Origin of the sequence: Pedococcus sp. 2YAF34, assembly GCF_052114585.1 — a bacterium.
GTDB lineage: Bacteria > Actinomycetota > Actinomycetes > Actinomycetales > Dermatophilaceae > Pedococcus.
Window position 1 is genome coordinate 1 of sequence record NZ_JBFRFA010000033.1, and the last position, 42,066, is coordinate 42,066.

At 73.0% G+C, this 42,066-nt stretch carries 44 protein-coding genes, 1 tRNA gene and 1 pseudogene; 29 read left to right on the forward strand and 17 right to left on the reverse strand.

All coding sequences use genetic code 11. The features are described from left to right. Nucleotides 1-549, forward strand: a pseudogene (locus tag AB4Z02_RS15085) (hypothetical protein); the annotation flags it as partial. 6 nt (nt 550-555) lie between these two features. Here AB4Z02_RS15085 and AB4Z02_RS15090 read toward each other — a convergent pair. Next, a complete protein-coding gene (locus AB4Z02_RS15090; RefSeq protein ID WP_056882301.1) occupies nt 556-1,194 on the reverse strand; it encodes a TetR/AcrR family transcriptional regulator in 639 nt (212 codons plus the stop codon). A 53-nt stretch (nt 1,195-1,247) separates the two neighbouring features. On the opposite strand from AB4Z02_RS15090, the gene AB4Z02_RS15095 reads away from it, so the two are divergent. The 3 genes from AB4Z02_RS15095 to AB4Z02_RS15105 all read left to right on the forward strand — a co-directional run bounded on the left by AB4Z02_RS15095 (nt 1,248) and on the right by AB4Z02_RS15105 (nt 3,766). Continuing rightward, nucleotides 1,248-2,744 carry a flavin-containing monooxygenase gene (locus tag AB4Z02_RS15095; RefSeq protein ID WP_441971919.1) on the forward strand — a complete coding sequence of 499 codons (1,497 nt, stop codon included), beginning with the start codon at nt 1,248-1,250 and terminating at the stop codon, nt 2,742-2,744. Then, nucleotides 2,737-3,609, forward strand: a complete 873-nt coding sequence (locus tag AB4Z02_RS15100) for an SDR family oxidoreductase (protein ID WP_441971921.1) — start codon at nt 2,737-2,739, stop codon at nt 3,607-3,609. The genes AB4Z02_RS15095 and AB4Z02_RS15100 overlap by 8 nt, the downstream gene beginning before the upstream one ends. Nucleotides 3,610-3,688: 79 nt before the next feature. Continuing rightward, a tRNA-Leu gene (locus AB4Z02_RS15105) sits at nt 3,689-3,766 on the forward strand. Nucleotides 3,767-3,776: 10 nt separating this feature from the next. Here AB4Z02_RS15105 and AB4Z02_RS15110 read toward each other — a convergent pair. Further along, nucleotides 3,777-4,652 (reverse strand): hypothetical protein, encoded by an 876-nt coding sequence (locus AB4Z02_RS15110; RefSeq protein ID WP_441971923.1) that lies wholly within the window; start codon nt 4,650-4,652, stop codon nt 3,777-3,779. Nucleotides 4,653-4,899: 247 nt separating this feature from the next. On the opposite strand from AB4Z02_RS15110, the gene AB4Z02_RS15115 reads away from it, so the two are divergent. Continuing rightward, on the forward strand, nt 4,900-5,757 hold the full coding sequence (locus tag AB4Z02_RS15115; protein WP_056882305.1) for a Bax inhibitor-1/YccA family protein: 858 nt from the start codon (nt 4,900-4,902) through the stop codon (nt 5,755-5,757). 20 nt (nt 5,758-5,777) lie between these two features. Next, nucleotides 5,778-6,062, forward strand: coding sequence for a hypothetical protein (locus AB4Z02_RS15120; protein ID WP_441971925.1), 285 nt, complete (start codon nt 5,778-5,780; stop codon nt 6,060-6,062). A gap of 25 nt (nt 6,063-6,087) precedes the next feature. Here the strand turns inward: AB4Z02_RS15120 and AB4Z02_RS15125 are convergent, their stop codons facing one another. Further along, complete coding sequence (locus AB4Z02_RS15125; protein ID WP_441971926.1) at nt 6,088-7,311, reverse strand: acetyl-CoA C-acetyltransferase; 1,224 nt, start codon at nt 7,309-7,311, stop codon at nt 6,088-6,090. 45 nt (nt 7,312-7,356) lie between these two features. Beyond that, nucleotides 7,357-8,499: an SGNH/GDSL hydrolase family protein gene (locus tag AB4Z02_RS15130; protein ID WP_441971928.1), complete on the reverse strand. Its 1,143-nt coding sequence runs from the start codon at nt 8,497-8,499 to the stop codon at nt 7,357-7,359. Between the two features lie 109 nt (nt 8,500-8,608). Here AB4Z02_RS15130 and AB4Z02_RS15135 point away from each other — a divergent pair, with 109 nt between their 5' ends. Beyond that, the gene (locus tag AB4Z02_RS15135) at nt 8,609-9,985 is read left to right on the forward strand and encodes a cystathionine beta-synthase (RefSeq protein ID WP_441971930.1); all 1,377 of its coding nucleotides are present in this window, start codon (nt 8,609-8,611) and stop codon (nt 9,983-9,985) included. Nucleotides 9,986-10,090: 105 nt separating this feature from the next. Here the strand turns inward: AB4Z02_RS15135 and AB4Z02_RS15140 are convergent, their stop codons facing one another. Beyond that, nucleotides 10,091-10,981: an ABC transporter substrate-binding protein gene (locus AB4Z02_RS15140; RefSeq protein WP_441971932.1), complete on the reverse strand. Its 891-nt coding sequence runs from the start codon at nt 10,979-10,981 to the stop codon at nt 10,091-10,093. A gap of 57 nt (nt 10,982-11,038) precedes the next feature. Here AB4Z02_RS15140 and AB4Z02_RS15145 point away from each other — a divergent pair, with 57 nt between their 5' ends. Then, a complete protein-coding gene (locus tag AB4Z02_RS15145; RefSeq protein ID WP_056882310.1) occupies nt 11,039-11,554 on the forward strand; it encodes a J-domain-containing protein in 516 nt (171 codons plus the stop codon). Here the strand turns inward: AB4Z02_RS15145 and AB4Z02_RS15150 are convergent. Together AB4Z02_RS15150 and msrA are read right to left on the reverse strand one after the other, a co-directional pair. Next, nucleotides 11,478-11,966, reverse strand: a complete 489-nt coding sequence (locus tag AB4Z02_RS15150) for a GNAT family N-acetyltransferase (RefSeq protein ID WP_441971934.1) — start codon at nt 11,964-11,966, stop codon at nt 11,478-11,480. The genes AB4Z02_RS15145 and AB4Z02_RS15150 overlap by 77 nt on opposite strands. Nucleotides 11,967-12,009: 43 nt before the next feature. After that, complete coding sequence (gene msrA / locus AB4Z02_RS15155; protein ID WP_441971972.1) at nt 12,010-12,738, reverse strand: peptide-methionine (S)-S-oxide reductase MsrA; 729 nt, start codon at nt 12,736-12,738, stop codon at nt 12,010-12,012. 98 nt (nt 12,739-12,836) lie between these two features. Between msrA and AB4Z02_RS15160 the strand changes: the two genes are divergently transcribed. Genes AB4Z02_RS15160 through AB4Z02_RS15175 form a run of 4 tightly spaced genes read left to right on the forward strand, consistent with a single transcriptional unit; the run spans nt 12,837 to nt 16,937 of the window. Continuing rightward, on the forward strand, nt 12,837-13,844 hold the full coding sequence (locus AB4Z02_RS15160) for a GNAT family N-acetyltransferase (protein ID WP_441971936.1): 1,008 nt from the start codon (nt 12,837-12,839) through the stop codon (nt 13,842-13,844). Next, nucleotides 13,841-14,326 carry an MOSC domain-containing protein gene (locus AB4Z02_RS15165; RefSeq protein WP_235531308.1) on the forward strand — a complete coding sequence of 162 codons (486 nt, stop codon included), beginning with the start codon at nt 13,841-13,843 and terminating at the stop codon, nt 14,324-14,326. The genes AB4Z02_RS15160 and AB4Z02_RS15165 overlap by 4 nt, the downstream gene beginning before the upstream one ends. Before the next feature lie 10 nt (nt 14,327-14,336). Next, on the forward strand, nt 14,337-15,548 hold the full coding sequence (locus AB4Z02_RS15170) for a cystathionine gamma-synthase (RefSeq protein ID WP_441971938.1): 1,212 nt from the start codon (nt 14,337-14,339) through the stop codon (nt 15,546-15,548). A gap of 48 nt (nt 15,549-15,596) precedes the next feature. Beyond that, nucleotides 15,597-16,937, forward strand: a complete 1,341-nt coding sequence (locus tag AB4Z02_RS15175; RefSeq protein ID WP_441971940.1) for a glutamate mutase L — start codon at nt 15,597-15,599, stop codon at nt 16,935-16,937. On the opposite strand, the gene AB4Z02_RS15180 is transcribed toward AB4Z02_RS15175, so the two are convergent. Next, a complete protein-coding gene (locus AB4Z02_RS15180) occupies nt 16,934-18,307 on the reverse strand; it encodes a ferredoxin reductase family protein (RefSeq protein ID WP_441971942.1) in 1,374 nt (457 codons plus the stop codon). The genes AB4Z02_RS15175 and AB4Z02_RS15180 overlap by 4 nt on opposite strands. A 138-nt stretch (nt 18,308-18,445) precedes the next feature. On the opposite strand from AB4Z02_RS15180, the gene ilvA reads away from it, so the two are divergent. After that, entirely contained in the window at nt 18,446-19,669 is a 1,224-nt protein-coding gene (gene ilvA, locus AB4Z02_RS15185) for a threonine ammonia-lyase (RefSeq protein ID WP_200949175.1), read from the forward strand. An 82-nt stretch (nt 19,670-19,751) separates the two neighbouring features. Here ilvA and greA read toward each other — a convergent pair whose 3' ends face one another. Further along, nucleotides 19,752-20,246 (reverse strand): transcription elongation factor GreA, encoded by a 495-nt coding sequence (greA, locus tag AB4Z02_RS15190; protein WP_441971944.1) that lies wholly within the window; start codon nt 20,244-20,246, stop codon nt 19,752-19,754. 259 nt (nt 20,247-20,505) lie between these two features. Beyond that, nucleotides 20,506-20,871, reverse strand: a complete 366-nt coding sequence (locus AB4Z02_RS15195; protein WP_441971946.1) for a DUF4307 domain-containing protein — start codon at nt 20,869-20,871, stop codon at nt 20,506-20,508. Between the two features lie 95 nt (nt 20,872-20,966). Between AB4Z02_RS15195 and mca the strand changes: the two genes are divergently transcribed. Genes mca through AB4Z02_RS15210 form a run of 3 tightly spaced genes read left to right on the forward strand, consistent with a single transcriptional unit; the run spans nt 20,967 to nt 22,613 of the window. Further along, on the forward strand, nt 20,967-21,905 hold the full coding sequence (mca, locus tag AB4Z02_RS15200) for a mycothiol conjugate amidase Mca (protein WP_441971947.1): 939 nt from the start codon (nt 20,967-20,969) through the stop codon (nt 21,903-21,905). Further along, on the forward strand, nt 21,902-22,201 hold the full coding sequence (locus tag AB4Z02_RS15205) for a hypothetical protein (protein WP_441971948.1): 300 nt from the start codon (nt 21,902-21,904) through the stop codon (nt 22,199-22,201). The genes mca and AB4Z02_RS15205 overlap by 4 nt, the downstream gene beginning before the upstream one ends. Nucleotides 22,202-22,217: 16 nt before the next feature. Beyond that, nucleotides 22,218-22,613 (forward strand): VOC family protein, encoded by a 396-nt coding sequence (locus AB4Z02_RS15210; protein WP_441971949.1) that lies wholly within the window; start codon nt 22,218-22,220, stop codon nt 22,611-22,613. Nucleotides 22,614-22,652: 39 nt separating this feature from the next. Here the strand turns inward: AB4Z02_RS15210 and trhA are convergent, their stop codons facing one another. Together trhA and AB4Z02_RS15220 are read right to left on the reverse strand one after the other, a co-directional pair. Further along, nucleotides 22,653-23,345: a PAQR family membrane homeostasis protein TrhA gene (gene trhA, locus AB4Z02_RS15215; protein ID WP_441971951.1), complete on the reverse strand. Its 693-nt coding sequence runs from the start codon at nt 23,343-23,345 to the stop codon at nt 22,653-22,655. A 30-nt stretch (nt 23,346-23,375) separates the two neighbouring features. Further along, nucleotides 23,376-24,212, reverse strand: a complete 837-nt coding sequence (locus AB4Z02_RS15220; protein ID WP_441971953.1) for a thioesterase family protein — start codon at nt 24,210-24,212, stop codon at nt 23,376-23,378. Between the two features lie 102 nt (nt 24,213-24,314). Between AB4Z02_RS15220 and AB4Z02_RS15225 the strand changes: the two genes are divergently transcribed. From AB4Z02_RS15225 to AB4Z02_RS15240, 4 genes are all read left to right on the forward strand, one after another. Beyond that, nucleotides 24,315-25,076: an isoprenyl transferase gene (locus AB4Z02_RS15225; RefSeq protein ID WP_441971955.1), complete on the forward strand. Its 762-nt coding sequence runs from the start codon at nt 24,315-24,317 to the stop codon at nt 25,074-25,076. Nucleotides 25,077-25,591: 515 nt separating this feature from the next. Continuing rightward, nucleotides 25,592-26,827 (forward strand): PhoH family protein, encoded by a 1,236-nt coding sequence (locus tag AB4Z02_RS15230; protein WP_369818870.1) that lies wholly within the window; start codon nt 25,592-25,594, stop codon nt 26,825-26,827. Nucleotides 26,828-26,835: 8 nt separating this feature from the next. Then, nucleotides 26,836-27,339, forward strand: a complete 504-nt coding sequence (locus AB4Z02_RS15235; RefSeq protein WP_441971956.1) for a hypothetical protein — start codon at nt 26,836-26,838, stop codon at nt 27,337-27,339. 304 nt (nt 27,340-27,643) lie between these two features. Continuing rightward, the gene (locus AB4Z02_RS15240) at nt 27,644-28,393 is read left to right on the forward strand and encodes a hypothetical protein (RefSeq protein WP_156399787.1); all 750 of its coding nucleotides are present in this window, start codon (nt 27,644-27,646) and stop codon (nt 28,391-28,393) included. A 177-nt stretch (nt 28,394-28,570) separates the two neighbouring features. Here the strand turns inward: AB4Z02_RS15240 and AB4Z02_RS15245 are convergent, their stop codons facing one another. Next, nucleotides 28,571-30,031, reverse strand: a complete 1,461-nt coding sequence (locus tag AB4Z02_RS15245) for a class II fumarate hydratase (protein ID WP_441971958.1) — start codon at nt 30,029-30,031, stop codon at nt 28,571-28,573. A 17-nt stretch (nt 30,032-30,048) separates the two neighbouring features. Next, entirely contained in the window at nt 30,049-31,020 is a 972-nt protein-coding gene (gene coaA, locus AB4Z02_RS15250) for a type I pantothenate kinase (protein ID WP_441971960.1), read from the reverse strand. Between the two features lie 99 nt (nt 31,021-31,119). Here coaA and glmS point away from each other — a divergent pair, with 99 nt between their 5' ends. The 9 genes from glmS to tsaD all read left to right on the forward strand — a co-directional run bounded on the left by glmS (nt 31,120) and on the right by tsaD (nt 39,975). Continuing rightward, nucleotides 31,120-32,979, forward strand: coding sequence for a glutamine--fructose-6-phosphate transaminase (isomerizing) (glmS, locus tag AB4Z02_RS15255; protein ID WP_441971961.1), 1,860 nt, complete (start codon nt 31,120-31,122; stop codon nt 32,977-32,979). A 10-nt stretch (nt 32,980-32,989) separates the two neighbouring features. Beyond that, nucleotides 32,990-33,340, forward strand: a complete 351-nt coding sequence (locus AB4Z02_RS15260) for a holo-ACP synthase (RefSeq protein ID WP_056882328.1) — start codon at nt 32,990-32,992, stop codon at nt 33,338-33,340. 1 nt (nt 33,341) lies between these two features. Continuing rightward, entirely contained in the window at nt 33,342-34,796 is a 1,455-nt protein-coding gene (locus AB4Z02_RS15265; protein WP_441971963.1) for a bifunctional ADP-dependent NAD(P)H-hydrate dehydratase/NAD(P)H-hydrate epimerase, read from the forward strand. Between the two features lie 64 nt (nt 34,797-34,860). Next, nucleotides 34,861-36,045, forward strand: a complete 1,185-nt coding sequence (gene alr, locus AB4Z02_RS15270) for an alanine racemase (RefSeq protein WP_441971964.1) — start codon at nt 34,861-34,863, stop codon at nt 36,043-36,045. Beyond that, nucleotides 36,042-37,217, forward strand: coding sequence for an alpha/beta fold hydrolase (locus tag AB4Z02_RS15275; protein ID WP_441971966.1), 1,176 nt, complete (start codon nt 36,042-36,044; stop codon nt 37,215-37,217). The genes alr and AB4Z02_RS15275 overlap by 4 nt, the downstream gene beginning before the upstream one ends. Before the next feature lie 34 nt (nt 37,218-37,251). Then, on the forward strand, nt 37,252-37,809 hold the full coding sequence (gene tsaE / locus AB4Z02_RS15280; RefSeq protein WP_200949189.1) for a tRNA (adenosine(37)-N6)-threonylcarbamoyltransferase complex ATPase subunit type 1 TsaE: 558 nt from the start codon (nt 37,252-37,254) through the stop codon (nt 37,807-37,809). Further along, a complete protein-coding gene (gene tsaB / locus AB4Z02_RS15285; RefSeq protein WP_056882332.1) occupies nt 37,809-38,483 on the forward strand; it encodes a tRNA (adenosine(37)-N6)-threonylcarbamoyltransferase complex dimerization subunit type 1 TsaB in 675 nt (224 codons plus the stop codon). Before tsaE ends, tsaB begins: the two co-directional genes overlap by 1 nt. After that, nucleotides 38,480-38,929: a ribosomal protein S18-alanine N-acetyltransferase gene (rimI, locus tag AB4Z02_RS15290; protein WP_441971968.1), complete on the forward strand. Its 450-nt coding sequence runs from the start codon at nt 38,480-38,482 to the stop codon at nt 38,927-38,929. Before tsaB ends, rimI begins: the two co-directional genes overlap by 4 nt. Further along, on the forward strand, nt 38,926-39,975 hold the full coding sequence (tsaD, locus tag AB4Z02_RS15295; RefSeq protein ID WP_056882334.1) for a tRNA (adenosine(37)-N6)-threonylcarbamoyltransferase complex transferase subunit TsaD: 1,050 nt from the start codon (nt 38,926-38,928) through the stop codon (nt 39,973-39,975). Before rimI ends, tsaD begins: the two co-directional genes overlap by 4 nt. A 52-nt stretch (nt 39,976-40,027) precedes the next feature. On the opposite strand, the gene AB4Z02_RS15300 is transcribed toward tsaD, so the two are convergent. The 3 genes from AB4Z02_RS15300 to AB4Z02_RS15310 all read right to left on the reverse strand — a co-directional run. Beyond that, a complete protein-coding gene (locus tag AB4Z02_RS15300; RefSeq protein WP_235531309.1) occupies nt 40,028-41,317 on the reverse strand; it encodes a glycoside hydrolase family 3 N-terminal domain-containing protein in 1,290 nt (429 codons plus the stop codon). A 45-nt stretch (nt 41,318-41,362) separates the two neighbouring features. Next, nucleotides 41,363-41,746 (reverse strand): GntR family transcriptional regulator, encoded by a 384-nt coding sequence (locus tag AB4Z02_RS15305; RefSeq protein WP_056882335.1) that lies wholly within the window; start codon nt 41,744-41,746, stop codon nt 41,363-41,365. Beyond that, nucleotides 41,743-42,066: hypothetical protein (locus tag AB4Z02_RS15310; RefSeq protein ID WP_441971970.1), on the reverse strand; the 324-nt coding region annotated here is incomplete at its 5' end. The genes AB4Z02_RS15310 and AB4Z02_RS15305, both read right to left, overlap by 4 nt.

The window sequence follows — 42,066 nt, forward strand, 5'->3', positions numbered from 1 at the left end:
GCGCGGTACGCGTCGCAGTACCCGTGCATGGCGGCGGCGTTGACGAACTGGGTGCCGCGGATCGATGAGGCGTTCCGGTCCGACCAGTTCCACATCACGGTCGAGGTGGCGCCGCAGCGGGCGGGGTACCGGCCGGGGGAGGAACCCCGCTGGGGCGAGAAGCGCCCCGCTGACTGCGGCGAGCTGCCCGACCCACACACGTCGCAGACGCGTCCGCTGCCCGGCAAGAAGTTCGACGACGGCACGGACAACGTCGGCGGCTACTCCTCCGACCCGCAGTTCGCGGCACTGCCGTCACTCTTCGCGGGCGCCTCCGGGGCGGCGGTCGCCGACCCGGACGCGGGTCTGGCCGGCACCGAGCAGGAGCAGCGGGTGGTGACCGCGCTGCTGGACCCCACAGCCCGCCCGACGCCCTCGGCCATCACCACCCTGCTCGCCGGACCGATCCTGCGCGGCACCACGGTCTCCCAGGGCGCGGAACCCCAGCGCGCGGAACCCCAGGGCGCGGAACCCCAGGGCGGGGAACCCCACGGCGGGGCGGCCGGGTAGCCGGCGTCAGCGCGGGGTGAGGAGGCTGGACAGGCCGCCCCACACGCTGGACACCACGATCGCCGTGGCGTCCTCGACCCCGATGCCGGGACGCCCTGCGCGCCACACGGCCACCCGCTCGCAGGCGCCGATGACGACCTCCGCGCATCCCTCCAGCAGCTCCTCGGGCACGGCGCCGAGCCCGGGCGCGGCGCGGAACGTCGCCACGGTCGCGGCCGACTGCTCCTCGCGGATGCTCTCGATGAGGGGGTTGGCCTGCGAGGCGACCGCACCCTCCTGCCGGATCAGCACGAACGCCGTGGCGTGGGCGTCGATGAACTCGAAGAACGCGCGCACGCCCGCCTCGAACACCTCCGAGAGCGGGGCGTCCGGGCCGACCGAGGCCCACGACAGCTCGGTGGCCTCGCGCAGCTGCGTGCGAGCGCGCGTGATGCACGCCGACAGCAGGCCCTCCTTGGAGCCGAAGTAGTCGTAGATGAGCGGCTTGGTCACTCCCACCCGCTCCGCGACCTCGTCCATGCTGGTGGCGTGGAAACCGCGTTCGGCGAAGACCTGCTCGGCGGCGGTGAGGATCTGCTCCTCCCGCTCGGCGCGCGGCACGCGCACGCGCGGCGTACGGGTCGCGGCAGCGGAGGGTCGGGGCACGCGGTGATGCTACCCCTACCCTTGGTAACTTACCGATGGTAAGTTCCTCGTCCATGACCGCACCGCACCACCGCGTCGTCATCGTGGGCACGGGCTTCTCGGGCCTCGGGATGGCGATCCGGCTCTCCCAGCGCGGGGAGCGCGACTTCGTCCTGCTGGAGAAGGCGGACGACATCGGCGGGACCTGGCGCGACAACCGCTACCCCGGCTGCGCCTGCGACGTCCCGTCGCGCCTCTACAGCTTCTCCTTCGACCAGAAGGCGGACTGGAGCCGCGACTACGCCCCCGCCCCCGAGATCTGGGCCTACCTCCAGGACGTCGCGCGGCGGCACGGGGTGCGTGACCGCGTCGTCCTCGGCGCCGACCTGAGGCAGGCCCGGTACGACGTGGAGCGCCGGCGCTGGGAGCTCACCGCCGCGGACGGCCGGGAGTGGACCGCGGACGCCCTGGTCCTGGGCGTGGGTGGCCTGCACCAGCCGGCTCGCCCGGACATCGAGGGCCTGGACGACTTCGCGGGCGCGCTGATGCACACGGCGCAGTGGCCGGAGGACGACGGTCTCGACGGCCTGCGCGTGGGCGTCGTCGGGACGGGCGCGAGCGCCGTGCAGCTGGTCCCCGAGCTCGCCCCCCGCGCGGCCCACACGACGGTGTTCCAGCGCACCCCGGCGTGGACCATGCCCAAGAAGGACGTCGAGTGGAGCCCGCGCCACCAGCGGCTGTTCCGGCGCTTCCCGGTGCTGCAGCGCGCGGTGCGCTGGCGCACCTACTGGGAGCTCGAGGCGCGGGCGCCCCTGTTCGTCCGCTTCCCGGCCCTCGCCCGTCTCGGTGAGCGGGTGGCGCTGCGGGAGCTGCGCAAGGCGGTCCGCGACCCCGAGGTCCGAGACCGCCTCACGCCTCGATACCGGTTGGGCTGCAAGCGGATCCTGCTCTCGAGCACCTACTGGCCGACGTTCGACCGTGACGACGTCTCGCTCGTCACCGAGCCCATCGCGCGGGTCGAGCCCGATGCCGTCGTCACCGCCGACGGGGCGCGGCACGAGGTCGACGCGCTGGTCCTCGGCACCGGTTTCGCCCTGACGGGCAGCTTCGACCGCATCGCCGTGACCGGCCTCGACGGGCGCACCCTGGCGCAGGAGTGGTCCACGGGCGCCCACACGCACCTCGGGGTCACCGTCGCAGGGTTCCCCGAGCTCTACCTCCTGCTCGGCCCCAACACCGGGCTCGGCCACAGCTCGGTCGTCATGATGAGCGAGTTCGCGACCCGCTACGCACTGCAGGGGATCGAGCGGGCCCGCGCGGCCGGGGCCAGGGTCACCAGCGACTCCGCGCAGGCAGCCTTCACGGCGGAGATGGAGCGGCGCACACGCCACACCGTCTGGGCGAGCGGGTGCCGCAGCTGGTACCTCGACCGGTTCGGCCACAACACCGCCCTGTGGCCGGGGTCGACGCTGGCCTACTGGTGGCGGACCCGCAGGATCGACGACTCCGTCTTCGTCCCCGTCACGAACAGCCCCACGGCCGCCCGGACCAAGGAGACCATTGATGCGTAAGGCATTCGCCCCCCAGGTGAGCATCGTCACCGGCGGCGCCTCGGGCATCGGCAAGGCCATCGCCGCCGAGCTCGTCGCCCGGGGCAGCCACGTCGTCATCGCCGACCTCGACCTGGTTGCGGCGCAGGCGGCAGCGCGGGAGCTGGGGCCGCGCACCGACGCCGTGGAGCTCGACGTGGTCGACGCGGCAGCCGTCAGGTCCGTCGTGGACGCCGTGGTGGCCGAGCACGGGCGGCTCGACGTCATGGTCAACAACGCCGGCATCGGCCTCGGCGGCCTGCTCGAGGAGCTCGACGAGCGGCACTGGGACAAGGCCATCGACGTCAACCTGCGCGGCGTGGTCCACGGGGTCACGGCCGCCTACACGGTGATGCGCCGACAGGGCAGTGGGCACATCCTCAACACCGCCTCGCTCGCCGGCCTCATCCCGGCGCCGTCGATGCTGCCCTACACGACGACCAAGCACGCGGTCGTCGGGCTCTCGACCGCCCTGCGCGCCGAGGCCGCTGGGCTCGGCATCCGGGTCAGCGTGCTGTGCCCCGGCTTCGTCGACACCCCGCTGCTCGACTCCATGTACGAGGCGCCGGCGAGCTTCGGGGGCAGCAGCGTCCGCTCGCGCGTCCGGATGCTGCAACCGCGGTTCCTCACCGCCGAGCACACCGCCAGGCGAGCCGTCGACGGCCTGGCCGCCGACAAGGCCGTCATCCCCGTCGGGTTCCTCGCCCACCTCTCGTGGCGCGGGCTGCGCTACGCACCGCCGCTGGCACGGGCGGTCATCCAGCTCCAGGCCACCGGCGCCCGGCGCATCACCGAGCGGGCAGCCGGCCGACGGGGGTCGGACGTCAGCGGAGGACGCGCCACCTGAGCCGCACGACCTGAGGTGCGCGCCGGTGAGCCGCTGAGGCGCGCGACCTGAGCGGCGCCCGTGGCGGCATACTGGGCGCGCCCCCGTGGCCCAACTGGCAGAGGCAGGCGACTTAAAATCGCCACAGGTGCGGGTTCGACCCCCGTCGGGGGCACCAATCGGCTGGGTCAGTCCAGCGAGCAGTGCAGCTTCGCGGCGGCTGCGGCCGCCGCGTCGTAGGCCGCCAGCTGCCCCGCCCCGGTCCTCCAGTTCTTGCTCCAGGCGGCTGTCGCCTGGGCCGGGGTGATGTGCCCTGTGCGCAGCATCTCCATGTCGTGGATGTGGTGCTCCCAGGTGGTCACCGCGGCCCGGGCCCGGGCCAGCTCCGTGGTCCGCGCCTTGATGGCGTTGGCGCAGCCCGAGATGGCCAGCAGCTGCCCGTACGGCGTGCTGTAGGCGACCGAGGGGTCCGGCGGCCGGCACGTCGAGGTGGCAGCGGTCAGCTGCTTGTCGGCGCTGCGGAAGGCTGCCGCGTTCTGGGCCGCCCCCACGCGGGTCTGGTCCCAGAAGGTCGTCGCCACGGCGAGGGTGATCTTCCCGGCCACCAGGAGGTTCATGGCGTCGATGTGCTTGTCGAACTGGGCGAGGGAGACCGCGGCCGCGCTGAGCGGCGACTGCTGCCGGAGGTTCGCCAGCCGGCAGGCCTCGGCGTCGGCAGCCAGGGCTTCGGTGCCGCCGGCCGGACCCGAGGTGCTCGAGGACGCAGCGGAGGTCGAGGTCGTGGAGGACGGGGCGGAGGTCGAGGTGGCGCCGGTCGCGGTGGCCGTCCTGCCGGTTGTCGCGGTCCTGGCGGTCGGGCGGTTGGTGGAGGTCCCGCGGGGAGCGGTCGCGGCGGCGCTGCCCGCGACCAGCGCGGCGACTCCGGCAGGGTCGGCGGAGGACGCGGGGCGGGGGGCGATCGCGCGCATCACCATGAAGGGCAGTGCGAGCGCGAGGACGCACGCCAGCAGGAGCAGCAGGATCCGGCGCGTCGACGACGGGGTGTGGTCGGGGTCAATGGTCATGGCACTCGCCTTCGCTCTCGAAACGCGGACGATCTCTTCGAAAGGGGACGTTCGAGTATTGCCATCCAGTGCGTCGTGGCACTTCCGCCGGAATGGGCACCTGAAGTGCGTCGAATGGTGGAGAAGTCGGGCCGATGGGACGCGACCGGACGGGAGCCGCGCCCGGGAACTTCTGGGTCGCTCCCGCCGTAGGGTGGGGTGAGCGGCCTTCCGCACGGCCGCACCACCGCCCCTCGAGGAGCAACGCATGGCCAGCAACCCGGTGTTCGACCGGATCGACAAGGAGTCCCGCAAGGGCTACGCCGGCTTCGGCCGCGCCCCCCAGCAGCCGACCGCCGGCATGGCGTCGACCGACGCGATGACGCCGCAGCAGCTGCAGGACCTCTACAACCAGCCCTCCGCCGGGCCCGTCCAGACCCGTCGCCTGACCATCGACGACGTGGTCATGAAGACCGCGGCGCTGTTCAGCATCGTGGTCGTCGTGGGGATCATCGCCTGGCAGCTCACCCCCTCGTTCGGCCTGCCCCTCATGCTCGGCGGCATCGCCGCGACGCTCGTGCTCGGGCTGGTCATCGCGTTCAAGAAGACGGTCAGCGTCCCGCTGATCGTCGCCTACGCCGTCTTCGAGGGCGCCCTGGTCGGCTCGGTCAGCAACATCTACTCGACGGTCTTCGACAAGTCCAAGGACGTGCCGGTGTTCCAGGGCATCGTCGCCCAGGCCGTCCTCGCGACGCTTTCCGTCTTCGCCGGGATGCTGCTCGCCTACAAGACCGGCCTGATCAAGGTCACCGCGAAGTTCCGCCGCATCGTCACCATGGCGGTCATCGGCTACGTGATCTTCGCGCTCATCAACCTCGGCTACACCCTGTTCACCCAGGCGCCGTTCGGCATCGGCGGCACGTCAGGGCTCGGCATCGGCATCTCCCTGTTCGCCATCGGCCTCGCCTCGGCGATGCTCGCGGTCGACTTCGACTCGATCGACCGGGCCATCGCGGCAGGTGCCCCCGAGAAGTACTCGTGGCTGCTGGCCCACGGGCTCATCGTGACCCTCGTGTGGCTCTACCTCGAGATCCTGCGGCTGCTCGGCCGCCTGCGCAACAACTGACCCGACGACCCGAGACCGACGTGCCTCCGAGATCGCCGGTGCCGCAGGAGGTCTCGACCGAGCTCCAGCGCGCGGTCCGGCGGTGGCAACAGCTGCCGCTGGACCACGCGCTGTCGCGCGTCCCGACCGTCCGGGCCGTGCTGGTCGACCTCGCCGGTGCCGACGCTGCGCGGCTGCCCGACCTCGGACCGGCCGTGGTGATGGACCAGCTGACCGTGCTGGTGCACGACGCCTGCACGGCAGGAGGCCCCGGCGTCGACGCGTTGCCGCGCCGGCTCCGGGGCCTCCTGGCCGAGCTGGGGTGAGGGTCCGCAGCTGCGGTGGGGGTCCTCAGCTGAGGCGCTCGTAGATGATGGCCATGCCCTGGCCGCCGCCCACGCACATGGTCTCGAGGCCGAGCTGGCCGTCGCGCGAGGCGAGCCCGTTGAGCAGCGTCGTCGTGATGCGGGCGCCGGTCGAGCCGAACGGGTGGCCGAGCGCGATGGCCCCACCGTGCACGTTGAGCTTGTCGAAGTCCATGCCGAGCTCGTCGGCGCTGGGCAGCACCTGCGCGGCGAAGGCCTCGTTGATCTCGTAGAGGTCCATGTCGTCGATGGTCATGCCGGCGCGGGCGAGGGCCTGGCGGGACGCCTCGACGGGGCCGAGCCCCATGATCTCGGGCGACAGCGCCGAGACGCCGGTCGAGACGACGCGGGCGAGCGGGGTGAGGCCGAGCTCCTTGGCCCTGGTCTCGCTCATGACCACCACCGCGGCGGCGCCGTCGTTGAGCGGGCAGCAGTTGCCGGCGGTGATGGTGCCCTGCTCGCGGAACACCGGGTTGAGCCCCTGCAGCGCCTCGAGGGTGACGCCGGCACGCGGACCGTCGTCCTTGCTGACGACGGTGCCGTCGGGCAGCGTGACGGGCGCGATCTCGCGCTCGAAGAACCCGTCGGCGATGGCCTTCTCGGCGCGGTTCTGGCTCGTGACGCCCCACTCGTCCTGGCGCTCGCGGCTGATGCCCTTGAGCGTCGCGACGTTCTCGGCCGTCTGGCCCATCGAGAGGTAGACGTCGGGGACCAGGCCCTGCTCGCGCGGGTCGGTCCACGTGTCGTTGGACTTGGCAATGGCCTCGCTGCGCTCCTGCGCCGGCTTGAAGGCGGGGTTCTGGTCGTCACCGGCCGAACCGCCCGCACCGGCCCAGTTCGTGTACTGCGACACGCACTCGACCCCGCCGGAGAGGAAGATGTCGCCCTCGCCGGCCTTGATGGCGTGGTAGGCCATGCGGGTCGTCTGCACCGACGAGGCGCAGAACCGGTTGATCGTGGAGCCGGGGAGCCCGTCGAAGCCTGCGAGCACCGAGACGACGCGAGCCATGTTGGACCCGTGGCGACCCGAGGGCTCGGCGCAGCCCCAGTAGAGGTCCTCGACCAGGGTGGGGTCGAGCTCGGGGACCTTCGCGAGCGCGGCGCGGATCACCTGCACCGACAGGTCATCGGGACGGATCTCCTTGAGCGATCCCTTGAACGCCCGGCCGATGGGCGTGCGGGCGGTGGAGACGATGACGGCTTCGGTCACGGGGGTTCCTCCTCGTCGAGGTCGACCGCCCGGATAAGCGGTCGCTTAGTCGGTCTCGATGGTATGCCGTGGTGCTGGGTGCGCGTCTGCCGCCCGCGGTGTGGTCTTGCTCTCGCCGTCGAGGGCACCGGGCCGGCCGTCGGACGCACCGTCGAGCGTTCCCTTGGCGGGGCCGTTGGCCTGCTGGCGGTCCAGCAGGGGGATCCGGGGCCGGCGCAGGAGCTTGGCCCAGCGGCCACGTGGGCCCCGGGCCTGCCCGGCGATCTGGGTGGCGCTGACCTCCGTGCCGGGGTCGCGCACGGCGTAGGTCGCAGCGACGGCCACCGGGCCGACGCCCTCCCCGCGACGGGTGTCGGGCTGTCGCTCCTCGACCTCGTCGCCGGACCAGACGCCGAGCGCCGCGTACACGCTGGGCAGCAGGGCTGCTGCCGCGCGGGCGTACCCGGCGGGGGAGGGGTGGAAGCGGTCGGCGCTGAACATCTCGTGCGGGCGTTCGTAGAACTCGGGTCCCAGCAGGTCACCGAGCGACACGGTGCGCCCGCCCGCCTCGACGACGGCCACGGTCTGCGCGGCGGCCATGTCGCGGGACCAGCGGCGGCCGATGAGGCGCAGCGGCTGGGGGATGGGCTCGATGGTGCCGAGGTCGGGGCAGGTGCCGACGACGACCTCGGTGCCGAGCGATCGCAGCGAGCGGACCGTCGTCTCCAGGTGCCGCACGGCGATGGCCTTGTCGATGCGGTGGGTGACGTCGTTGGCGCCGACCATGATGACCGCCACGGCGGGGCGGGGCACGCGGTCGAGGGCGTTGGCGAGCTGGAGCTCGAGCCCGGAGGACTCGGCTCCGATGACGGCGGTGTTGGTGAGCCGGACCGGCCGCCCGGTCAGGGCGGAGACGCCGTTGGCGATGATCGCGCCGACGGTCTGGTGGGCGTGGTCGGCCCCCATGCCGGCCGCGGAGGAGTCGCCGAGGACGACGAGCTCGACGGGCTCACCGGCGCCGGCGCCGTACGTGCCGTTGTCGTCCGGGGCGCCGTCGAACGGCTGGCCCACGACCTTGCGCGCGATCTGGGCCTCGACCTTGAGCAGCCCGTAGCCGAGGGCGCCGACCATGCCGATGCCGGCCGCGAGGCCCCCGCCGCCGTACGCCGCAGTGGCCGCGATCCTGCGCGCCCGTCGTGCCCGACCCATCGGTCTCCCCTTCGCTGTCCAGGCTGCCACGGTAAACGAGCCGCCCGGACCCAGCGTGCCCCACCCCGGCCTGGTCCGGCCTCCGGCAGAGGTCTGAGAGGATGACCGGGTGAAGTACGCAGAGCACATCGCCGACCTCGTCGGGAACACGCCCCTGGTCAAGCTCAACTCGGTCACCGAGGGGATCGCGGCGACCATCCTCGCCAAGGTCGAGTACCTCAACCCCGGCGGGTCGGTGAAGGACCGCATCGCGTTGAAGATGGTCGAGGCAGCCGAGGCATCCGGCGAGCTGAAGCCCGGCGGAACCATCGTCGAGCCCACCTCGGGCAACACCGGTGTCGGCCTGGCGCTCGTGGCCCAGCGCAAGGGCTACAAGTGCGTGTTCGTGTGCCCCGACAAGGTGAGCCAGGACAAGCGCGACGTGCTCAAGGCGTACGGCGCGGAGGTCGTGGTCTGCCCGACCGCCGTGGCCCCCGACCACCCGGACTCCTACTACGAGACCTCGGACCGCCTCGTGCGCGAGATCGAGGGCGCGTGGAAGCCCAACCAGTACGCCAACCAGAACGGCCCGGCCTCGCACTACGAGTCGACGGGCCCGGAGATCTGGGCCGACACCGACGGCCGCATCACCCACTTCGTCGCGGGCGTCGGCACGGGCGGCACCATCACCGGCACCGGTCGCTACCTGCGTGACGTCTCCGCCGACCGCGAGGGTGGTCGCGTCCAGGTCATCGGCGCCGACCCCGAGGGCTCGGTCTACTCCGGCGGCACCGGCCGTCCCTACCTCGTCGAGGGCGTGGGCGAGGACTTCTGGCCGACCGCCTACGACCCGGCCGTCGTCGACGACGTGATCGCCGTGAGCGACGCCGACTCGTTCGAGATGACCCGCCGCCTCGCCAAGGAGGAGGGCCTGCTCGTCGGCGGCTCCTGCGGCATGGCGGTCGTCGCCGCCCTGCGCGCGGCCAAGGACCTGCCGGCCGACGCGGTCGTGGTCGTGCTGCTGCCCGACAGCGGCCGTGGCTACATGTCGAAGATCTTCAACGACGAGTGGATGAGCTCCTACGGCTTCATGCACTCCAAGGCCGAGACCACCGTCGGCGAGGTGCTGCACAGCAAGGCCGGCGACCTGCCCGCCCTCGTGCACACCCACCCCACCGAGACCGTGCGCGACGCCATCGAGATCCTCCACGAGTACTCCGTCTCGCAGATGCCCGTCGTCAAGGCCGAGCCGCCGGTCATGGCCGGCGAGGTCGCCGGTTCGGTGAGCGAGCGGGCCCTGCTCGAGGCGCTGTTCAACGGCACCGCCCACCTCACCGACTCGGTCGAGAAGCACATGCAGCCGTCGCTGCCGCTCGTCGGTGCAGGAGAGGCCGTCACCGTCGCGCGGCACGAGCTCGAGAAGTCCGACGCCATCATGGTCGTCGAGGACGGCAAGCCGGTCGGAGTCCTCACCCGGGCCGACCTGCTCATCTCCCTCGTCGACTGACCGCGGGGCCTCCGCCCCGCACTCACCTCGAAGGGTGGGAACCTGCTTCTTCCGGTACGCCGGAGGCAGCAGGTTCCCACCCTTCGTCGGTGAGGAGCGCCGCGCTCAGCGCAGTCGGCGGGCCATGTCTGCGCGAGGCGCCGGTGCGCGGTCGGGGTGGAGGATCCCCGCGAGCGCCTCGACCCCGTCGACGAGGCGCGGCCCGGGGCGGGCGAAGCTGGCGTTCGCGTCCACGGCCCAGACCGGTACGCCGTGCGGCAGCTCGCCGGACGCGATCGCCTCACGTGCGAGCGCGGTCGACCCGTCGAGGTCGTAGCCGCAGGGAGCGCACACCACGACCTCGGGTGCGCTGCCGCGCACGGCGTCCCACGTGACGCGCACCGACTTCTTCCCGGGGGTGCCCAGCGCGCTGGTCCCGCCGGCAGCGGTGACCATCTCGGGCACCCAGTGGCCGGGGGCGAAGGCAGGGTCGGTCCACTCCAGCACCAGGGCTCGCGGCCGGGCCGCGCCGCGTACCGCCTCCTCCACGGCGGCCAGCCGCCCACGCAAGGCCGACACGAGAGCCGCTGCCGCGTCGCCGCAGCCGCTGGCGGCGCCCAGGGTGCCCACCGAGACGAGCACCTCCTCGAGGCTGTGCGGGTCGATCGTGAGCACCTCGGCCCGGCATCCGAGGTAGGACAGGGCGTCGTCGACGACCGAGACGTCCACCGCGCAGACGGCACACAGGTCCTGGGTGACCACGAGGTCGGCGTCGAGTGCCGAGAGCGCGCCTGCATCGAGGTGGTAGAGGTCCTCCCCGGCAGCCACGGCGCGACTGACGAAGGCGTCGATCTCGTGTGGTGGCAATCCTTCCGGGATGGCGGTCGTGGAGACGATGGTGCGCTCACGCGCCTCCGCGGGGGTGTCGCACTCGAAGGTCACGCCCACGACCTGGGGGCCCGCACCGACCGCGAACAGGATCTCCGTGGTCGACGGCAGGAGGGACACGATGCGCATGCTCCGACCCTATGGGCAGGCGTGCGTGCGCCGGAGGGGCCGGGTTAGGGTCGGAAGATGGAGCGGTGGGAGTCGCCCGTGGAGAAGGCGATCCGGGAGGCGCAGGAACGCGGGGAGTTCGACAACCTGCCGGGCGCCGGCAAACCCCTGCGCAGCCTCGGTGACCCCGAGCACGACGACCCCGACTGGTGGGTCAAGGGCCTGGTCGAGCGCGAGAACCTCGACCTGTCCGGGGCGATGTCGCCGTCGATGGCGCTGCGCAAGGAGGCCGCCGGCTTCCCCGAGTCGCTGCTGGACCTGCGCACCGAGCAGAGCGTGCGAGCGGTTCTGGACGACTACAACCACCGGGTGCGCCTCGACCGGTTGCGGCCGGCCGTCGGGCCCCGGTCGCCGGTGTGGGCGCGGATCGTCGACGTGGACGAGCTCGTCGGGCAGTGGCGCGTGCTCCGCGAGGCGAAGGTGGGTGAGGCCGAGAGGGCCAGGGCTGCTGCTCCCTCTACAAGAGACGGTGCATCACGAGGAGCCCGACGCGGCCGTGCCGCCTGGATTCGAAGGCTGCTGGGACGGTCGTGAGCACTTCGAACCCCAAGTGCTCCCACAGCGCGACGGCTGCGGTGTTGGTCTCGACCACGGCGTTGAACTGCGCTGCCGCGTAAGCCTCTTCGCGGGCCCAGCGCAGCATCTCCTCGCCGAGGGCGCGGCCGACGCCCATGCCGCGGGCGGCCTCCCCGACCATGAAGCTGGCCGTGGCGACGTGCGCCCCGCGGCCGGGTCGGTTGGGTCCCATCCTGGCGCTGCCGAGCAGCGTGCCGTCGTCATCGACAGCCACCACGGTGCGGGCGGGCGACTGCTCGAACCACAGCGCCCGGATCTCGTCGTCGTCGAGCCCCTCGGGGTAGGCGTAGGTCTCACCGTCCTCGACGACCGCCCGGAAGATGGGCGCGAACGCAGCGAGGTCCTGGGGGCGGGCGTCGCGGATCAGCACCGGCGCAGCGTATGCCGTGGCCGGGCGCCCTCGGTGAACCCCCTCAGCTGCCGGTGCCGTAGCCGCCGGAGTCGTTGGCGCGCAACACGCTCTCCTGCGAGGGCAGCTGGTCCTGCTTCACGAGACCGACCGGGCAGGTCATGCCGTTGGGGCCGTGGTTGCAGTAGCCGCCGGGGTTCTTGTCGAGGTACTGCTGGTGGTAGTCCTCGGCGTAGTAGAACGTGCCGGCGTCGGCCGCGGACCGCAGCTCGGTCGTGATGGTGCCGAACCCGTGGTCGGTCAGCACCTTCTGGAACGCCTCGCGGGTCGCCTCGGCCGCGCGCTGCTGGTCCGGCGTGGTCCAGTAGATCGCCGAGCGGTATGCCGTGCCGATGTCGTTGCCCTGGCGGTTGCCCTGCGTCGGGTCGTGGTTCTCCCAGAACTCCTTGAGCAGCAGCTCGGTGCTCGTCTGCTCCGGGTCGTAGGCGACGAGCACCGTCTCGGCGTGGCCGGTGAGCCCGGTGCAGGTCTCCTCGTAGGTGGGGTTGGGCGTCAGTCCGCCCATGTAGCCGGCGGCCGTGGTCACCACACCCGGTTGCCGCCAGAAGATGCGCTCCGCGCCCCAGAAGCAGCCCATGGCGACGTACACCACCTCGGTGCCCTCCGGCCACGGGCCCTCGATGGGGGTCTTGAGGACGGTGTGCGTCCCGTCGAGGTGGAACGGTCGCTGGCCCCGCCCCGCGAGGGCGGCCTCGGCGGTGGGCAGCGTGGTCTTGGCACGCGATCCGAATATCACGTCTCGTGCAACGCCCACCCGTGCCCGGCTGTTCCGCCGGCGGTCGTCGCGATACTCGGTGGCCGGGAGGAGGCCGGGGGCGGCAGGGTGGGGTGGTGACGACCGACCTCGACATCCGACCCGTCAGTGCCCAGGACCCAGCGCAGGACGACCTGTTCCGTGAGTGGGCGGCGACGTTCGACGAGGCGGGACGGCGCTCGCTCGGCGACGCGCACTCGGGCTGGAGGGTGGAGGAGCTGCGGGAGCTGGCGCGCAGCACGGAGCGTCGCCGAGTCTCCTGGGTGGCCGTGGCCGGCGACACCGTCGTCGGTGCCCTCGCACTGACCCTCCCGCAGCACGACAACCGCACCGTCGCCGAGGTCCTCCTCGCCGTCCGACCGCAGCACCGCCACCGCGGCGTGGGGACGGCGCTGCTCGACGCGGGGGAGCGGGCGGCCCGCGACGAGGGCCGGTCGGTCCTGCTCGCCGGCACGGAGTGGGCCTTCGGCGACCGGGACGCGGCTGGTGAGGAGTTCGCCGCGCGACACGGGTATGCCGCGGCGCAGACGGTCCTGCGCAGCACCCTGCCCCTGCCGGCGGACCGCGACCGGCTCGAGGCCGTCCTCGCTGCACCCCAGGACGGGTACACGATGGCCACGTGCTGGGACGGCATACCGGACGGCTGGCTGGAGGGGCGGGCCGAGCTGAGCCGCCGCATGAGCACCGACGTGCCCCTCGGGGACCTCCGGCTCGAGGAGGAGGTGTGGGACGAGGAGCGGGTGCGCCAGGGCTACGTGCGCATCGCGGCCATGCAGCGGCGGGTGGTCGACACCTTCGCCGTCGAGCAGTCGACTGGGCGGTTGGTCGGCTACTCCGAGGTCCAGGTGGGGGCGCATGCCGACCTGGGCTACCAGCAGGACACCCTTGTCATGCGCGAGCACCGCGGGCACGGGCTCGGGTTGCGGCTGAAGGCGGCCAGCACCCTCGCCGTCATGGACGAGCTGCCCGAGGTGAGGCGCATCCGCACGTGGAACGCCGACGACAACCACCACATGCTCGCCGTGAACCGCGAGCTCGGCTACGAGCCCGACGCGTGGCTCCGCGAGTGGCAGAAGGTCCTGTGACCGCCGTGGTGACGTCGATCCACCTGGCGCCGGGCACGCGGCTGCCCACGAAGGCCGTCCAGCAGGTCGAGGCGGAGGCGGGGAAGGGGCTGGTCGGGGACCGCTACCACGGGACGCGGCACCGGCACGTGACCGTGCAGTCACAGCCAGACCTCGACGCGGCGGCAGCCGACCTGGGGGCTCCGGTGCCTGCCGGGGCAACGCGTCGCAACCTGACCATCTCGAGCGGACCGGTCCCGACCAGGCCGGGCACCCGGATGCGCATCGGCGACGTCCTGCTGGAGGTCGTGCGGCTCGCCGCCCCCTGCCGCCTCATGGACGACTACGTCGGGCCGGGCGCGATGCGAGCGCTGCACGCCCGCGGTGGCGCGGTCTTCCGCATCCTGGAGTCCGGCACCGTACGCGTCGGTGATGCCGTGGAGGTGCTCCCTGCCGAGGCGCCACCCACGGCTGCCGGGGGAGAGGCGTCGGCGAGCCGTTAGCCTTGCCGGCATGAGCGAGCAGCAGCACGGAGACCAGCGCGGCGACCACCAGCAGGGCGGATTCGCCACGCGCGCGATCCACGCCGGGCAGGAGCCCGACGCCGGCACAGGTGCAGTGATCACGCCCATCTACCAGGTGTCGACCTACAAGCAGGACGGCATCGGCGGGTTCCGCGGCGGCTACGAGTACAGCCGCTCGGCCAACCCCACCCGCACCGCGCTCGAGGAGTGCTTCGCGGCGCTCGAGGGTGGTGAGCGCGGGTTCGCGTTCGCCTCCGGCCTCGCCGGCCAGGACACCGTGCTGCGCGCGCTGCTCACCCCCGGCGACCACGTCGTGGTGCCGAGCGACGCCTACGGCGGCACCTACCGGCTGTTCAACAAGGTCCTCGTGCCCTGGGGCGTCGAGCACAGCATCGCGCCCATGGGTGACCTCGACGCCGTCCGCGCCGCCATCCGTCCCGGCCAGACCCGGATCGTCTGGGTCGAGACGCCCACCAACCCCATGCTCGGCATCGCCGACATCGCGGCCCTGGCCGAGGTCGCCCACGAGGCGGGCGCCCTGCTCGTCGTCGACAACACCTTCGCCTCGCCCTACCTCCAGCAGCCCCTGTCGCTGGGCGCCGACATCGTCACGCACTCGACGACCAAGTACTGCGGCGGCCACTCCGACGTCGTGGGTGGCGCCGTCGTCGTGCGCCGCGGCATCACCGTGCCCGGGTTCGAGGACGCAGTGGATCGCGTTGCCTTCCACCAGAACTCGCTCGGTGCCGTCGCGGGTCCCTTCGACGCGTGGCTGGTGCTGCGGGGCCTCAAGACACTCGCCCTGCGCATGGAGCGGCACAGCGACAACGCCGAGAAGGTCGTCGAGTTCCTGCTCGGCCACCCTGCCGTGAGCGCCGTCCACTACCCGGGGCTCGAGAGCCACCCGGGGCACGAGGTCGCGGCCCGCCAGATGAAGCGGTTCGGCGGCATGATCTCGTTCCAGCTCAAGGCGGGCGAGGACGTCGCGGTCAAGGTCTGCGCCGAGACGCAGGTGTTCACGCTCGGGGAGTCGCTCGGTGGCGTGGAGTCGCTCATCGAGCACCCGGCCCGGATGACGCACGCCTCCGTCGCGGGCACCGAGCTCGAGGTGCCCGCCGACCTCATCCGCCTGTCGGTGGGCATCGAGGACGTCGACGACCTCGTCGCCGACCTGAAGCAGGCCCTCGACCGGCTCGGCTGACGCGGCCGCCGCCGACCGGACGGATGACGCGATGACGGGTACAGCCCGGTGAGCAGGCTGTTGTGCGTCGACTTCGGGTCGACGTTCACCAAGGCGGCGCTGGTCGACTCCTCGGACGGCCTCGTGGCGACGGCCGCGACCCCGACGACCATCGGCACCGACGTCCTCGACGGCTACCGCCTCCTGCGCGAGCAGCTCGCCTCCCACGGCCAGGTCGACGAGGTGCTCGCCTGCTCCAGCGCGGGGGGTGGCCTGCGCCTCGCGGTGGTGGGCTACGAGCGCGAGGTGACGGCGCAGGCCGGCCACCGCGTCGGCCTCAGCGCCGGCGCGCGCGTGTGCCACGTGACCTCCGGCCCCCTCACCGGCGCCGACGTGGCGGCCCTGCGCGCCGCCCGGCCCGACCTTGTGCTGCTCGTGGGCGGCACCGACGGCGGCAACGCCGACGTCCTGCTGCACAACGCCGGTCGTATCGCGCGGGCCCGCCTGGGTGCGCCCGTGGTCGTGGCGGGCAACGCCAAGGCCCAGGCCGAGGTGGCCGCGCTGCTGGAGTCCACCGGACGGCGGTACGAGCGGGCGGACAACGTCCTGCCCCGGATCGGGGTGATCGCCCCCGAAGGGGCCCGGGCCGCCATCCGCCGCGCCTTCCTTGAGCACGTCATCGGCGGCAAGGGCCTGTCCCGGGGTCCCGAGTTCGCGGGGATGGTGCAGGCCCCCACCCCCGACGCGGTGCTCTACGGTGTCGAGGTGCTCGCCCAGCACCTCGGCGGCGACGTCCTGGTCGTGGACATCGGCGGCGCCACCACCGACGTCTACTCCGCGCTGCGCCCCCAGGGCGAGGACGCCGGGCTGGCCAAGGACGTCGTGGCACCCCTGTGGCAGTCACGGACGGTGGAGGCCGACCTCGGCATGCGCTGGAACGCCGAGGGTGTGGTCGAGGCCGCGCACCGCGAGCACGTGGCCGTGCCCGGCGCGCTGGCCGCCTACGCCGCCACCGTGGCCCGTGACCCGTCCCACCTGCCGGTCGACGCCACGGAGCGGGCCCTGGACCTCGACCTGGCCCGCGCGGCGGCCCTCGTCGCCGTACGCCGCCACGCCCGCCCTGCGGGGCCGGGCTCCAGCCCCAGGCCGCTGGCCGACGTCCGGGTGGTGGTGGGTTCGGGAGGCGTCCTGCGCCACGCGGACGAGCAGGGTCGGGCCGACGTCCTCGGCGCGGTGGTCGCCGACCACGCCGGCGGCTGGCGCGTGCCGCGCGACGCCACGGTGGTGACCGACGCGGCCTACCTGCTCTTCGCGGTCGGTCTCTTGCGCGAGGCGCACCCCGAGGTCGCGGTCGCCCTCGCGCGCGCCGTGGTCGGTGACCAGCCGGCCCTGGTCCCCGGTCTGCGCTAGACCACGTCGAACAGCTCGGTGTGGATGCGGGCCGGCCCGACCTCGAGCTCCTGCAGCATGTGCACCGTCGCGGCCACCATCGGCCCGGGCCCGCAGACGAAGTAGTCGACCCGACCCGCCGCCCGCCGGACGGGCAGGGCGCCGCGCAGGACCGCCTGGGTGAGCCACCCCACCTCCCCGCGCCAGTCCTCCGGTGGCTCCTCGAGCACCTCCACGACGCGCAGGTCCAGCTTGGCGTCGAGGTGCTCGTGGTCGGCCCGGTGCAGCAGGTCGTCCGCGGTGCGCCCGGCGACGACGAGCACCGTCGGACGGCGGTCGCCGCGGGCGGCCATGGTGCGAAGCATGCTGAGCATCGGGGTGACGCCCACCCCGCCGGCGATGAAGACGAACGCCGAGGAGTGCAGCCCGTCGAGGGTGAACGACCCGTGCGGCCCGTCGAGGTAGACCCGCTGCCCGGGTGACAGCCCGGACAGCTCCTGGGTGAAGTCGCCCAGTGGCTTGACCGCGAACTCCTTGCGCCACGGCTCGGTCGCGGTGGAGGAGATGGTGAAGGGGTGCTCCTCGAAGACGAAGGGGGAGGCACCGACCTTGAGCCACGCGAACTGTCCCGGCCGGAACGGGATGCCGCCGTGCCCCTTGGCGTGCAGCACGACCACGGTGGCCCCCGGCCCCCCACGCACCTCGTCGACGACGTACGCGCGTCGCTGTGCGCGCAACGGGCGCCACAGCCAGCGGTAGGCCGTCACCGCCACCATGACGGCGCCCAGCGCCGCGAGCCACCACCGGGCGGGCCCGTACGCCGTGAGGTCCTGCAGCCAGAGCACGTGCAGGGCCGCCGTGGCCATGAGCACGTTGGCGAGCACGACGTGGGTCAGGCGCCAGCGCTCGTAGCGCCGACCCCGCGACCGCCGGCTCAGCGCGAGGACCACCTGCCCGGCGAGGGCGAGGGTCGCGACGGTGGCGGCCCAGACCCGTGGTGGCGCGTCCCGCAGGTCGAGGACGCGCAGGCCCTCACGGTCGTGCAGCACCACGAAGACGACGTGCGCCGCGACGAGCAGGGCGGCCACGACGGCCAGGAGGCGGTGCTGGCGCAGGATGCGCTCCACCCCGAGGTGCGAGGTGATCGCCCGCAGCCGCGACGGCAGGACGACCGCGGCGACCAGCAGGGAGGCGGCGGTCGTGCTGGCCACCAGGGACAGGAACCGCCAGCTGCCCTGCGCGTGGGACACCTCCAGGCGCAGCACGACCCACCACGGCACGGCGAGCGAGGCCGTGACGGCTGCGGTCCACAGGAGCGGGGCCAGCCTCCGCCGTCTCGCGCCGCCTCCCCAGGTGCCCAGGCGTCGGCCGGACCGGTTGGTGAAGGCCACGAGGCTTCCCCTTCCGAGCGGGGCGACGCCACCCAGAGTAGGGCTGGCGCCCGGGCTGGAGGTCAGGCATACAGCGCAGGCGGTGCAGCCCCCGCCGCACGGTCCGTGGCACCGTCTGCCGGGCGCTAACCTGCGCCCATGGCATCACCGTTGCTGTCCGTCACCCTCGACGACGTCCGCGCTGCGCAGGACCTGCTCAGCGGCGTCGTCCGCCCCACCCCGCTGGAGTACAGCCGCGCGCTGTCCGACCGGGTCGGCAGCGAGGTCTTCCTCAAGTGCGAGAACCTCCAGCGAGCCGGCTCGTTCAAGATCCGCGGCGCCTACACCCGGATGTCACGGCTCAGCGACGAGGAGAAGGCCCGCGGTGTCGTCGCCGCCAGCGCCGGCAACCACGCCCAGGGCGTCGCCCTCGCGGGCCAGCTGCTCGGCATCGACGTGAAGGTCTACATGCCCCACGGCGCCCCGATGCCCAAGCTCACGGCCACGAGGGCGTACGGCGCGACCATCGAGCAGGTGGGCACCACCATCGACGAGTGCCTGGTCAAGGCGCGCGAGTGGGAGGCCGAGACGGGGGCGGTGCTCATCCACCCCTTCGACCACCACGACATCGTCGCCGGCCAGGGCACCGCGGGCCTGGAGATCCTCGACCAGTGCCCCGACGTGAGGACGATCGTCGTCAGCACCGGTGGCGGCGGGCTGCTCGCCGGGATCTCGGTGGCGGTCAAGGCCGCCCGGCCGGACGTGCGCATCGTCGGCGTGCAGGCGGAGCAGGCAGCCGCCTACCCGCTGTCGCTGGCGGCGGGCAAGCCCGTGCCCTACGAGAACATGCAGACCATGGCCGACGGCATCGCCGTGGGTATGCCGGGCGACGTGCCGTACGCCCTCGTCCGCGACCTGGTCGACGGGATGGAGACGGTGTCCGAGGAGGAGCTGTCGCGCGCGCTGCTGTTCATCCTCGAGCGGGCCAAGCTCGTTGTGGAGCCCGCAGGTGCGGCCGCCGTCGCCCACCTGCTGGGCCGCGCCGGGCAGCCCGTCGACGGGCCCGTCGTCGCGGTGCTGTCAGGGGGCAACATCGACCCACTGCTCCTGCTGCGCATCATCCGGCACGGCATGGCGGCCGCCGGTCGCTACCTGCAGTTCCGGGTCCGCGTCCCCGACCGCCCCGGCAACCTCGCGCGCCTGCTCGCCGACTGCGCCGCCATCGACGCCAACGTCCTCGAGGTCGAGCACATCCGCACCGGCACGACCATCAGCGTCGACGAGGTGGAGATCGGGCTGCAGCTGGAGACCCAGGGCAAGCAGCACTGCGAGGAGGTCCTGCGCGCGCTGCGCGGCAAGGGCTACCACCTCAAGTTCGGCTGACGCACCGGCACCCAAAGCTCAGTGCAACGACGAAGGGCCGCACCCGGTGGGGTGCGGCCCTTCGCGTCGTACGGGGGGGTGCTCAGGGCACGTGCGGGGTGGCCGCCTTGACGGTCACCTGGATGCTCTTGCCGTTCGGCGCCTCGTAGCTCGCCTTGTCGCCGACCTTCTTGCCGTTGATCGCGGCACCGAGGGGCGACTTCTCGCTGTAGACCTCGAGGTCCGAGCCGTCGGCGATCTCGCGCGAGCCGAGGAGGAAGGTCACGTCGTCGCCGAACATGTCGACCGTGACGACCATGCCGGGCTCGACGACGCCGTCGTCGGCGGGCTTGGCGCCCACGGTGGCGTTCTCGAGCAGCTGGGTCAGCTGGCGGATGCGGGCCTCCATCTTGCCCTGCTCCTCCTTGGCCGCGTGGTAGCCGCCGTTCTCCTTGAGGTCGCCCTCCTCGCGGGCCGCCTCGATCTTCTTGGCGATCTCCGTGCGGCCGTCGCCGGAGAGCTGGTCCAGCTCGGCCTTCAGACGGTCGAAGGCCTCCTGGGTCAGGTAGCTCGCGGTGGGGGTCGCAGTGTCGCTCACGTCGTACTCCTTGATCGGGTCCCTGTGTCGGCGCGGCTGCGCCGGAGGGAGGGGTGTTACGCACAACGGCCCGGACCCCGACCACTCGCGTCGTCAGGTCCAGACCGCTAGGTGAAACCACAAGGGTACAGCCAGCGCCACGAAACGGTCCATTCCCCCGGCCCTCGGGAGCCGCGCGTCCGCGGGGCGGCCGGTGGCGTCGTGGCTGGTCAGGGTGGGTGTCGTCAGGGCGTCCGGTCAGCGGACGGTCGGCGGACGGTCAGTGGGCGGTGCAGCTGTCGACCACGCCGGTGACCGCACGCGAGGCGGTACGGACCACGACCACCTTGTGCACCGAGCGCTCGTCCGAGGCCGGGACGTCGACGTCGGTGACGCCGACGACGCCGAAGGTCGCGTCGAGCGCCTGGATGCGGCACGTGACCGCTTCGCCGGCGGGCCGGTGCACGTCGAACTCCACCCGCACGCTGCGGTCGTCCAGCACCTTGTAGCCGGTGTCGGTGGCCGTGATGGCGCCGAGGCTGTTGGCGAGGCCGAGCCACACCGCCAGGCCGACCCCGATGGTGCAGCCGATGATGCCGACGACCCACCAGCGACCGGTGCCGGGGGCGGGGCGGGGGAGCGGCATGGTGGCCCTTCCACGGGTGAGAGGATGTCGAGCGGACCCGGGTCGACCGACCCGCGTGGTCCCATTGTCGGCGATGGACGAGTGAGGTTGTGCAGGTGGCTGACCGGTTGCGGCTCATGGCGGTGCACGCGCACCCCGACGACGAGTCGAGCAAGGGCGCGGCGACGATGGCCAAGTACGTCGCGGAGGGCGCGGACGTGCTGGTGGTCTCGTGCACGGGTGGTGAGCGCGGCGACGTGCTCAATCCCAACCTCAAGGACGACGTGCACATCCTGCGCGACCTGCCGCGGGTGCGCCGCGAGGAGATGAAGCGGGCGCAGGAGATCCTCGGGGTCCAGCACACCTGGCTCGGCTTCGTCGACTCGGGCCTGCCCGAGGGCGACCCGCTGCCGCCGCTGCCCGAGGGGTGCTTCGCGCTGGAGCCGCTCGACGTGACCACAGAGGCGCTGGTCCGCGAGATCCGCCGCTACCGGCCGCACGTCATGACCACGTACGACGAGAACGGTGGCTACCCCCACCCTGACCACGTCATGACCCACACCGTGTCGATGGCGGCCTTCCTCGCGGCCGGCGACGAGTCGGCGTACCCGCACGCGGGCGCCCCGTGGCAGCCGCTGAAGCTCTACTACAACCAGGGCTTCTCCAAGGAGAAGATCGTGGCCTTCCACGAGGCGCTCATCGCCCTCGGCGAGGAGAGCCCGTACGCCGACTGGCTGGAGCGGTGGGAGGACCGCCCGCCGCGCGACATCACCACCCGCGTGCACTGCGCCGACTACTTCGACGTGCGCGACCAGGCGCTGCTCGCGCACGCGACGCAGATCGACCCCGACGGCACCTGGTTCCAGGTGCCCAGGGAGCTGCAGGCGTCGGTCTGGCCGACCGAGGAGTACGAGGCGGCACTCTCCTACGTGCCGATCGAGCCCGACGAGGACGACCTGTTCGCCGGCATCCGGGACGCCGCCGCCGGTGACGAGCTCGCCACCCGGGGCGGCCTCGAGGTCGTGCACGACCAGCGCAAGGCCTCGATCCTGTGAACGGCGCCCCGTCCTCGCTCGTCTCCCCGGGGCTGTGGGGGTTCGTGGCGTTCTTCGTCCTCGCGCTCGCCCTCTACCTGCTCATGCGCAACATGAACGCCCGGATGCGGCGCATGTCCTACCGTTCGCAGGAGCTGGCCAAGGAGGCCGAGCGGGCCGAGCAGGAGCGGCGTGCGCGCAAGGGCCGTCCTTCGAGCCCGGACGCGGCGACCCGGGACGAGGGGACGACAGAGGCTTCCGCGGCCGATGACGGCGGGGGCTCCCAGGGGCACACTGGGGAGCACGACCCCAGCTGACTCCCGGAGGTGTGCCATGAGCGGTCGCGTGGTCCATTTCGAGCTACCGTTCGACGACGAGGCCCGGGCCAAGGCCTTCTACGGCGACCTGTTCGGCTGGCAGATGCAGGACGTGCCGGACATGGCCTACACCCTGGTCACCACCGGTCCCTCGGGTGACCGGGGCGCCACCGAGCCGGGTTTCGTCAACGGCGGCATGGGGCAGCGTGGGGCGCCGCTGGGTCAGCCCGTGGTGGTCATCGACGTCGACGACATCGACCGCACGCTCGCCCAGGTGCAGGAGCGCGGCGGCTCGGTGGTCCGGGAGAAGATGTCGGTCGGCCCCATGGGCTGGAACGCCTACTTCGCCGACCCCGAGGGCACGGTCGTGGGGCTCTGGCAGACGGCCCCGCTGCCGGCCGATCAGTCCTGACCGGCGCCGTACGCCTGCGTCAGGTGCCTGCGCCGAGGGTCAGGAGGCCGCGCCGTACACCGTCATCGACGCGGCGATGTAGTGCGTGACGAAGGCCGCCACGGTCAGCGCGTGGAAGATCTCGTGGAACCCGAACCAGCGCGGTGACGGGTTGGGGCGCTTGATGCCGTAGACGAGCGCGCCGGCGGTGTAGAGCAGGCCGCCGACGGCGATGAGGGTGACGATGGCGGGGCCGCCGAAGTGCAGCAGTGGGCCGAGGTAGAACACGGCCACCCAGCCGAGGGCGACGTAGACCGGGGTGTAGAGCCACCGCGGCGCGCCGACCCAGAACACGCGGAACAGCACACCGGCTACGGCGCCGATCCACACGATGAGCAGCATGGTGCGCTGCTGCTCAGGGGGCAGCAGCAGCGCGAACGGCGTGTAGGTGCCCGCGATGATCAGGAAGATGTTGGAGTGGTCCATCCGCTTGAGCACGCCGGCCACCCGGGGTGACCAGTTGCCGCGGTGGTAGACGGCCGAGGTGCCGAACAGCAGCCACGCGGAGATGGAGAAGACGGTGGCGGCGATGCGGCTCGAGGTCGTGGGCGCCAGGGCGATGAGGACGATGCCGGCGGCCAGGGCCAGGGGCACCATGCCGGCGTGCAGCCAGCCGCGCAGGTGGGGCTTCACCGCGGCGACGACAGACTCCACGGGTCCCTGCTCGGAACGGGGGGCGGGTGTCGTGGTCATGGCGGACATCCTAACCTACGGTTGCGTAACTTACGAAGGCGTAGGTTGTGTGGCGGGCCTCACGAGGAGGCTCTGCGCCGAGTGCGCCACGAAGCCCTGCTCGTCGAAGACCTCCGCCCTCGCGAGCCCCGCAGCGCCGCCGGCGACGGTCGTCTGCGCCTGCAGGCAGACCCACTCGCCCACCGGTTCGCGCACCACGTGGGCGGTCAGCTCGGTGTTCATGAACTGCCACTCGTCCTTGGCCAGGGCGGCGCCGGCGCCCGAGGCGGAGTCGACGCAGGTCAGGAGCCGCTCCACCGGGCTCAGCGGCTCGCCGGGCAGCAGCCCCAGCCGCGGACGCATCCACACGGTGGCCGGACCGGGCTCGGCCAGCGACCCGGCGACCCAGCGCCACTCGATGGCGTCGAGGTAGCCCCGGTGCCAGCCCGGCGGGACCGGCTGCTCGCGGCCCTCGAGGGGGCCCGCGGGCGGCTGCGGCAGGGGAGTCACTGGGCCGGTGACCTCCCGCGGGACCAGCCACAACGCGGCCCTGGCCACCTGCCGCCCGGTGTCGACGTCGGTGAGGGCGACCTCGACGAGCTCGACCGTGCGGCCCGGCCGCGCCACCCTGGCCTCGACGTGCAGCCGCCCCACAGGCACGGGTCCGAGCAGGTCGCAGGTGACCCGCGCGACGACTCGGGTGCCGTCACCGAGGCGAGCCGCCTCCCGGGCCATCAACGCCATGGGAGGGCCGCCGTGCTGGGCGGCAGGCGACCAGGGCCCCGCGGTGTGGCGCGTCGCGGTGACGGTGCTGCTGCTGGTGCTACTGCCCTCGCCGGCGTCGCCGGCGTCGTCGAGGACGTAGAAGGAGCTCGGCGCGGACGACATGGGCCCGATCCTGCCCCATCACCCCTCGGCGACGGGGGTAGCGTGGGTCGGTGGACGGGGCTCCGTCCACCGCTCCGTCCACCGACCAGCCGAGGAGTGACCGTGGCGCTGTCCGACCTCCTGTACGCCGCGTACGAGCGGCGCCTGAGCCGTCGCCTCGAGCGCGCGACGCTGCCGCGGCACGTGGGGGTCATGCTCGACGGCAACCGCCGGTGGGCCAGGGCGCGTGGCCACGGCACCAAGGAAGGCCACCAGGCCGGTGCCGACAACATCGCCAACTTCCTCGACTGGTGCGAAGAGGCCGGGGTCGAGGTCGTCACGCTCTGGCTGCTGTCGACCGACAACCTCAACCGGTCGGCCGCCGAGGTCGTGCCGCTGCTGTCGATCATCGAGACCACCGTCGCCGACCTCGCCCGGACCCGGCGCTGGCGCATCAACCCCGTGGGCTCCCTGGACCTGCTGCCCGCCGAGACCGCCCGACGGCTCAAGGAGAGCGCCGACCTCACCGAGGACGTGCAGGGCATGACCGTCAACGTCGCGGTCGGCTACGGCGGCCGGCAGGAGATCACCGACGCCGTGCGCTCGATGCTGGTGTCCCACGCCGCCAGCGGCACCACGATCGAGGAGCTGGCCGAGACCCTGCAGGTCGAGCACATCGCCGAGCACCTCTACACCAAGGGCCAGCCCGACCCCGACCTCGTCATCCGCACCTCGGGGGAGCAGCGGCTCAGCGGTTTCCTGCTGTGGCAGAGCGCGCACAGCGAGTTCTACTTCTGCGAGGCCTACTGGCCCGACTTCCGGCACGTGGACTTCCTGCGCGCCCTGCGCGCCTACTCCGAGCGCAACCGCCGCTTCGGCGGCTGAGCCGGCGCGACGCCGTACCCGGTCCTGCCGGGGTGGGGCCCTGCGGAGGGTCAGGGGCCGCGCTCGGCACAACGTCGGAGGACGTCCTCGGAACAACGGGCCAACTCTGCGTGACACGCCGCGAACCTGCCCATCCCCGGGCGGGTCGGGCCGTACCGTCGGCAGTGGCGCAGGGCACCCGTCCGGCGTTCGGGGAGGCCAACCTATGGAGCAGATCCAGCTCCGGGCGGAGGGTCGGAACCGGCCCCACCGCGGTGGGTTGGCCTGGTCCCGGCACCTCGTTCGCGAGTAGGCGCACCGCGCCGGAGCGCGCGCTGTGCCAAGGAGAGACATTGGCCTCGAACCACGACACCACCCGTCGCACCTCGACCAGCTCCGCCTCCGGTCCCGCCAGCGCTGCCACCGCGGCCGCACCCCGGGTCTCCCCGGCGCCCAAGCGCAGGAGCAAGGGCAGGACCCCTGACTTCCGGACGTTCGTGCTCGACACCTCGGTGCTGCTGTCCGACCCCCGCGCCATGCTGCGGTTCAAGGAGCACGAGGTCGTCCTGCCGGTCGTGGTCGTGACCGAGCTCGAGGCCAAGCGGCACCACCCGGAGCTCGGCTACTTCGCCCGGCAGGCGCTGCGGCTGCTCGACGACCTGCGCGTGCGGGAGGGCCGGCTCGACGCGCCCGTCACGGTCGGGGACGACGGCGGCACCCTGCGGGTGGAGCTCAACCACACCGACCCCAGCTCGCTCCCGGCCGGGTTCCGGCTCGGCGACAACGACACCCGCATCCTGGCCGTGGCCAAGAACCTGTCCAACGAGGGCTTCGACGTCACCGTCGTGAGCAAGGACCTCCCCATGCGGGTCAAGGCCTCCGCGGTGGGTATGGCCGCGGAGGAGTACCGCGCCGAGCTCGCGGTCGACTCCGGCTGGACCGGGATGGCCGAGCTCGACGTGACCGTCGAGGAGATGGACGCTCTCTACGAGCACGGGCGCGTCGAGAACGCCGCCGCCGCCGAGATGCCGTGCCACACCGGCCTCGTCCTGCTCTCGCCGCGGGGAAGCGGTCTGGGGCGGGTCGGCGCCGACAAGCAGATCCGTCTCGTGCGCGGCGACCGCGACGCCTTCGGGCTCCACGGCCGCAGCGCCGAGCAGCGGATCGCGCTCGACCTGCTGCTCGACCCCGACGTGGGCATCCTGTCGCTCGGCGGCCGTGCGGGCACCGGCAAGTCGGCCCTGGCGCTGTGTGCCGGGCTCGAGGCCGTGATGGAACGACGCCAGCAGCGCAAGGTCGTCGTCTTCCGCCCGCTCTACGCGGTCGGCGGCCAGGAGCTCGGCTACCTGCCCGGCAGCGAGTCCGAGAAGATGGGGCCCTGGGCGCAGGCGGTGTTCGACACGCTCGGCGCGCTGGTCTCCCACGAGGTCGTCGAGGAGGTCATGGACCGCGGGATGCTCGAGGTCCTGCCCCTGACCCACATCCGCGGGCGCTCGCTGCACGACGCGTTCGTCATCGTCGACGAGGCGCAGAGCCTGGAGCGCAACGTGCTCCTCACCGTGCTGTCCCGCGTCGGCCAGAACTCCCGCGTCGTCCTCACCCACGACGTCGCCCAGCGCGACAACCTGCGGGTCGGCCGCCACGACGGCGTCGCCGCGGTGATCGAGGCGCTCAAGGGCCACCCCCTGTTCGCGCACGTCACCCTGACCCGCAGCGAGCGCAGCCCCATCGCAGCCCTGGTCACCGACCTGCTCGAAGGCCTCGAGATCTGAGGCCTTTGGTGGCCGCTCGACACCCCGAGATCGAAGCGCCGGTCACGCCCAGGCGTGGCCGGCGCTTCGTCGTGGCTGCGGCACTCGGGGGCACGGTGCTCGTGGCGCTCCTCGCCGCCGGCTGCTCGGGGGAGCCGGAGACGCCACGGGGGTACGAGCAGGTCGGCACGGCCGACGGCGCGACCCTGTACGCGAGGCGCGAGGGTTCCGATCGCGTCAGCGTGATCCTGCGGAGCGGCTCGGCCGGGGTCGTCTGCAACTCCTCCGGTCCGGTCGTCGTCGGTGACGGGTCCACGCCGCCACTGGCCCTGTGCGACGACACGAGCCCCGACACGTATTCGTACGTGCTTCCCGTGCCCCGTGAGGGCGTCTGGACCGCCGCGGCGACCTGCGACAAGACCTCCGGGTCGCCCGTGCCGGTCAGTCGCGTGGTGGCCCCGACGGCGTGGTCCTACGACTTCCTCGTCGCCGTCCGACCGATGCCGTTCGCCGGGATCACCGTCTGCCGGTAGGCGGCCCCGGAGGGCGTGGCGGTCGGCGGCCGCGGGTGACCGAGGCCGGGACCTTCGGCCCTACCGTGGCGTGGGCTCGTTCATGCCCAGACACCCGAGAATCGGACGAACGGCCCATCTTCTGGTCACAGGACTCACATCCGTCACTCTGGTCTGTGGACGATTTCGGAACCGGCCACCCCCTCGGGTAAAGTCTCGGTTTCATAACGAGCGCCGGGTATGGATGCAGGGCCCCGCGCAGCTCCGTCCCCCCGGCACCGAACGAGGCCACCCACGAGGTGGCCTCTCCCTTGGAGGAACCTGTATGAGCACGCCCTACCAGGGCCGTCACCGCAACGCGGCGACCCACGGCAGGACGACCTCTCGGTCCTCTGTCCTCACCCGTTCGCTGCGCCGCCCCGCAGTGACCTCCAGCCTGCTGCTGGCCGTCGTGGCGACCACCGCGGCCGGCTACCAGGCCACGGACCAGCGCCAGACCGGCACTGCGGCCTTCACGGTGAGCACGGAGGCGGTCGCGCAGGCCAACGAGCTGGCCGACGCGCAGATCGAGGACACGGCCCGCCTGGCCGCCGACCGCAACGACACCAACGCGAGCATCGCCGCCGTGCAGGAGCAGGACCGGCAGAAGGCGGTCGTCGCCGCCAAGGCCGCTGCCGCCGCCCGCCGCGAGGCCGCCGCCAAGGTGGCGCGCGAGAAGGCCCGCCAGGCGCTCGCGGCCAAGAAGCAGGCGCTGGTCGCCAACGCGCAGAAGGACCCCCGCGCCGCGGCCCGCGCGCTGCTCGGCGACTACGGCTTCGACGACGGCCAGTGGAGCTGTCTGGACAACCTCTGGAACGGCGAGAGCGGCTGGCGCTTCACCGCCGAGAACTCCAGCTCCGGCGCCTACGGCATCCCGCAGTCGCTCCCCGGTTCGAAGATGGGCAGCGTGGGCGCCGACTGGCGCACCAACCCCGTCACCCAGATCAAGTGGGGACTGCAGTACATCCGCTCCTCCTACGGCACCCCGTGCAACGCGTGGGACCAGTGGCAGAGCCGCTCCCCGCACTGGTACTGAGCCACCGCAGCTGACGAACGCCGCCCCCGCCTGTCGGGGGCGGCGTTCTGCGTTGCGCCCCGCCCCTATGTGCCGAGGTCCCAGACCTCGGGCCATGCGGCCGCCCGTGCCCCGAAGTCCCAGACCTCGGGCCATGCGGCCGCCCGTGCCCCGAAGTCCCAGACCTCGGGGCCGGAGCTACCGAGGGGGGCGGGCCATGGCCAGCACGTCGAGGGCCTCGTCGAGCTGTGCCTCGGTGAGCTCGCCACGCTCGACGTGACCGCGTTCGATGACGACGTCGCGGATCGAGCGGCGCTCCTTGATCGACTGCTTCGCCACCGCGGCGGCCGCCTCGTAGCCGATGTAGCGGTTGAGCGGGGTGACGATCGAGGGTGAGCCCTGGGCGAGCTCGAGGGCGCGCTCGCGGTCGGCCTCGATGCCGTCGACGCACCGGTCGGCGAGCAGCCGTGAGGTGGTCGACAGCAGCGTCGTCGACTCGAGCACCGTCTGCGCCATCAGGGGCAGCATGACGTTGAGCTCGAAGGCGCCGGAGGCCCCGGCGAGGGTGATCGTCGTGTCGTTGCCGATGACCCGGGCGCAGGCCATGAGGGTCGCCTCGGGAATCACGGGGTTGACCTTGCCCGGCATGATGCTCGACCCCGGCTGGAGGTCGGGCAGGTGGATCTCGCCGAGACCGCTGCGCGGGCCGGACGACATCCAGCGCAGGTCGTTGCAGATCTTGGTCAGGCTGACGGCCACCACCTTGAGCGCGCCGCTCAGCTCGACCACGGCGTCCTGGGCCGACTGGGCCTCGAAGTGGTCGGCCGCCTCCCGGAACTCCACTCCCGTGCGCTCGCTCACCCTCGCGATGACGGCTGCGGCGAAGCCGGGCGCGGCGTTGAGACCTGTCCCTGCGGCGGTGCCGCCCAGCGGCAGCTCCGCGGTGGCCTGCGCCGCGACGAGGACCCGTTCGGCCCCGAGCTCGACCTGCCGGGCGTAGCCGCCGAACTCCTGCCCCAGGGTCACGGGCACGGCGTCCATGAGGTGCGTGCGCCCCGCCTTCACGACGTCGGCGAGCTCCTGCTCCTTGGCCCGCAGGGCGTGCGCGAGGTGGACCAGCGCCGGCGCCAGCTCCTGGTGGACGGCCAGCGTCGCCGCCATGCGCAGCGCGCTGGGGAAGGTGTCGTTGCTGGACTGGCCGGCGTTGACGTGGTCGTTGGGGTGGACCGCCTCACCGGTCGCGAGGTGGGCGAGCCGGGCGACCACCTCGTTGACGTTCATGTTGGTCGACGTGCCCGAGCCGGTCTGGAAGACGTCGATCGGGAACTGGTCGTCGTGGCGCCCGTCGGCGACCTCCTCCGCGGCCGCGGTGATGGCCTCGGCGCGCGCCCCGTCGAGGACGCCGAGCTCCGCGTTGACCGTGGCCGCCGCACCCTTGAGCAGGGCGAGGGCGTGGACCACACCGGCCGGCACGCGCTGGCCGGAGATCGGGAAGTTGTCGACGGCCCGCGCGGTCTGGGCACCCCACAGGGCGTCGAGCGGCACCTGGACGTCACCCATCGAGTCGTGCTCGGTCCGGGTGGCCGGCGCCGGCAGGGAGGTGGCGGACGCGGAGGCAGAGGCGGAGGTGGGCTGGGTCGGGTCGGCGGCAGGCTCCATACCCGCCATTCTGCGCCCTACAGCTTGCGGAGGCGGAGCCTGCGGACGCTGTGGTCCCTGCCCTTGGACAGCACGAGGGTGGCGCGGCTGCGCGTGGGGAGGACGTTCTCGCGCAGGTTGACCTCGTTGATCTCGGCCCAGATCCGCGCGGCCCGTGCGCGGGCCTCGTCGTCGGAGAGTGCGGCGTACCGGTGGAAGTAGGAGTCGGGGTCGGCGAAGGCGGTCTCGCGCAGGCGCAGGAACCGCTCGACGTACCAGTGGCGGATGTCGTCGAGGTGGGCGTCGACGTAGACCGAGAAGTCGAAGAAGTCGCTGACGGCCATGCCCGTGCGGCCGTCGTGCTGCAGGCGCGGCGCCTGGAGCACGTTGAGGCCCTCGACGATGAGGACGTCGGGCTGCCGCACCACGGCCTGCTCGCCGGCGACGATGTCGTAGGTGAGGTGGGAGTAGACGGGGGCGGTCACCTCTGCCTTGCCGGCCTTCACCTCGGCGACGAAGCGCAGCAGCGACCGTCGGTCGTAGGACTCGGGAAAGCCCTTGCGCTGCAACAGGTTGCGGCGTTCGAGCTCGGCGTTGGGCCAGAGGAACCCGTCGGTGGTGACGAGCTCGACCCGGGGCGTGCCGGGCCAGCGGGAGAGCAGCTCCTGCAGCAGGCGGGCGGTGGTCGACTTGCCGACCGCGACCGACCCGGCGACGCCGATGATGAACGGGGTCTTGGCCGGGCGCTCGCCGAGGAAGTCACCGGTGATGCGGTGCAGCCGGGCGGTGGCGGCGACGTAGAAGCTGAGCAGCCGCGACAGCGGCAGGTAGACCTCCTCGACCTCGGCGAGGTCGATCCGCTCGCCGAGGCCCTGCAGCCGCGCGAGGTCCGTGGCGTCGAGGCTCAGCGGCTGGTTCTCCCGCAGGCGGGCCCACGCGGCCCGGTCCAGCTCGACGTACGGCGAGGGGAGGGCGGTGTGGTTCGCGGCGGGATGCGTCACGCGCGACATTGTGGACCACGAGCCGTCCCGCCCCGCCGAGGTGCGACACCTCGGCCCGCCGCTCGCCGGATGCCGTGGCCGTGCTGGTGGGCCGTTAGGCTGCACCGCATGTGTGGAATCGTGGGTTACGTCGGCCCCATCGCGGACGGCAAGGCACTGGACGTCGTCATGGAGGGCCTGGCCCGCCTCGAGTACCGGGGCTATGACTCCGCCGGTGTGGCCCTGGTCACCGAGACCGGCGTCGCGAGCGAGAAGCGGGCGGGCAAGCTGGTCAACCTCCAGGGCGCCCTCGACGCGGACCACCTCCCGGGCGCCACGACGGGCATCGGCCACACCCGCTGGGCCACTCACGGCGGCCCCACCGACCAGAACGCCCACCCGCACCGCGCGGGTGAGGACGGCAAACTGGCCCTGATCCACAACGGCATCATCGAGAACTTCCACTCCCTCAAGAAGGGCCTGCTCGCCGAGGGCGTCGCCTTCGAGAGCGAGACCGACACCGAGGTGGCTGCCCACCTCGTGGCCCAGGCGTATGCCGAGACCGGTGACCTCACCGAGGCGATGAAGGCGGTCGTCAACCGGCTCGAGGGCGCGTTCACCCTGCTGGCCGTCCACGCCGACAGCCCGGGCGTCGTCGTCGGGGCCCGCCGCAACAGCCCGCTCGTCGTCGGCCTCGGCGAGGGCGAGAACTTCCTCGGCTCCGACGTGGCGGCCTTCATCGGCCACACCCGCCAGGCCCTGGAGCTCGGCCAGGACCAGATCGTCACGATCACCCCGGACTCCCACACGGTCATCAACTTCGACGGCACCCCGGCGGAGGGCAAGCCGTACGAGGTGACCTGGGACGCCGCGGCCGCCGAGAAGGGCGGCTACGCGACGTTCATGGAGAAGGAGATCCACGAGCAGCCGCACGCCGTGGGCGACACGCTCCTCGGTCGCACCGACATCGAGGGCCGGCTCGTGCTCGACGACATGTCGATCACCGAGGACCAGCTCAAGGACGTCGACCGCATCATCATCGTCGCCTGTGGCACCGCCGCCTACGCGGGCATGGTCGCGAAGTACGCCATCGAGCACTGGACCCGCATCCCGGTCGAGGTGTCGCTGGCGCACGAGTTCCGCTACAGCGACCCGATCGCCAGCGAGCGCACCCTCGTGGTCAGCATCAGCCAGTCCGGCGAGACCATGGACACGCTGATGGCCGTCAAGCACGCCCGGGAGCTGGGCGCGCTGACCCTCAGCATCTGCAACACCCACGGCTCGACCATCCCGCGAGAGTCCGACGCGGTCCTCTACACCCACGCCGGTCCCGAGATCGCCGTCGCGTCGACCAAGGCCTTCCTGGCGCAGATCACCGCCTGCTACGTCCTCGGCCTCTACCTCGCGCAGCTGCGCGGCGGCACGTTCGCCGACGACGCGCAGTCGGTGATGAAGGAGCTGCACGAGATCCCGGCCAAGCTCGAGGAGCTCCTCGGCCGCATGGACCGCGTCAAGGAGATCGCGCGGTTCATGGCCGACACCCGCTCGGTGCTGTTCCTCGGCCGCAACGTCGGCTACCCGGTGGCGATGGAGGGCGCACTCAAGCTCAAGGAGCTCGCCTACATCCACGCCGAGGGCTTCGCCGCGGGCGAGCTCAAGCACGGCCCGATCGCCCTCATCGACGCCGGCCAGCCGGTCTTCATCGTGGTGCCCGGGCCGGGTACGCCCCACGACCTGCACAAGAAGGTCGTCTCCAACATCCAGGAGATCCGCGCCCGCGGCGCCCGCACCATCGTGGTCGCCGAGGACGGCGACGAGGACGTGGTGCCGTTCGCCGACGAGGTGATCCGCGTGCCCGCGACGTCGCCGCTGCTCGCCCCGCTGCTGACCGTCGTGCCGCTGCAGGTCTTCGCGCTGCACCTGTCGAGCGCCAAGGGCCTCGACGTCGACCAGCCGCGCAACCTGGCCAAGAGCGTCACGGTCGAGTGAGCGTCCGCCGGTGATCGTGGGCGTGGGCATCGACGTCGTCGACGTCGAGCGCTTCGGGCAGAGCCTGGAGCGGACCCCCGGGCTGCTCGAGCGCCTGTTCACCGAGGAGGAGCGCTCACTGCCCCTCAACTCGCTCGCCGCGAGGTTCGCCGCCAAGGAGGCCCTCGCCAAGGCGCTGGGGGCACCGGTCGGCCTGAACTGGCAGGACGCCACCGTGCGCCGGGGCGAGGACGGCCGGCCGCACCTGCACATCACGGGCACCGTCGAGGCACGCGCCGACGACCTCGGTGTCCACGCCTGGCACGTCTCCCTCTCCCACGACGCGGGCATCGCCTCCGCAGTCGTCGTCGCGGAGGGCTGAGGTGCTGCGCGCCTGGTCCGCCGACCGCGTCCGGTCCGCCGAGCAGGAGCTCATGGCGGGGCTCGAGGAGGGCGAGCTCATGGCCCGGGCCGCGCAGGGCGTCGCCGAGGTCTGCTCCGCGCGGCTGCACCAGGGCGGGGGCACCCGCGTGGTGGTGCTCGCCGGACCGGGCAACAACGGCGCCGACGCCCTGTATGCCGCGGCGCACCTCGCCGACGAGGGCTTCGCCTGCGTCGCCGTACGAGGCGACTGGCCCCTGGCCATCGGCGACGCCGACTCGTGGCTCGCAGCCGGCGTGCAGGTGCTCTCCAGCGACGACGACTGGGCGGCCCCGCTCGCGGAGGCCGACCTGGTGCTCGACGGGATCCTCGGGATCGGGGGCCGCCCCGGGCTGCCCGACGAGGCCGTCGCCTGGGTGGATGCCGTGCCGGCCGACGCCTACGTCGTGGCCGTCGACCTGCCCTCGGGGCAGGACCCGGCGGGCGAGCAGGCCCAGGACGAGGCGGTGTTCGCGGACGAGACGGTCACCTTCGCCGTCGCCAAGCCTGTCCACGTCCTGCCCGCGACCGAGCCGGCCGTGGGCCGGCTGACGGTCGTCGACATCGGGCTGGAGCTCGAGGGCGCGGCCGACGTGGAGCGGCTCGACTTCGCCGACGTGGCCGAGCTGTGGCCGGTGCCCCGCGCCAGCGACGACAAGTACTCCCGTGGGGTGCTCGGGGTCGTCGCCGGGGGAGAGGACTACACGGGTGCGCCCGTGCTGTGCTGCACCGCCGCGGTGGGCGCCGGTGTCGGCATGCTGCGCTACGTCGGGACCCCGGCACCGACGGGCCTCGTCCGGGCCGCGGTGCCCGAGGTCGTCATCGGCGACGGACGTGTGCAGGCCTGGGTCGTGGGCCCCGGTCTCGACACGACCTCCCGCGCGAAGGGCAGCAAGGCCCAGCTCGACGTCGCCCGCGCCGCCCTGGCCTCCGACCTGCCGGTGCTCGTGGACGCCGGCGGCCTCGACCTCGTGACCGGGCGCCGTCAGGCCCCCACCCTTCTGACGCCCCACGCCGGCGAGCTCGCTCGTCTCCTGACCCGCCTCGACGAGACCTCCGACGAGGTCACCCGCGAGCAGGTCCAGGCCTCTCCACTCGCACACGCCCGCCGGGCCGCGACGCTGACCGGCGCCACGGTGCTGCTCAAGGGCGCGACGACCCTCGTGGTCCCGCCGGAGGGCACGGTCCGCTCGCAGGCCGACGCTCCTGCCTGGACCGCGACCGCCGGCGCAGGCGACGTCCTCGCCGGTGTCTGCGGGGCCCTGCTGGCCGCCGGACTCTCCCCGCTGGACGCCGGCTCCGTCGGCGCGCTGGTCCACGGGGTGGCCGCCGACCGAGCCAACCCCGGTGGTCCCGTCCGCGCACTGGCGCTGGCTCACGCCGTACCCGGCACGGTCGCCCACCTGCTCACCCGCTGACCTGCGCCGGCGCCACGGACGCCCTCCGAGACCGGCCGGAGCACCCGTGGAAGACTGGAGGGCGATGACCACCGACACGGCGTCCAGCAGCCCCCTCGCCCCGGCCCCGCCGGGGTTTCCCGCGTGCGCCCAGGTCGACCTCGGCGCCATCAGCGCCAACGTCGCCGCCCTGCGCCGCCACGCGCCCACGGCCGAGCTCATGGCCGTGGTCAAGGCCGACGCCTACGGCCACGGGCTCGTCCCCAGTGCCCGCGCGGCGCTGCGCGGCGGCGCGACCTGGCTCGGCGTCGCCCAGCTCGGCGAGGCGCTGGAGCTGCGTCGTGCGGGCGTGACGGCCCCCCTCCTGTCGTGGCTGCACGTGCCGGGACAGGACTTCGCCGGGGCGCTCGAGCAGGACGTCCAGCTCGGGATCTCCACGACCTGGGCGCTCGACCAGGCGGTCGACGCCGCCCGGTCCACCGGCCGCACCGCGCGCATCCACCTCAAGGTCGACACCGGGCTGGGGCGCAACGGTGCCTGGGACGCCGACCTGGTGGCGATCCTCGAGCGGGTCGCGGCGCTGGAGTCCGAGCAGCTCCTCGACGTCGTCGGGATCTTCTCCCACTTCGCCTACGCCGACGCCCCGCAGCACCCCACCGTGCGGGCGCAGCAGGAGCGGTTCGAGGGCATCGTCGAGCAGGCGGCCCGCGCGGGGGTGCGACCCCCGGTGCGCCACCTGGCCAACTCCGCGGCGACCCTGACCAACGACTCGGCCCACTACGACCTCGTGCGCCCCGGCCTCGCGGTCTACGGCCTCTCCCCGGTGCCCGACCTCGGGTCGCCGGAGGACTTCGGGCTGCGCGAGGCGATGCGCCTGCTGTCGCACCTGTCCAGCGTCAAGGACTGCCCCGCCGGGCAGGGCATCTCCTACGGCCACGTCTACACCACGAGCGAGCAGACCCGGCTCGGCCTCGTGCCCATGGGCTACTCCGACGGCGTACCGCGCCACGCCACCAACGTGGGTCCGGTCCAGGTGGCCGGGCGCCGGCACACGGTGGCCGGCCGCGTCTGCATGGACCAGTTCGTCCTCGACCTCGGCCCCGAGAGCCCGACCCGGGCCGGTGACGAGGTGGTGCTGTTCGGCGTCGGGGCCGCGGGGGAGCCGACGGCCCAGGACTGGGCGGTGGCCGTCGACACCATCAACTACGAGATCGTCACCCGGGTGGGCGCCAAGGTGCCCCGGGTCCACCTCGACGAGGTGCCTTCGTGACCCCACCTCCAAGCCGGGGCCTGGTCGGGCTCGGTATCGGGCTCGCCGCTGCCGGCGTCGCGACCGCGGCCGGTGTCGCGGCGGGCCGGGTCAACCGCGAGCGCACCGCCCGCCTGTCCGTCCTCGCCCCCGCCGGAGCCTACGGCCACGTCGCCGGCCGTGAGCTGGCCGTGGTCGCGGACGACGGCGTGCCGCTGCACGTCGAGGTCGACGAGCCCGCCGACGACGCCGCCCGCGAGGGCGCCCCCACCGTCGTCCTCTCCCACGGCTACACGCTGAGCCTGCGCAGCTGGGTGCTCCAGCGCAAGGCGCTCACCCGGGCCGGGTACCGCGTCGTGCTGTGGGACCAGCGCAGCCACGGCCGCTCGGAGGTGGCTGACAGCGAGTCGTGCACCATCGACCAGCTCGGCCGCGACCTGCACCGCGTCATCGAGGAGGTCGTCCCCGAGGGGCCGCTCGCCCTGGTCGGCCACTCCATGGGCGGCATGACGATGATGTCGATGGCCGAGCAGTTCCCCGAGGTGGTGCGCGAGCGCGTGGTCGCCGCGGCGTTCGTCGCCACCAGCGCCGGCGGGACCAACATGATGACGCTGGGGTTCGGGCAGTTCGTGGGCCGGTTCCTGGGCCGGCTGGGGCCCCGGTTCCTCGCCCGCATGAGCACCCAGCAGAAGCTCGTGGACACCGCGCGCCGCCTCGGTCGTGACGTCGAGGACCTCATCGTCGACCACTACAGCTTCGCCTCGCCGGTGGCCCAGCACACCGTCCGCTACACCGGCGACATGATCATGGGGACGCCGCTGCAGGTGATGGCCGACTTCCTGCCGTCGATCAACGTGCACGACAAGCAGGCGGCCCTCGCGCAGTTCCACGGGATCGAGACCCTCGTCGTCAACGGCCAGCAGGACCTGCTCACGCCGCCGGACCACTCCGAGGCGATCGTGCGCCTCGTCCCCGGTGCCGAGCACGTGGTCGTCGAGGACGCCGGGCACATCATCATGCTCGAGCACCCCGAGGTCGTCACCGAGCAGCTGCTCGAGCTCATCGACCGCGGCATGCGGGCGGCCACCGCTCACGTCGACATCGAGCGCAAGCCGCGCGTACGTCGCACCGTCACCGACCTGTCGAAGCGCCGCCGGGTCGCCAAGGCGCGAAGGAGTGGACGCAGTGCCTGACACCACCCCCGACCCCCGCGAGGTCGCCGGCCCCCTGCTGACGACCTCGGGCCAGACCCGCGCGTGGGGTGCCCGGCTGGCGGCCCTCCTGCGCGCCGGCGACCTCGTGGTGCTGACCGGAGGGCTGGGTGCCGGCAAGACGACGCTCACCCAGGGCATCGGCCAGGGCCTCGGCATCCGCGGGCCCGTCACGTCGCCGACGTTCGTCATCGCCCGGGTCCACCCGTCGCTGGTCGACGGCCCGCCGCTCGTCCACGTCGACGCCTACCGGCTGGGCGGGTTCGCCGAGCTCGACGACCTCGACCTCGATGCCACCCTCGACGACTCGGTCACCATCGTCGAGTGGGGCCACGGCCTCGCCGAGGACCTCACCGACGACCGCCTCGAGGTGCTCCTCGACGGTGAGGACACCCGTACCGTCCGCGTCGTCCCGCACGGCGCCCGGTGGGTGGACGTCGACCTCACGACCCTGACCGAGCCGGTGCCCCTGCCGGTGCTCAGCCCCTTCGACGACGCTCCGGCCGACGACGAACTCTCCGACGACGCTCCGGCCGACGACGCGCCCGCCCACGACTCCACGGAAGAGGCCTGATGCTGATCCTGGCCATCGACACCTCGACCTCCGCGATCACCGTCGCCCTGCGTGGTGACGGGATCGCTTCCAGCGCAACGGTCCTCGACGCCCGAGGCCACTCCGAGCACGTCGCCCCCCTCGTGCGGCGCTGCCTCGAGACGGCCCACCGCGAGCCGTCCGACGTGACCGACGTGGTCGTCGGCAACGGCCCCGGCCCGTTCACCGGGCTGCGCGTCGGCATCGTGACGGGCACGGTCTTCGCCCACGCCCGCGACATACCGGTCCACGGCGTGTGCAGCCTCGACGCCCTGGCCGTCGACGCGGCGGCCCAGGTCGGCGCGGGCGAGTTCCTCGTGGCGACCGACGCCCGCCGCAAGGAGGTGTACTGGGCGCGGTACACCGTCGGCGACGGTGACCTCGCCGGGGCGCCGCGGCCCCGGCGACTCACCGACCCCGCCGTCGACCGCCCGGCCGACCTGCCCGAGGACGTGCGGTCGCTGCCCACCGCGGGCCGCGGGCCGGCGCTGTACCCCGAGCTCTTCCCCCATGCCCTCGGCGCGCACGACGTGCAGGCCGCCTCCCTCGCCCTGCTGGGTGAGGTGCTCCTGGGTGAGGGCGAGTCGCTGCCGGTCGAGCCCCTCTACCTGCGGCGCCCCGACGCGCTCACCACGGCCGAGCGGGCCCGCGCATGAGGGACGTCCACTGGACCGACATCCCCCAGCTGGCTGCCCTGGAGGCCGAGCTGTTCCCCGACGACGCCTGGAGCGAGCCCACGTGGTGGGCCGAGCTGGCCGGCCGTCCCCGACGCGCCTACGTCGTCGAGGAGGAGGCCGGGCAGGTGCTCGGGTACGCCGGGATCGACCTCGGTGGTGAGGTGGCCGACGTCATGACCATGGCTGTCGCTCCCGCCGCGCGCGGACGTGGCCTCGGCCGGCGGCTGCTCGACGAGCTCGTCGCCCGGGCCCGCGAGGACCACGCCGAGCACCTCATGCTGGAGGTCCGCGCCGACAACGACGTGGCTCGAAACCTGTACGACAGCAACGGCTTCGAGGTGCTGACCGTTCGCCGCCGCTACTACCAGCCGGGCGACGTCGACGCCCACGTCATGCGACTCACCCTCGAAGGAGCACACTCGTGAGTGCCGACCAGCCGCTCGTCCTCGGGCTCGAGACGTCCTGCGACGAGACCGGTGTCGGGATCGTGCGCGGCGAGGAGCTGCTCGTCGACGCGATCGCGAGCAGTGTCGACGAGCACGCGCGGTTCGGCGGCGTCGTGCCCGAGGTGGCCAGCCGTGCGCACCTCGAGGCGATGATCCCCACGATCGAACGGGCCACCCGGCAGGCCGGGGTGCGACTCGACGACCTCGACGCGATCGCCGTCACCTCCGGGCCCGGCCTCGCCGGCACGCTCATGGTCGGCGTGGCCGCTGCCAAGTCGCTGGCCGTGGCGCTCGGCAAGCCCCTGTACGGCGTGAACCACCTCGCCTCCCACGTCGCCGTCGACATCGTCGAGCACGGGCCGCTGCCCGAGCCGACCCTGGCGATGCTCGTCTCGGGCGGCCACTCCTCGCTGCTGCTGGTGCCGGACGTCACCCACGACGTGCGGTCGCTCGGCTCCACCATCGACGACGCCGCGGGCGAGGCGTTCGACAAGGTGGCCCGCGTGCTGGGGCTGCCGTTCCCCGGGGGGCCGCACATCGACCGCGTGGCCCGCGAGGGCGACCGGGTGGCCATCGACTTCCCGCGTGGCCTCACCGCCGGCCGGGACATGGACCGGCACCGGTTCGACTTCTCGTTCTCAGGCCTCAAGACCGCGGTGTCGCGGTGGGTGCAGGCCCGGGAGGCGTCCGGCGAGCCCGTGCCGGTCGCTGACGTCGCCGCGTCGTTCCAGGAGGCGGTCACCGACGTGCTGACGCGCAAGGCGGTCCTCGCCTGCCGCGAGCACGGCGTCGAGCACCTCCAGATCGGGGGCGGCGTGGCCGCGAACTCCCGTCTCCGGGCCATGGCCCAGGAGCGCTGCGACGCCGCGGGCATCACGCTGCGCGTGCCGCGCCCCGGTCTGTGCACCGACAACGGCGCCATGGTGGCAGCCCTCGGCGCGCAGATGGTGCTCAAGGGTCGCGCGCCGTCCGACCTGTCCCTGCCCGCCGACTCCTCGATGCCGGTCACCCTGGTCCAGTCCTGACCGGACCTGACCCGGATGGCTCACCGCCCGGCGGGCAGTCAGAGGTCGGAGGTCAGCCGCAGCGGACGAGGCCGAACGTGGCCTTGAGGTCGAGCACCCGGGCCGCCGCGGCGTCGACCTGGGCCGCGAAGGCCCTGCTCTGGGCGCGCTTCGCCGCGATGGCCGAGAGCATGGTCGAGGCCTGGCCGGCGTCGGCAGTCAGGACGATGTCGCCGCCGGCAGAGATGAACCGGGTCGCCCGCTGGCCCACCGGCACGGCGGCCACCGCGCGGGCGGCACCCACGTCGTCGGTGATGACGACGCCACGGAAGCGAAGGCTGCCGCGCAGCAGGTCGGTCACCACCGCCCTGGAGAACATCGCCTGGTGGTTCGGGTCGATCCGCGGGTACCAGGCCGAGGACACCATGACGACCGGGGCTCCGGCGGCGATGCCCGCCTGGAACGGCGCGAGGTAGGGGTCGCCTGCCCTGGTCGTGGGGTCGGTGATGCCGGAGGTGGTGACGTCGGTGTTGCCGGTCACCCTTCCCAGGCCGGGGAAGTGCTTGAGCGTGGGCACCACGCCGCCGGCGACGGAGCCGCGCACGAACGCGGCGACGTACCGGGCGTTGGTGCTCGGTGAGCCGGGCGCGAAGTCTCGGTGGTAGCGCCCGATGGGCTGGTTGGCCGAGCCCAGCGAGGTGGGGACGGTGTCGGCCACCGGGGCGAGGTTGATGGTGACGCCGGCGCGGGCGAGCTGGTGCGACCAGGTGCGGACCGCGGCCTGCTCGGACGTCGTACCCAGCGTGGCCTGGGTGCGCGCGGAGGGCATGGTGTCGAAGCCCGGGCCCTTCAGCTGCTGGACCTCGCCACCCTCCTGGTCGGCGGCCACGAGCAGGCTGCCGTGGGCGGCGTCCTGCAGCCGCGCCGAGATCCGCGCCATCGAGGCGGTGCCGCCGGACCACCCGCCGAGGTAGATGACGCCGCCGAGGTGCTGTGCCCGCACCTGGGCCGCGAGCTGGGTAGAGCTGCCGCTGGGCTGCAGCCCGACCATGAGCAGCTGCCCGGCCCGCTGCGACGGCGTCATGGCGGCCGCGAGCCGCTGGCCGCAGGTGCGTGACGGGGTGGTGGTCGACGAGGTGGAGGTCCTCGAGGAGGTCGCGGGGCGTGACGTCGTGGTCGTCGTCGTCCCCTGCGTCGACGAGCTCGTCGAGGTGCTCGGGGCCGTGCCCGTCCGGGTGCCGGCGCCACCACCCGTCGACGTCGCGGACGGCGCAGGCGAGCCGGTCGAACAGCTGGTGGCGAGCAGGGCCGCGGCGCCGAGGGTGCTGAGCGTCCGCAGGGGTCGCAGGGCTCGTGCACTCACCCGACGAACCTATCCCGCCGGCTCGCGCAGCCGCAGACGTGCAGGTCAGGAGGTGAGCGGCGGGAAGCGTCCCAGCTGCGTGCGCACGGCCCGCAGCGCGTCGTCGTCGGAGAGGCCGAGGTGCCGGGCGACCAGGGCGAAGCTGCGCGCTGCCTCCTCGACCTGGTCGCGGGTGTGGCCCGCGGTGCCGCGTACCGGGGCCACGAGGGTGCCGTGTCGCACGCGGCTGGTGACCAGCCCTTCGCCCTCGAGCTCCCGAAAGGCCCGCGCCACCGTCCCGGGGGCCAGGGCCAGGTCGCTGGCGAGCTGGCGGATGCTCGGCAGCCTGGTGCCGGTCGCGAGCGCGCCCGACCGGATGAGGTCGGCGAGCTGCGCCCGGAGCTGTTCGTACGCCGGGACGGCGCTGTCGGGGTCGACGTCGATGTTCACGGGACTGCCGGGGCGCGGGTGGGCCCGGGCCGGACGGCCCGGCGGGCCGGGCTGGGGCGGACGGCCACGAGCCAGCCGACCACCACAGTGAGGAGGAGGGCCGCGACGCTCGTCCCCGCCCAGGCGCCGGAGCTCCTCTCGAACGTCGTGCCCAGGAGCCCCAGGAGGCTCGCTGCGGGGTACCCGGCGGCGACGACCGCCGAACCCGCGAGGACGTTGGCGCTCCGGGCGCGCAGGGCGTCGTCGGCGGCGAGCAGGTCGCCGTCGACGGCCGGCTGGGGGCGCGAGGCCACGCGGCGCAGGGTGGCGGTGACGGCGGC

Coding starts and splice junctions, on each gene's coding strand:
- alr (WP_441971964.1), top strand. CDS start 34,861: ATGACCACCGACACGGCGTCCAGCAGCCCCCTCGCCCCGGCCCCGCCG.
- AB4Z02_RS15245 (WP_441971958.1), bottom strand. CDS start 30,031: ATGGAGCCTGCCGCCGACCCGACCCAGCCCACCTCCGCCTCTGCCTCC.
- AB4Z02_RS15220 (WP_441971953.1), bottom strand. CDS start 24,212: ATGTCGTCCGCGCCGAGCTCCTTCTACGTCCTCGACGACGCCGGCGAC.
- ilvA (WP_200949175.1), top strand. CDS start 18,446: ATGGCATCACCGTTGCTGTCCGTCACCCTCGACGACGTCCGCGCTGCG.
- AB4Z02_RS15195 (WP_441971946.1), bottom strand. CDS start 20,871: ATGCCGCTCCCCCGCCCCGCCCCCGGCACCGGTCGCTGGTGGGTCGTC.
- AB4Z02_RS15115 (WP_056882305.1), top strand. CDS start 4,900: ATGGCCAGCAACCCGGTGTTCGACCGGATCGACAAGGAGTCCCGCAAG.
- trhA (WP_441971951.1), bottom strand. CDS start 23,345: ATGACCACGACACCCGCCCCCCGTTCCGAGCAGGGACCCGTGGAGTCT.
- AB4Z02_RS15095 (WP_441971919.1), top strand. CDS start 1,248: ATGACCGCACCGCACCACCGCGTCGTCATCGTGGGCACGGGCTTCTCG.
- AB4Z02_RS15145 (WP_056882310.1), top strand. CDS start 11,039: ATGGAGCGGTGGGAGTCGCCCGTGGAGAAGGCGATCCGGGAGGCGCAG.
- AB4Z02_RS15140 (WP_441971932.1), bottom strand. CDS start 10,981: ATGCGCATCGTGTCCCTCCTGCCGTCGACCACGGAGATCCTGTTCGCG.
- AB4Z02_RS15240 (WP_156399787.1), top strand. CDS start 27,644: ATGAGCACGCCCTACCAGGGCCGTCACCGCAACGCGGCGACCCACGGC.
- rimI (WP_441971968.1), top strand. CDS start 38,480: ATGAGGGACGTCCACTGGACCGACATCCCCCAGCTGGCTGCCCTGGAG.
- AB4Z02_RS15170 (WP_441971938.1), top strand. CDS start 14,337: ATGAGCGAGCAGCAGCACGGAGACCAGCGCGGCGACCACCAGCAGGGC.
- glmS (WP_441971961.1), top strand. CDS start 31,120: ATGTGTGGAATCGTGGGTTACGTCGGCCCCATCGCGGACGGCAAGGCA.
- tsaB (WP_056882332.1), top strand. CDS start 37,809: ATGCTGATCCTGGCCATCGACACCTCGACCTCCGCGATCACCGTCGCC.
- AB4Z02_RS15230 (WP_369818870.1), top strand. CDS start 25,592: ATGCTGCGGTTCAAGGAGCACGAGGTCGTCCTGCCGGTCGTGGTCGTG.
- AB4Z02_RS15130 (WP_441971928.1), bottom strand. CDS start 8,499: ATGGGTCGGGCACGACGGGCGCGCAGGATCGCGGCCACTGCGGCGTAC.
- AB4Z02_RS15110 (WP_441971923.1), bottom strand. CDS start 4,652: ATGACCATTGACCCCGACCACACCCCGTCGTCGACGCGCCGGATCCTG.
- coaA (WP_441971960.1), bottom strand. CDS start 31,020: ATGTCGCGCGTGACGCATCCCGCCGCGAACCACACCGCCCTCCCCTCG.
- AB4Z02_RS15100 (WP_441971921.1), top strand. CDS start 2,737: ATGCGTAAGGCATTCGCCCCCCAGGTGAGCATCGTCACCGGCGGCGCC.
- AB4Z02_RS15210 (WP_441971949.1), top strand. CDS start 22,218: ATGAGCGGTCGCGTGGTCCATTTCGAGCTACCGTTCGACGACGAGGCC.